Origin of the sequence: Micromonospora sp. NBC_01405 (assembly GCF_045040155.1) — a bacterium.
Taxonomy (GTDB): domain Bacteria; phylum Actinomycetota; class Actinomycetes; order Mycobacteriales; family Micromonosporaceae; genus Micromonospora.
The window spans coordinates 3,291,544-3,347,671 of sequence record NZ_CP109532.1 but is presented as its reverse complement, the minus strand read 5'-3'; the positions used below and the strand labels follow the sequence as shown (position 1 = coordinate 3,347,671).

General features: G+C 73.5%; 54 protein-coding genes, 1 tRNA gene and 1 pseudogene (2 of these 56 running past the window's edge). 22 read left to right on the top strand and 34 right to left on the bottom strand.

Features of this window, described 5'->3' with window-relative positions:
* The 4 genes from OG559_RS14215 to OG559_RS14200 all read left to right on the top strand — a co-directional run.
* A protein-coding gene (locus tag OG559_RS14215; protein ID WP_405115870.1) for an FAD-dependent oxidoreductase crosses the window boundary here: on the top strand, window positions 1-433 show its 3' portion. 1,109 nt of this gene lie to the left of the window's left edge; the window shows 433 of its 1,542 coding nt (coding positions 1,110-1,542); its start codon lies off the left edge, out of view; the stop codon is at window positions 431-433.
* A 77-nt stretch (window positions 434-510) separates the two neighbouring features.
* The gene (locus OG559_RS14210) at window positions 511-1,710 is read left to right on the top strand and encodes a hypothetical protein (protein ID WP_405115868.1); all 1,200 of its coding nucleotides are present in this window, start codon (window positions 511-513) and stop codon (window positions 1,708-1,710) included.
* A 222-nt stretch (window positions 1,711-1,932) separates the two neighbouring features.
* Window positions 1,933-2,376 carry an HNH endonuclease gene (locus OG559_RS14205; RefSeq protein WP_396670534.1) on the top strand — a complete coding sequence of 148 codons (444 nt, stop codon included), beginning with the start codon at window positions 1,933-1,935 and terminating at the stop codon, window positions 2,374-2,376.
* 179 nt (window positions 2,377-2,555) lie between these two features.
* Complete coding sequence (locus tag OG559_RS14200) at window positions 2,556-3,041, top strand: hypothetical protein (RefSeq protein WP_405115866.1); 486 nt, start codon at window positions 2,556-2,558, stop codon at window positions 3,039-3,041.
* A 743-nt stretch (window positions 3,042-3,784) separates the two neighbouring features.
* On the opposite strand, the gene OG559_RS14195 is transcribed toward OG559_RS14200, so the two are convergent.
* Window positions 3,785-4,558 (bottom strand): enoyl-CoA hydratase/isomerase family protein, encoded by a 774-nt coding sequence (locus OG559_RS14195; protein ID WP_405116651.1) that lies wholly within the window; start codon window positions 4,556-4,558, stop codon window positions 3,785-3,787.
* A 128-nt stretch (window positions 4,559-4,686) separates the two neighbouring features.
* Window positions 4,687-7,065, bottom strand: a complete 2,379-nt coding sequence (locus tag OG559_RS14190; RefSeq protein WP_405115864.1) for a M4 family metallopeptidase — start codon at window positions 7,063-7,065, stop codon at window positions 4,687-4,689.
* 167 nt (window positions 7,066-7,232) lie between these two features.
* Here OG559_RS14190 and OG559_RS14185 point away from each other — a divergent pair, with 167 nt between their 5' ends.
* Entirely contained in the window at window positions 7,233-7,784 is a 552-nt protein-coding gene (locus OG559_RS14185; RefSeq protein ID WP_405115862.1) for a hypothetical protein, read from the top strand.
* Between the two features lie 54 nt (window positions 7,785-7,838).
* Here the strand turns inward: OG559_RS14185 and OG559_RS14180 are convergent, their stop codons facing one another.
* From OG559_RS14180 to OG559_RS14165, 4 genes are all read right to left on the bottom strand, one after another.
* Window positions 7,839-8,462: a histidine phosphatase family protein gene (locus OG559_RS14180; protein WP_405115860.1), complete on the bottom strand. Its 624-nt coding sequence runs from the start codon at window positions 8,460-8,462 to the stop codon at window positions 7,839-7,841.
* Between the two features lie 63 nt (window positions 8,463-8,525).
* Complete coding sequence (locus OG559_RS14175; RefSeq protein ID WP_396670538.1) at window positions 8,526-8,945, bottom strand: VOC family protein; 420 nt, start codon at window positions 8,943-8,945, stop codon at window positions 8,526-8,528.
* 35 nt (window positions 8,946-8,980) lie between these two features.
* Window positions 8,981-9,379 (bottom strand): helix-turn-helix domain-containing protein, encoded by a 399-nt coding sequence (locus tag OG559_RS14170; RefSeq protein WP_396670539.1) that lies wholly within the window; start codon window positions 9,377-9,379, stop codon window positions 8,981-8,983.
* Window positions 9,380-9,541: 162 nt separating this feature from the next.
* Window positions 9,542-9,618, bottom strand: a tRNA-Thr gene (locus OG559_RS14165).
* A 364-nt stretch (window positions 9,619-9,982) separates the two neighbouring features.
* On the opposite strand from OG559_RS14165, the gene OG559_RS14160 reads away from it, so the two are divergent.
* The gene (locus OG559_RS14160) at window positions 9,983-11,074 is read left to right on the top strand and encodes an ABC transporter ATP-binding protein (RefSeq protein ID WP_405115858.1); all 1,092 of its coding nucleotides are present in this window, start codon (window positions 9,983-9,985) and stop codon (window positions 11,072-11,074) included.
* A gap of 139 nt (window positions 11,075-11,213) precedes the next feature.
* On the top strand, window positions 11,214-11,810 hold the full coding sequence (locus tag OG559_RS14155; RefSeq protein ID WP_405115856.1) for a hypothetical protein: 597 nt from the start codon (window positions 11,214-11,216) through the stop codon (window positions 11,808-11,810).
* Between the two features lie 64 nt (window positions 11,811-11,874).
* Here the strand turns inward: OG559_RS14155 and rlmB are convergent, their stop codons facing one another.
* Together rlmB and cysS are read right to left on the bottom strand one after the other, a co-directional pair.
* Window positions 11,875-13,008 (bottom strand): 23S rRNA (guanosine(2251)-2'-O)-methyltransferase RlmB, encoded by a 1,134-nt coding sequence (gene rlmB, locus OG559_RS14150; protein ID WP_405115854.1) that lies wholly within the window; start codon window positions 13,006-13,008, stop codon window positions 11,875-11,877.
* Window positions 13,008-14,423: a cysteine--tRNA ligase gene (gene cysS, locus OG559_RS14145; RefSeq protein ID WP_405115852.1), complete on the bottom strand. Its 1,416-nt coding sequence runs from the start codon at window positions 14,421-14,423 to the stop codon at window positions 13,008-13,010. Before cysS ends, rlmB begins: the two co-directional genes overlap by 1 nt.
* A 62-nt stretch (window positions 14,424-14,485) precedes the next feature.
* On the opposite strand from cysS, the gene OG559_RS14140 reads away from it, so the two are divergent.
* Window positions 14,486-15,175 carry an IclR family transcriptional regulator gene (locus OG559_RS14140; RefSeq protein ID WP_405115850.1) on the top strand — a complete coding sequence of 230 codons (690 nt, stop codon included), beginning with the start codon at window positions 14,486-14,488 and terminating at the stop codon, window positions 15,173-15,175.
* A 156-nt stretch (window positions 15,176-15,331) separates the two neighbouring features.
* Entirely contained in the window at window positions 15,332-16,561 is a 1,230-nt protein-coding gene (locus OG559_RS14135; protein WP_405115848.1) for an endonuclease domain-containing protein, read from the top strand.
* Window positions 16,562-16,625: 64 nt separating this feature from the next.
* Here the strand turns inward: OG559_RS14135 and OG559_RS14130 are convergent, their stop codons facing one another.
* From OG559_RS14130 to OG559_RS14120, 3 genes and pseudogenes are all read right to left on the bottom strand, one after another.
* Window positions 16,626-18,308 carry a S8 family serine peptidase gene (locus OG559_RS14130; RefSeq protein ID WP_405115846.1) on the bottom strand — a complete coding sequence of 561 codons (1,683 nt, stop codon included), beginning with the start codon at window positions 18,306-18,308 and terminating at the stop codon, window positions 16,626-16,628.
* Window positions 18,309-18,480: 172 nt separating this feature from the next.
* A pseudogene (locus OG559_RS14125) lies at window positions 18,481-18,579 on the bottom strand (HAD family hydrolase); the annotation flags it as partial.
* Window positions 18,580-18,618: 39 nt separating this feature from the next.
* Window positions 18,619-19,593 (bottom strand): EamA family transporter, encoded by a 975-nt coding sequence (locus tag OG559_RS14120; RefSeq protein ID WP_405115844.1) that lies wholly within the window; start codon window positions 19,591-19,593, stop codon window positions 18,619-18,621.
* A 75-nt stretch (window positions 19,594-19,668) separates the two neighbouring features.
* Here OG559_RS14120 and OG559_RS14115 point away from each other — a divergent pair, with 75 nt between their 5' ends.
* A complete protein-coding gene (locus OG559_RS14115) occupies window positions 19,669-20,214 on the top strand; it encodes a CGNR zinc finger domain-containing protein (protein ID WP_405115842.1) in 546 nt (181 codons plus the stop codon).
* An 89-nt stretch (window positions 20,215-20,303) separates the two neighbouring features.
* Here the strand turns inward: OG559_RS14115 and OG559_RS14110 are convergent, their stop codons facing one another.
* The 7 genes from OG559_RS14110 to OG559_RS14080 form a co-directional block, all read right to left on the bottom strand.
* Window positions 20,304-20,705 carry a pyridoxamine 5'-phosphate oxidase family protein gene (locus OG559_RS14110; RefSeq protein WP_405115840.1) on the bottom strand — a complete coding sequence of 134 codons (402 nt, stop codon included), beginning with the start codon at window positions 20,703-20,705 and terminating at the stop codon, window positions 20,304-20,306.
* Window positions 20,702-20,854: a DUF397 domain-containing protein gene (locus OG559_RS14105; protein ID WP_405115838.1), complete on the bottom strand. Its 153-nt coding sequence runs from the start codon at window positions 20,852-20,854 to the stop codon at window positions 20,702-20,704. The genes OG559_RS14110 and OG559_RS14105 overlap by 4 nt, the downstream gene beginning before the upstream one ends.
* Window positions 20,855-20,980: 126 nt before the next feature.
* Window positions 20,981-22,390, bottom strand: a complete 1,410-nt coding sequence (locus OG559_RS14100) for a class II fumarate hydratase (protein WP_350881497.1) — start codon at window positions 22,388-22,390, stop codon at window positions 20,981-20,983.
* 35 nt (window positions 22,391-22,425) lie between these two features.
* Window positions 22,426-25,407 carry a BTAD domain-containing putative transcriptional regulator gene (locus OG559_RS14095; protein ID WP_405115836.1) on the bottom strand — a complete coding sequence of 994 codons (2,982 nt, stop codon included), beginning with the start codon at window positions 25,405-25,407 and terminating at the stop codon, window positions 22,426-22,428.
* A gap of 409 nt (window positions 25,408-25,816) precedes the next feature.
* Window positions 25,817-27,481, bottom strand: coding sequence for a fumarate hydratase (locus OG559_RS14090; RefSeq protein WP_396670552.1), 1,665 nt, complete (start codon window positions 27,479-27,481; stop codon window positions 25,817-25,819).
* Between the two features lie 80 nt (window positions 27,482-27,561).
* Window positions 27,562-29,022, bottom strand: a complete 1,461-nt coding sequence (locus tag OG559_RS14085; RefSeq protein ID WP_405115834.1) for a PQQ-binding-like beta-propeller repeat protein — start codon at window positions 29,020-29,022, stop codon at window positions 27,562-27,564.
* A gap of 109 nt (window positions 29,023-29,131) precedes the next feature.
* The gene (locus tag OG559_RS14080; protein ID WP_405115832.1) at window positions 29,132-29,635 is read right to left on the bottom strand and encodes an Lrp/AsnC family transcriptional regulator; all 504 of its coding nucleotides are present in this window, start codon (window positions 29,633-29,635) and stop codon (window positions 29,132-29,134) included.
* 139 nt (window positions 29,636-29,774) lie between these two features.
* Between OG559_RS14080 and hppD the strand changes: the two genes are divergently transcribed.
* From hppD to hisC, 4 genes are read left to right on the top strand one after another with little or no spacing between them, the layout of a single operon-like run.
* The gene (gene hppD, locus OG559_RS14075; RefSeq protein ID WP_405115830.1) at window positions 29,775-30,980 is read left to right on the top strand and encodes a 4-hydroxyphenylpyruvate dioxygenase; all 1,206 of its coding nucleotides are present in this window, start codon (window positions 29,775-29,777) and stop codon (window positions 30,978-30,980) included.
* 22 nt (window positions 30,981-31,002) lie between these two features.
* Window positions 31,003-31,797, top strand: coding sequence for an RDD family protein (locus OG559_RS14070; protein ID WP_405115828.1), 795 nt, complete (start codon window positions 31,003-31,005; stop codon window positions 31,795-31,797).
* Window positions 31,794-32,858 carry an RDD family protein gene (locus OG559_RS14065; RefSeq protein WP_405115826.1) on the top strand — a complete coding sequence of 355 codons (1,065 nt, stop codon included), beginning with the start codon at window positions 31,794-31,796 and terminating at the stop codon, window positions 32,856-32,858. The genes OG559_RS14070 and OG559_RS14065 overlap by 4 nt, the downstream gene beginning before the upstream one ends.
* Window positions 32,855-33,958 carry a histidinol-phosphate transaminase gene (gene hisC / locus OG559_RS14060; protein WP_405115824.1) on the top strand — a complete coding sequence of 368 codons (1,104 nt, stop codon included), beginning with the start codon at window positions 32,855-32,857 and terminating at the stop codon, window positions 33,956-33,958. The genes OG559_RS14065 and hisC overlap by 4 nt, the downstream gene beginning before the upstream one ends.
* Before the next feature lie 36 nt (window positions 33,959-33,994).
* On the opposite strand, the gene OG559_RS14055 is transcribed toward hisC, so the two are convergent.
* The 5 genes from OG559_RS14055 to OG559_RS14035 form a co-directional block, all read right to left on the bottom strand.
* Entirely contained in the window at window positions 33,995-35,248 is a 1,254-nt protein-coding gene (locus OG559_RS14055; protein WP_405115822.1) for a PQQ-binding-like beta-propeller repeat protein, read from the bottom strand.
* Window positions 35,249-35,297: 49 nt separating this feature from the next.
* Entirely contained in the window at window positions 35,298-35,780 is a 483-nt protein-coding gene (locus OG559_RS14050; protein ID WP_405115820.1) for an SRPBCC domain-containing protein, read from the bottom strand.
* A gap of 123 nt (window positions 35,781-35,903) precedes the next feature.
* Window positions 35,904-36,113 carry a DUF397 domain-containing protein gene (locus tag OG559_RS14045; protein WP_405115818.1) on the bottom strand — a complete coding sequence of 70 codons (210 nt, stop codon included), beginning with the start codon at window positions 36,111-36,113 and terminating at the stop codon, window positions 35,904-35,906.
* A gap of 199 nt (window positions 36,114-36,312) precedes the next feature.
* Window positions 36,313-37,509, bottom strand: coding sequence for a fumarylacetoacetase (gene fahA, locus OG559_RS14040; protein ID WP_405115816.1), 1,197 nt, complete (start codon window positions 37,507-37,509; stop codon window positions 36,313-36,315).
* Complete coding sequence (locus tag OG559_RS14035; protein ID WP_405115814.1) at window positions 37,506-38,372, bottom strand: hypothetical protein; 867 nt, start codon at window positions 38,370-38,372, stop codon at window positions 37,506-37,508. Before OG559_RS14035 ends, fahA begins: the two co-directional genes overlap by 4 nt.
* Window positions 38,373-38,466: 94 nt before the next feature.
* On the opposite strand from OG559_RS14035, the gene OG559_RS14030 reads away from it, so the two are divergent.
* On the top strand, window positions 38,467-39,633 hold the full coding sequence (locus tag OG559_RS14030; RefSeq protein ID WP_405115813.1) for a homogentisate 1,2-dioxygenase: 1,167 nt from the start codon (window positions 38,467-38,469) through the stop codon (window positions 39,631-39,633).
* 103 nt (window positions 39,634-39,736) lie between these two features.
* Complete coding sequence (locus OG559_RS14025) at window positions 39,737-40,681, top strand: hypothetical protein (protein ID WP_405115811.1); 945 nt, start codon at window positions 39,737-39,739, stop codon at window positions 40,679-40,681.
* Window positions 40,682-40,813: 132 nt separating this feature from the next.
* Here OG559_RS14025 and OG559_RS14020 read toward each other — a convergent pair whose 3' ends face one another.
* From OG559_RS14020 to OG559_RS14000, 5 genes are all read right to left on the bottom strand, one after another.
* Window positions 40,814-42,379, bottom strand: a complete 1,566-nt coding sequence (locus tag OG559_RS14020) for a chitinase (RefSeq protein WP_405115809.1) — start codon at window positions 42,377-42,379, stop codon at window positions 40,814-40,816.
* Window positions 42,380-42,555: 176 nt separating this feature from the next.
* Complete coding sequence (locus OG559_RS14015) at window positions 42,556-43,629, bottom strand: tetratricopeptide repeat protein (RefSeq protein ID WP_405115807.1); 1,074 nt, start codon at window positions 43,627-43,629, stop codon at window positions 42,556-42,558.
* 7 nt (window positions 43,630-43,636) lie between these two features.
* Window positions 43,637-44,119, bottom strand: coding sequence for a 2-C-methyl-D-erythritol 2,4-cyclodiphosphate synthase (gene ispF / locus OG559_RS14010; RefSeq protein WP_405115805.1), 483 nt, complete (start codon window positions 44,117-44,119; stop codon window positions 43,637-43,639).
* 16 nt (window positions 44,120-44,135) lie between these two features.
* Window positions 44,136-44,831: a 2-C-methyl-D-erythritol 4-phosphate cytidylyltransferase gene (gene ispD, locus OG559_RS14005; protein WP_405115803.1), complete on the bottom strand. Its 696-nt coding sequence runs from the start codon at window positions 44,829-44,831 to the stop codon at window positions 44,136-44,138.
* Between the two features lie 54 nt (window positions 44,832-44,885).
* Window positions 44,886-45,371 carry a CarD family transcriptional regulator gene (locus OG559_RS14000; RefSeq protein ID WP_350881453.1) on the bottom strand — a complete coding sequence of 162 codons (486 nt, stop codon included), beginning with the start codon at window positions 45,369-45,371 and terminating at the stop codon, window positions 44,886-44,888.
* Window positions 45,372-45,699: 328 nt separating this feature from the next.
* Between OG559_RS14000 and OG559_RS13995 the strand changes: the two genes are divergently transcribed.
* On the top strand, window positions 45,700-46,431 hold the full coding sequence (locus OG559_RS13995) for a hypothetical protein (protein ID WP_405115801.1): 732 nt from the start codon (window positions 45,700-45,702) through the stop codon (window positions 46,429-46,431).
* An 8-nt stretch (window positions 46,432-46,439) separates the two neighbouring features.
* Here OG559_RS13995 and OG559_RS13990 read toward each other — a convergent pair whose 3' ends face one another.
* The 3 genes from OG559_RS13990 to OG559_RS13980 all read right to left on the bottom strand — a co-directional run bounded on the left by OG559_RS13990 (window position 46,440) and on the right by OG559_RS13980 (window position 49,259).
* The gene (locus OG559_RS13990; protein WP_405115799.1) at window positions 46,440-47,102 is read right to left on the bottom strand and encodes a hypothetical protein; all 663 of its coding nucleotides are present in this window, start codon (window positions 47,100-47,102) and stop codon (window positions 46,440-46,442) included.
* A 133-nt stretch (window positions 47,103-47,235) separates the two neighbouring features.
* Window positions 47,236-48,294, bottom strand: a complete 1,059-nt coding sequence (locus OG559_RS13985) for a type III polyketide synthase (protein ID WP_405115797.1) — start codon at window positions 48,292-48,294, stop codon at window positions 47,236-47,238.
* Between the two features lie 194 nt (window positions 48,295-48,488).
* On the bottom strand, window positions 48,489-49,259 hold the full coding sequence (locus OG559_RS13980) for a methyltransferase domain-containing protein (RefSeq protein ID WP_405115795.1): 771 nt from the start codon (window positions 49,257-49,259) through the stop codon (window positions 48,489-48,491).
* 45 nt (window positions 49,260-49,304) lie between these two features.
* Here OG559_RS13980 and OG559_RS13975 point away from each other — a divergent pair, with 45 nt between their 5' ends.
* The 4 genes from OG559_RS13975 (at window position 49,305) to disA (ending at window position 53,915) form a co-directional block, all read left to right on the top strand.
* Complete coding sequence (locus OG559_RS13975; protein WP_396670576.1) at window positions 49,305-50,135, top strand: UbiA family prenyltransferase; 831 nt, start codon at window positions 49,305-49,307, stop codon at window positions 50,133-50,135.
* A gap of 136 nt (window positions 50,136-50,271) precedes the next feature.
* Entirely contained in the window at window positions 50,272-51,048 is a 777-nt protein-coding gene (locus tag OG559_RS13970; protein WP_405115793.1) for a hypothetical protein, read from the top strand.
* A gap of 91 nt (window positions 51,049-51,139) precedes the next feature.
* Window positions 51,140-52,588: a DNA repair protein RadA gene (gene radA / locus OG559_RS13965; RefSeq protein ID WP_405115791.1), complete on the top strand. Its 1,449-nt coding sequence runs from the start codon at window positions 51,140-51,142 to the stop codon at window positions 52,586-52,588.
* A 142-nt stretch (window positions 52,589-52,730) separates the two neighbouring features.
* A complete protein-coding gene (disA, locus tag OG559_RS13960) occupies window positions 52,731-53,915 on the top strand; it encodes a DNA integrity scanning diadenylate cyclase DisA (RefSeq protein ID WP_405115789.1) in 1,185 nt (394 codons plus the stop codon).
* Between the two features lie 88 nt (window positions 53,916-54,003).
* Here the strand turns inward: disA and OG559_RS13955 are convergent, their stop codons facing one another.
* From OG559_RS13955 to OG559_RS13945, 3 genes are all read right to left on the bottom strand, one after another.
* The gene (locus OG559_RS13955; RefSeq protein WP_405115787.1) at window positions 54,004-54,753 is read right to left on the bottom strand and encodes a hypothetical protein; all 750 of its coding nucleotides are present in this window, start codon (window positions 54,751-54,753) and stop codon (window positions 54,004-54,006) included.
* Window positions 54,754-54,914: 161 nt separating this feature from the next.
* Window positions 54,915-55,475 (bottom strand): peptide deformylase, encoded by a 561-nt coding sequence (locus tag OG559_RS13950; RefSeq protein ID WP_405115785.1) that lies wholly within the window; start codon window positions 55,473-55,475, stop codon window positions 54,915-54,917.
* A complete protein-coding gene (locus OG559_RS13945; protein WP_350881432.1) occupies window positions 55,472-55,984 on the bottom strand; it encodes an ACT domain-containing protein in 513 nt (170 codons plus the stop codon). Before OG559_RS13945 ends, OG559_RS13950 begins: the two co-directional genes overlap by 4 nt.
* A gap of 96 nt (window positions 55,985-56,080) precedes the next feature.
* Here OG559_RS13945 and OG559_RS13940 point away from each other — a divergent pair, with 96 nt between their 5' ends.
* Window positions 56,081-56,128, top strand: the 5' portion of a protein-coding gene (locus tag OG559_RS13940) for an A/G-specific adenine glycosylase (RefSeq protein ID WP_405115783.1). The gene runs 864 nt beyond the window's last position; 48 of the gene's 912 nt are visible here — the first part of the coding sequence; its start codon is at window positions 56,081-56,083; the stop codon falls past the right edge of the window.

Here is a 56,128-nt window from a genome sequence, read left to right as displayed (position 1 = left end):
GCTGGAGGACGAGTCGCGCCGCTGGGCGGAGCGCACCGGCGGCTCGGTGGTGGAGCTGCACGCGTACGCCTGCGACGAGGGGGTGCCGGCCGAGGAGCTGGCCGAGCGGATGCGGGTCGAGCTGGTCGCGCTCTGGCCGGAGGCGGCCCGGCTGCGGGTGCGCGAGCTGCGGGCCCGGGTGGAGGCGCGGGCCCCGGCGTTCGCCCCGGGCGGTCACCCGTGGCGGCCGGGGGTGCACACCGGCGCCGACGGGCTCTACCTGGCCGGCGACGGCGTCCGGACCGACTTCCCGAGCGCGCTGATGGAGCGGTCGGCGGCGACCGGGATCATCGCGGCGAACCACATCCTGCGGGCTGAGGGGGCGGCGGCCGAGCCCGTCCGCTCGGTCCGCCCGCGTGGCCTGCTCGCGCGGCCATGGCCGCAAAAGCCCTGATTCACCACAAACTGCCGCAAATCTGATCTATCCTCGGCTGACATCCACCGGCGTCGCCGGCACGGGAGGTCGAGAGGGTGTCCACGGTGCACCGGCGCGACGCGGCCGGCGGGCCGCCCGGCGACGAGGCGGGCGGCGGCCGGTACGACGACGCGTACGGGCTGCTGCGCGACGAGCGGGCCTGCATCGTGACGGCGCTGCGGCTGGGCTGGTGGTTGGCGGACGCGTACCACCACGCGCGGACGGCCGACCTGTCGACGGACGAGCGGCCGGCGCAGCCGCCGACGAAACTGACCAACTTCACCGAGATGTCCGGCCGGCGGCGGCTGGGGATGTACCTGGACGGGATCGACGTGGCGCTCGCCCAGATCGCCGGGCTGACCCGCGGCGGCACCGCCGCGCCGCCCACGGGCGCCCCGGGCGGCGGTGTCCCGTCCACCGGGGACACCCGGGCCGCCCTGCCGGCCGGGGCCGGGACGCTGCTGCTGGCCCTCGACGACCTCAACGTGGACGTGCTGCGCTGGGCGATGGCGACCAACCACCGGGTCGGGCTTGCCTACCGGCTCGGCAGGTCGCTGGCCGACACCGTCCGGCGCGGCGACGCCGACCAGGTGCCGTGGCGCTTCGCCGGCCGGCAGGTCGAGATCAGCCGCTGGCTCGACGAGCTGGCCAGCGTGCTGCCGCCGTACTCGGCCGCGGTGGTGCGCCGATCGCTGCGGGCATGGGCCGACGCGGTCACCCGGGCCGGGGTCGGCGACCCGGCCGAGGCCGGCCTCGGCGAGCTGGCCCGTGAGCTGCGCAACCAGGGCGACCTGTGGCGCAGCGTGCTGACCGGCGGGCTGCAACCCCGGGACCTGCTCGACGAGGAGGACTACGCGGTCGTCGCGCGAAACGTCATCATCCGGGACCGGAAGCTGGTGGCGCGGGCGGCCCGGGGCATCTTCTGGCCGGTACTGGCCCCGCTGCTGGTGGTGCTCCTCGCCGTGGTCGGGGTGAGCGCCGCCGCCGCGGCCGGCTCCCCCGCCACCCGGGCCGCCGTCGCCCTGGTCGGCCTGGGCGCCGGGCTGACCGCGGTCTGGCGGACGGTGTCCGGGCCGGCCCTCGCGGTGGCCGGGGAGGTGAACCGGCCGCTGCTGGAGGGCGAGCTGACCGTCCGAATGGCCGACCGGGTGACCCGGCCGCTGGCCACCGCCCGGTCCCGCCGCCGGCGCGGGCCCGGCGAGGTCGCGGGCGGATCGAAATACGTTGCCGGCCTCGCCCCCGCCGACCTACCGTGATCGCGCAAGGTCAACCAGCCCGGCGGGAGCAAGTCATGCCGTTGTCGCACTTCAGCACGGTGTCGACAATGCTGCCCGTCGATGGTTGTCGCAGTGAGGCCCCCCGGGACGGGTGGCCCGGCTGACGCGTGCCCGCACGCGTCGAGCCGCCCCGTCCCCCGCTGGACCGGACGGCTCCTCGCCGACCGGCCCACCCACCGTCGATCCTGGAGGGAGTGCCCGGTGGACGCCGTTCTCGTCATCAACGCCGACCTCGGCCCGCTGCACCGGGTCACCGTGCAACACGCGATCCGGATGCTCTGCCGGCGGGTCGCCGAGATCCACGAGGCCGAGCCGGACCGCGTGATCGGGGTCTTCCCGGTCCCCCGGGTGGTCCGCCTCGTCCGGTACGTGGTGACCCGCTGGCGGTTCAGTGCCGGCCCGGCCTGGTCCCGGGCGGGCGTGCTGCGCCGCGACGGCCACTGCTGCGCCTACTGCGGCGGGCCGGCCGGCACCGTCGACCATGTGCTGCCCCGCTCGCGCGGCGGCCGGAACACCTGGCGGAACACCACCGCCGCCTGCTACGGCTGCAACCAGCGCAAGGGCGACCGGACGCCGGCCGAGGCGGGCATGCCGCTGCGGCACGAGCCGGTCGTGCCGAGCTGGGCGGCGCTCGCCGGGCGGTGACGGACCGGCCGGCGGGAACGGGGGGCCGCGTCAGGGGTACGCCCCGGCGCGGCACCCGCCGGCCCAGACAAGCCAAACCGGACGCAACGCCGGTTCGGCGGAAACTATAGGCTCGTTCAGGGGCAGCAGTGTCAGTCCCATATCGCTAAGGTCATGCCTGCCACGCAGGATCGCAGCGAGTGGAGGGCCTTGCGTTGCAGGAGAGCGACGAGATGTACGAAGAACTGATCAGAATGATCGAGCAACGCGCAGCACCCCTAGCTGCTCAGATACGCGAAGAGGTCGCCCGCGGCCGACTCGTACAAGGATCAAAGCTACCCGAAGGCGAACGTCATGTACGGCAGTCCCGCCTCATGGAAGCCAATTTGGGCCGAATCAGCAAAGACGATATGGCCGTACTTCCATACAGCGGCGACGAGAGGCTGGCTCTGCTCTGCCAGACATTGATCACCCTCGCCGAAAGCATGAGGGGAACACGTAGGACCCTACTTGACCTCACCACCAAGCACGGCCTTCCAAACGCCACACTGCAGTTCACTGAACCGGATGAGACAGAAATTCTAGAGTTCGACCTGAATCACGAGGTTGTCGTGGCGAATCAAGCCTGGGAACAGGTGATAGCCGCACTCGCCCCAATCCAGGAGGAGGTTGGGGTATGGCCCTGACAAGGCGGGATTTACTTGGCGCAGTCGAAACGGCCATCGGAGCTCTCGCACCGGCGTACCGGGGCACCGCAGGAGAGTCTGACCTCTACGAGGCCGCTCTCCTTGCTCTTGCAGTACAAGCAGTCAACGCTGCCGACGGTACGTGCACCATCACCAAGGACGGCCGCTCCGACGCAACTCAACTGACATTTCGCCGAGCGCCCGGAAACCTCTGGCTGGGTGAATTCACATACGTTCTGGCCCGCTTCCCTAAAACCTCCCGAATGCTTGAGATCCACCTGGGTGTTTTCGTAGTCGGTTCATCAAAGGTGCCTCACGAGTGCGATGTTGCCATCCTGGATCACGAAGAAGCCGAGCGTAGCCGCCAAGGGTTGGTTCATCCCCGCCGCTCCAAACTGGTGGCTTCCATAGAAGCAAAGAATTATGCCGCTTCTCCGGGGATCGGGATCGGGAGATCATTCATCGGCTTGTCAGCCGAACTGGGTCAGCCGAAGTGCACGCTTGCTTTCCCCGCTCGACGGTCATCCAGCATCGCTGCCCTGCTAGCTGCCCGGCCCAGCGAGTGCTTCGACGAACTCATCCCTGGCGGCCCTGCGGCACGGCGACTCTGCTCACACCTCGACCAGAAGGTCCGGAACTGGATCGCTCGCGGTTGAGGATAACAATCGATGGTCCGTCACGATCCTTGACGCTGCCTGCAAGACCAGCTGATCAGCTTCCCAGTAGGAGGTCACGCTCCCGGGTCAGCCGGCGGAGGGCGGGGCCCAGCCGAACCGGGGCGGCCGGCGCTCGTTGGCCGCAGCCACCCCCTCGCGGGCCTCCCCGCTCGCCCGGACCTGCCCGTGCCACCAGGCGATCCGGTCCTCGTCGGCCCGCTCGTCGACGATCTCCTTGGCGGCGGCGACGGTGAGCCGCGAGCGTTCGGCGATCGCGGCGGTGACCACACCCACCCGGGCGGCGAGCCCGTCGGGCGGCAGCACCTCGTCGACCAGCCCGATCCGCAGGGCCCGCTCGGCGTCGATCAACTCGGCGGTGAAGAGCAGGTGCTTCGCGGCGGACGGGCCGACCAGCCGGACCAGCCGCCGGGTGGTGGGCGCGGGGTAGACCAGGCCCAGCCGGGCCGGCGGCACGCCGAACCGGGCGTCGGCGGCGGCGAGGCGCAGGTCGCAGGCGACCGCGAGCTGGCAGCCGCCCCCGACGCAGGCGCCGGAGATCGCGGCCACGGTCGGCCGGGCGAAGGCGGCGAGCCGTTCCTCGGCGGCCACGGCGATGCTGGCGTCCCCGGCGTCCAGCAGCTCGTCGAGGTCGCCCAGGTCGGCCCCGGCGCAGAAGGTGCCGGCCGCGCCGGTGAGCACCAGCGCGCGGACCCGTTCGTCCGCCTCCAGCCGGTCCAGCAGCACCGGCAGTTGCCGCCACATCGCCGCGGTCATCGCGTTGCGCCGCCCCGGACTGGAGATCACGATCGTGGCCACCGGTCCGGCCGTCCCGACGGTCAGCTCCGCGTCCGACACCCCCACCAACTCCCTCGCCTCGCCGGCCCCGGTCCGCGGCGCGAGCTCACCGGGCCGGTGCGTCGACCATAACGAGGCGGGCCCGACGACCACCCGTGTGGGGTGGCCGCCGGGCCCGCCGGGGTACGGCTACGTCAGGCGACGTTGACCGCGGTGTCGTCGACGACGAAGGAGGTCTGGAGCGAGAAGTCCTCCGTGCCGGTGAACTTCAGGGTGACGGTCTGGCCGGCGTACGAGGCCAGCGAGAACGACTTCTGGCTGTACCCGGTGGCCTTGTTCAGGTTCGAGTAGGTGGCCAGGGTCGCCAGCACCGTCCCGGACGAGTTGAGCACCTGCACCGAGAGCTTGTCGTACTGGGTGCTGGTGGTGGTCTCGGCCGAGTCGATGTGCAGCCAGAAGCTGTAGTTGTACGAGCTGCAACCCGCCGGCAGGCTCACCGACTGGGAGAGCGTCTCGGTGTTGGTGGTGCCGCGCCCGTTCAGCCAGGCGCTGTAGGTGCCGGTGCGAGCCGGCTGGCTGGTGCCGTGCTGGGCGATGACGCCGGAGCTGGCCGTCCACACCGTGTTGCCGGACTCGAAGCCGGGGTTGCCGAGCTTCTGGCCCGCGCCGGTGCAGCCGCCGGTGCCGGTGACGGTCAGCGTGTAGGTGGCGCTGTGGGGCACCGTGCCGGTGCCGGTGACCGTGACGTTGTACGTGCCGGCCGGGGTGCCGGACGTGGTGGCGATGGTGAGGGTCGACGAGGCGCCCGAGGTCACCGAGGCCGGGTTGAACGACGCGGTCGCGCCGCTCGGCAGGCCGGACGCGGAGAACGTCACGGTCTGCGCGGTGCCGCTGGTGGTGGCGGTGGCCACGGTGGTGGCGACGGAGCCGCCCGGGGCGACCGAGCCGGAGGTCGGCGACAGCGTGACGGAGAAGTCGTTACCGGTCGACGAGCAGGGCGCGTCGTTGCCGGCCACGTTCACCGCGGTCCACGACGCCTGGACGGCCTTGTACTCCGTGGAGCAGTTGCCGTACAGGTCGGTCGCCGCCTTGAGGGTGTAAGCGCGGGAGGTGTTCGCCGGGGTGGTGGTGTTGACGTACGACGTGTTGGAGGTGAAGTACACGTCGAGCGCCCGGAACCAGATCTTCTCGGCCTTGGCCCGGCCGATGCCGGTCACCGCCGGGGCGGAGCCGCAGACCGGCGAGGTGCCGTACGCGGTGGCGCCGGTGCCCTCGGCGAGGTTGAAGTAGAAGTGGTTGCCCACGCCGGAGGAGTAGTGCACGTCCTTGTTCTTCGTGCTGGTCGACCAGCACGAGTCGGAGGAGCCGTCCAGCGTCGGGTTGTACATGTACCGCAGCGGGGTGTTGTTCCCGTTGATGTTGATCTTCTCGCCGACCTGGTAGTCACCCGGGTCGCTCGGCGCGTTGGCGTAGAACTCGACCATGTTGCCGAAGATGTCGCTGGTGGACTCGTTGAGGCCACCGGACTCGCCGGAGTACACCAGGCCCGCGACGGCCTCGGTGACGCCGTGGCTCATCTCGTGGCCGGCCACGTCGAGGGAGACCAGCGGGCGGGAGTTGCCGGAGCCGTCGCCGTACGTCATCTGCGCGCCGTCCCAGAACGCGTTGACGTAGGCGTTGCCGTAGTGCACCCGGCTCGGCACGCCGGCGCCGTTGCCGAAGATCCCGTTACGGCCGTGCACGTTCTTGAAGTAGTCGAACGTCATCGCGGCGCCGAAGTGGGCGTCCACGCCGGCGGACTGCCGGTTCGTGTTGGCGCCGGTGCCCCAGACGTTGTCGGCGTCGGTGAACGTGGTGCAGGTCGACGTGCCGTTGTTCATGTCGCAGGTACGGCCGTTGCCGCGCACCGGGTCGATCATCTGGTACGTGCTGCCGGAGAGCGTGGTGTCGACGCTGACCGCGCCGGTGTAGATGCCCGTGCCGGTGCCGGTGACCGTCACGATCTCGTCGTACGAGCCGATCACCTTGCCGGTGACCGCGTCGGTGATGACGTGCAGCTTCGAGGGGGTCTGCTTGTCGGCCTTCCAGCCGGAGGCGACGGTCTCCCAGGCGAGCCGGCCCTTGCCGGAGCTGGCGTCGACGAACAGCTCCGGGGCGCCCACGGCGGTGAGCGAGCCCGAGAACTCCTTGCGCGCGGCCTCCTTGGCCTTGGCCGAGGTGACCTTCGGGCTGGCGGCGAGGGTCAGCGGGGCCGCGAGGCCCACCGAGGCCCCGGCGTACTCGCCGTTCGCCTTGGCGTGGATGACGAAGTCACCACCGTAGACCCGCAGGCCCTGGTAGGTCCGGGAGTAGCGGGTGTGCGAAGCGCCGTCGGCGTCCACCTTGGTCCGAATTGCCTGGTACGCCTCTCCGCTGACACCCTGGACGGCGCCGGGGTTGCTGCGGAGGACCGAGTCGGCACGGGCTGCCGACGAATCCGGGGTGGGGGCTGCCGCTTGCGCCGTGGTGGCGACGCAGGTGAGCAGGCCGCCGGTAAGCAACGCTGCGCTAGCGGCGGCGAGGGTTTTCTTCACGTGCCCTCCTGGCAAGGAATGTGTGACGGGGGTAGTCACGCATGTAGATATAGTGATCTCTCGACGAAAGGGGAAGAGGGCAACCACTTCCGGACTCCAACACTGACCGAACGGATGAGGAGGACAAGGTGACGGAACCGGGCGGAGTCCGGACACGTCCGACGGGCATGAGATCGACCCCCCTCCGCATCGCCATGATCGCCGCGCTGCTGACTGGGGCGAGCGGATGCGCGGCCGGCGATCCCGGCACCCCCGCGCCGCCGCCGTCCGCCACCGTCTCGCCGCCCGCCGCGACCGCCTCCCCCGAGACGACCGCCGCGCCGGGCACCACTGCCGGAACCCCCGGCGCCAGCGTCCCGGCCGAGGCGTCCCCGGCCCCGGCCGCCCGGGTGGTCGTCCGACGATCGGGCGGCTTCGCCGGGGGGAGCGACACGGTCACCGTCGAACCGGACGGCCGATGGACGGCGGTCGACCGCGCCGGCACCCGGCGCACCGGCCGGCTCACGGCCGCGGATCTCGACCGGCTGCGGCGGCTCGCCGCCGAGCCCCGGCTCACCGAGGGTGGCACCGCCGACGCCGCCGGCCGCTGCTCCGACGCCTACGAATACCGGCTCACCGTCGGCACCGCCACGATCGACTGGACCGACTGCCCGGTCGCGGGCACGCCGCCGCAGGCCGCGTCGGCGCTGGCCGCGCTCGTGCTCACCGCCGTCGGCTGAGCCGCCGCCGGGCCGGAGGAGCGCTTCGTCGAGGCGGGCTCCACCCGGCGGGCGTCAGAACCGGTAGTCCGGGGGCAGCCCGGTGCCGCGCAGCTCGGGCGGCAGGTGGGCCACGTCGTTGACGGCGATCAGATTCGGCGGACCGCCGTCGGAGTAGCGGATCACGGTCAGCCCCGCGTTGTGGTGGCTCAGCCCCAGCCAACGCCCGGGTGGGGCGTCCAGCGCGTGCCGGACCAGCCAGGCGATCAGGAACGTGTGGGTGACCACCAGCACCCGGTCGTCTCCGTCGGCCGGCGGGGCGGCGAAGCGCGTGACGGCCGCCGCCGTCAGCCGCGGCCCGTCGACCCGCTCGCTCGCGGAGAACCCCGCCAGGAGCCTCGCGTACGCCGAGGGCAGGCCGGCCGGGTCGGTGTCGTGCGGCAGGTGATCGCCGGCCAGCTCGGTGGCGTACACCGGGACCCCGGGCAGCGACCGGGCGACCAGGCCGGCGGTCTCCGCGGCCCGGGGCAGCGGCCCGTGGTGGACGGCGGCGAAGGGCACCCCGGCCAGCCGCTCGCCGAGCAGGGCCGCCTGCCGCCGGCCCCGGGCGGAGAGCCCCACCTCCGGCGGGTCGTCCGTAGTGCCGGCGGGCCGGTCCTGCTCGCCGTGCCGGGCCAGGAACAGCAGGCGGCTCGCCATCGTCACCTCGTACGGGTCGGGAGGCGCGATGCTAACCCGCGCCTCCCGCCCCACCCGCCCCGCTCAGCCGCGCGGGAACATCTGACCGATACGGATCTTGTTGCCGAACGGGTCCCGGACGCCGAAGTCGATGCCGTACGGGCGCTCGGTCGGCTCGTCGGTGATCTCCACGCCCTTGGCAACCAGGTCTTCGTACGTCTTGTGCGCGTCGTCGGTGGTCATGAAGAGGTAACCGCCCAGCGCCCCCTTGGTGAGCAGCTCGCGGACCTGCTCTGCCGTGGCCGGGTCCAGGGCCGGCGAGCCGGGCGTCTCCAGCAGGATCTCCCGCTCCGGGTCGCCGGGCAGGTTGACCGTCAGCCAGCGCATGAAGCCGAGGTCCTGGTCGGTGTTGACCTCCATGCCGAGCTTGCCGACGTAGAAGTCGAGGGCCTCGTCCTGGTCGAGCACGTAGATCTGGGAGCGGCTGATCGCGTTCATCGTCATGCCGAGAACGCTATTCGACCGCCCCGACCTGCTGCTTATCCAAAACTGCTAGGTCGCATCCAGGCCTTGGCGAAGCACGCGGGCACGTCCGCCGGCACCCTGCGCCGGCGGTAATCCGTCGGCGACTCGCCGACGATCTGGCGAAACGTCCGGCTGAAGGTGCCGAGGCTGTTGAACCCCACCGCGAAGCAGACCTCCGTGACATCCCGGTCGGTCTGGGCGAGCAGGTACATGGCCCGCTCGACCCGACGCCGTTGCAGGTACCGGTGCGGGGTCTCGCCGAAGGTGGCGCGGAAGGTGCGGATGAAGTGCGCCTCGGAGACGTGCGCGATCCGGGCCAGGGCGGGGATGTCGAGCAACTCGGCGTAGGCCCGGTCCATGGCGTCCCGGGCGCGGAGCATGGCCCGGTTGGATTCCTCCACCGCGCGGCTCATCCCACCTCCGCTGAACGTCAACCGGCAGGCGCCGGAGCAGTTCGGCGGCGACCGGACGCTGGTCTTCGGGTCCGCCCGGCCGCCCGCGAGCCCAACTACTGTCAGCGCTGCCGAAACTCCGAGGAGCAATGGCGGCGAGTGCCACCGAACGCCTTGTGAAATTGGAGCCCCCGGCCGGGATCGAACCGGCGACATCTCGCTTACAAGGCGAGTGCTCTGGCCAGCTGAGCTACAGGGGCAGGTCGTGCGTGGTCAGCATAAGCGACAGACCTCGGGACTTGTCCCTCGGCAGGCCCTCCCAGCACGGAAAACGCCGATTTGCCGACCCTGCCGGCTGTCATCCGACGGCGGGCGGGCGGAACCACGCGGAGATTGATGCCTGGCTGTGCCCGACTGCCCGGAATGTGAATGCCGTCCGTCGCATCCGATGGTTCTCGTGTTGGCAGGTTGCGGAAACCCGTTTACGGTGCAGTGACACGGATGACAGTTCCGGCGGCCCCCACCGCCGGAGCGTCGCCCGGATGGCCGGCGCCACAGGGCACCGGTTGCTCCTTCACTCGGATCGTCCGGCACGTTCCTGCCGGTGAGAGGAAGCGCTCCACCATGGCCACGGTCACTTACGCGAAGGCGTCCCGGATCTACGCGGGCACCGAGCGTCCCGCAGTGAATCAGCTCGACCTCGAAATCGGCGACGGCGAGTTCCTCGTCCTCGTCGGCCCCTCCGGTTGTGGCAAGTCCACCAGCCTGCGCATGCTCGCCGGCCTGGAGGATGTCGACGACGGCGCGATCTACATCGACCAGCGCGACGTCACCCACCTCCCGCCGAAGTCCCGCGACATCGCGATGGTCTTCCAGAACTACGCCCTCTACCCGCACATGTCGGTGTACGAGAACATGGCGTTCGCGCTGAAGCTGCGCAAGATCCCCAAGGCCGAGATCGACCGGCGGGTCAAGGAGGCGGCCGGGCTGCTCCAGTTGGAGGAGTTCCTCAGCCGCAAGCCGAAGGCCCTCTCCGGCGGTCAGCGCCAGCGGGTCGCGATGGGCCGGGCGATCGTCCGCGAGCCGCAGGTCTTCCTCATGGACGAGCCGCTGTCGAACCTCGACGCCAAGCTCCGGGTGCAGACCCGTACCCAGATCGCGTCGCTGCAGGCGAAGCTCGGCATCACCATGGTCTACGTCACCCACGACCAGGTCGAGGCCATGACCATGGGCCACCGGGTGGCCGTCATGCTCGACGGCGTCCTTCAGCAGGTGGACACCCCCCGGGCGCTCTACGACACCCCGGCCAACGTGTTCGTCGCCGGCTTCATGGGCTCCCCGGCCATGAACATCAAGACCGTCCCGCTGAACGAGCAGGGCGCAACGTTCGCGGAGCTGGACATTCCGCTGACCCGCGAGCAGGTCGAGGCGGCCCGCGCCGAGGGCGGCGACAGCAAGGTGACCGTGGGCTTCCGCCCGGAGGACTGCGACATGGTGAGCCCGACCGAGGGCGGCATGCCGGTCGTGGTCGAGCTGGTCGAGGACCTCGGCTCGGACGTCAACGTCTATGGCCACGCCGCGATGGAGGGTCACAACGAGCGCTTCGTGGTCCGCACCGACCGACGCACCATGCCGAACATGGGCGACACCGTGTTCGTGAAGCCGCGGACCGGCCGTACCCACGTCTTCAACGCCGCCACCGGCAAGCGGGTCTGACGTACGACGACGATGGGGGTGCCCGCCGATCGGCGGGCACCCCCATCGTCGTCTCCGGGCCGGTATCCGGGTGATCACCGAGGTGCTGGTCCGCCGGCACGGCATAGGTTCGACGCGCCCGCGGAGAATCGAGGACGCCATGCCGACCACGGTCGACCCCCTGTCCCAGGCCCGTCCGTCACGACCTCGCCGGGCGCACCGGGTCATCCGGTCGATGATCCGGAGCCTGCTCTACTGTGCGGCGCTGCTCCCGGTCGCGCTGGTCGCGCTGCCGGCCGGGCTACTCGGTCAGGGGCGGTCGGTGGCGGGGTGGTGGAACGGCCTGCGCACCCGTCTGCTGGGCGCGCCCGGCGCGGAACCGACCCGCCGGCCAGGGCCGGTGGCCGTCGTCAACCACGCCGCGCTGAGCCTGCTGCTGGGTGCCGCCGCGCTGGTGCCGCTCGGGGCCGTCCTGCTCATCGTGGCGCGCGGTGTCCTGTACGGCTTCGTCGAGCCCGGGCCGTTCGACAATGCCTGGGGCGGTCCCACCCTGGCGGGCGCCTGGCTCGCGCACTTTCTGATCGGCATCCCGTTCGCCCTGGCCGGGCTGGCCGCCCTGGCCGGCATCGCCGCCGTTCACCACCGGCTGACGCTGGCCCTGCACGGCGCACGACGGGCCCCCTGGCTCGTTCTGGCCACCGTGGTGGTCGCGCTGTTCGGAACGTTGATCATCTTCGCCTGGAGCCGGCAGCTGTAGGCCCCGGACAGGCGAAAGGGGCGGCCCGCATCTCGGCGGGCCGCCCCTTTCCGTGTCTGCGGGATCAGCCCTCGGCGGCCCGGCGGCGGGACACCTCGGCGAGGGCCACCGCGGCGGCGACGCTGGCGTTGAGCGACTCCACCTCGGAGATCATCGGGATGCTCACGGTCAGGTCGCAGGTCTCGCCGACCAGCCGGGACAGCCCGCGTCCCTCCGAGCCGACCACCACGACCAGCGGCCCGACGGCGGCCTCCAGGTCGTACAGGTCGGTCTCGCCGTCGGCGTCAAGGCCGACGACCATGAAGCCGGCGTCCCGGCAGGCCTTGAGCGACCGGGTCAGGTTGGTGACCTGGGCGACGGGCACCCGCGCCGCCGCGCCGGCGCTGGTCCGCCAGGCGGTCGCGGTGATCCCGGCAGCCCGCCGCTCCGGCACGAAGACACCCTGCGCGCCGAACGCGGCGGCGGACCGGATCACCGCGCCGAGGTTGCGCGGGTCGGTGACGCCGTCCAGCGCCACCAGCAGCGGGGCGGTCTGCTCCAGCGACGCGGCGACCATGTCGTCGAAGGACTCGTACGCGAACGGCGGCACCTGGAGGCCGACGCCCTGGTGCAGCACGCCGCCGGTCATCCGGTCCAGCTCGGCCCGGCTGATCTCAAGGAGTGCGATGCCCCGGTCGGCGGCGGTGCGGATGATCTCGTTGATCCGGTCGTCGCTCTCGATGCCCTGGGCGATGTAGAGCGCGGTGGCCGGCACCTGGGTGCGCAGCGACTCCAGCACCGGGTTCCGCCCGACCAGCAGCTCGGGGCTGTCCTTCGACGGGTTGGACTTGCGGCCCGGCGCGACCCGGGGGCCGGTGCGGCCGGTCGGCTTGCCGCCCCGGCCGGCAGCCCCGGCGCCCCGGCCGACCGGAACGCCCCGACCGCCGCCCCTGCCCCAGGTGGTGTCCTTGGTGCCCGGCTTGCCGATCTTCGGGGCACGCCCCTCCTCGGACGCCGCCCGGAGCTCCTTGTCCTGCTTCCAGGCGGTGCGCTGCGGCAGCTTCTCGGTGCCCGAGTACCCCTTGTGCCAGGGGCGCTCGTCGGCGGGCAGGGTCCTGCCCCGGCCCGCGAGGGAGTCCTTGTTCTTGCCTCCGGAGCCCTTCGGGGCGCCTGCCTTCGACGTCAGTCGCCGGCCACGGCGCTGCGAGTTGCCGGCCATCAGTCCTGCTCTCCAATAGTCCAACGGGGGCCCTGGGGGGTGTCCTCGATCATCACACCGGCCTGCTTGAGCTGGTCGCGGACGGCGTCCGCGGCAGCCCAGTCCTTGCGGCTGCGGGCCTGCGCGCGCTGCTCCAGGGCCAGCGCGACCAGCGAGTCCATCACGTCGCGCAGGTCATCCACGCGACCGCCGCCCGTCCAGGCCTCGTCCAGGGGGTCGATCCCGAGGATATCCAGCATCGCCCGCACGGAGGCGAGCGCCGTGCGGACGGTCACATCGTCGCCGGAGGTCAGCGCGCTGTTGCCGTCCCGGATCATCTCCTGGAGCACCGCGAACGCGGCCGAGGTGTTCAGGTCGTCGTCCATCGCGGCGACGAAGTCCTCCGGCAGTTTCCCGAACTCACCCGGGCCGACCCGCTCGGCGGCCCGCTGGACGAACCCCTCGATCCGCCGGAAGCCGGTCGCCCACTCGCGCAGCGAGTCCTCGGTGTAGTCGATCAACGAACGGTAGTGCGCGACCGCGTAGTAGTAACGCAGCTCGATCGGGCGCACCCCGAGCGACGCGACGTACGCCAGGTCGAGAGCGTTGCCGGTCGACTTGCCCATCTTCGCGCCGCCGATGCTGAGCAGCCCGTGGTGCACCCAGTAACGGGCGAACGGCAGGCCGGCGGCCTGCGACTGGGCGATCTCGTTCTCGTGGTGCGGAAAGGTCAGGTCGAGCCCGCCGCCGTGGATGTCGAACTCGGTGCCCAGGTAGCGCCAGCACATCGCCGAGCACTCGATGTGCCAGCCGGGCCGCCCACGGCCCCACGGCGAGGGCCAGTACGCGTCGGCCGGCTCGTCGGGCTTCACGCCCTTCCACAGCGCGAAGTCGCGCGGGTCACGCTTGCCCCGCTCCTGGGCGTCGCCGGCGGCCTGCATGGCGTCGGGCGACTGGCCCGAGAGCGCGCCGTAGGCCGGCCAGGAGGCCACGTCGAAGTAGACGTCGCCGGAGCCGTCGGTGGCCGGGTAGGCATGCCCGGTGTCGATCAGCTTCGCGATCAGCTCGTGCATCTCCGGGATGTGCCCGGTGGCCCGCGGCTCGTACGTCGGCGGCAGCACGTTCAGCGCCTGGTACGCGCCGGTCAGCGCCCGCTCGTTGGCGTACGCGATCGACCAGAACGGCCGGCCCTGCTCGACGGCCTTGACCAGGATCTTGTCGTCGATGTCGGTCAGGTTGCGGATGAACCGGACCTCGAACCCCTTTGCCAGCAGCCAGCGGCGCAGCACGTCGTAGTTGACGCCGGAGCGAAGGTGACCGATGTGCGGGGGTGCTTGGAGGGTGAGACCACACAGGTAGACCCCCACCTTGCCGGCTTCCTGCGGGACAAAGTCCCGCACCGATCGGGTGGCGGTGTCATACAGGCGTAGCGTCACCTCACAAGGGTAGCCGTCCACGCATTCCAGGGACGCCCGGTGCCGGGTCGTACGCTGCCCTCGTGGATGAGGCGGCACGGCAGTACGGCACGACGGCGCGACCCGGCGACGGGGCGCGCGGGGGCGAAACGGCCCAGACGCTGGACCGCGGGCTGCGGCTGCTGCACCTGGTCGCCGACGCCCCGGGCGGGCTGACAGTCACCGAGGCGGCGAACCTGCTGGGCATCGGCCGGGCGGCCGTCTACCGGCTGGTCGGCGCGCTGAGCGGGCACGGCATGGTACGGCGGGACGGCGACGGCCGGTTGCGCCTCGGCGCGGGGGTGCTGCACCTGGCCCGCCGGGCCCAGCCGCTGCTCGCCGAGGGCGCGCTGCCAGCCCTGCGCCGGCTCGCCGAGCAGGCCGGCGCGACCGCCCACCTCACCGTGGTCGAGGGCGGCGAGGGGGTCGCGCTGGCGGTGGTGGAGCCGAGCTGGACGTCGTTGCACGTGGCGTACCGGACGGGGACGCGGCACCCGTTGGAGCGGGGGGCGGCCGGTCGGGCCATCCTCGGCGGCCGGTCGGGCTCCGCCGACCCGGTGAGCACCAGCGGCGAGTTGCAGCCCGGCGCGTACGGGGTGGCCGCGCCGGTACTCGGCGTGCCGGGCCTGGAGGCGAGCGTCGGGGTGGTCGCGCTGGCCCCGCTGGACCCGGAGGTGGTCGGCGAGCAGGTGCTCGCGGCGGCCAGCGCCGTCGCCACCGCCCTCGCCCCCTGACGCCGGCCGCCGACCGCCGGGCCCCGACGCGTCGGGAGGAGGCCATTAGCACAGCTGGAGGGCATCCGGCTGGTTGTCCACAGGGGGATCGGTCGACCGGGCGGGGCGTTGTCCACAGGGGTATCCAGGCACGGCGGCTGCCGGGAACCTGGGCGCATGCCCCGACACCCTGATCGCCCGTCCGCCCTCGCCTGGCAGGTCTTCCGCGCCTCCGAGGCGATCCGGCTGGGCCTCGTCACCGCGCACAAGCTACGCAGCTCGGCCTGGGTCAACCTGCGCCGCGACATCTACGCCGACTCCCGCCTCGACCTGGACCACACGCTGGCCTGCCGGGCGGCGTCCCTGCAACTGCCCCCGGGCTCGGCGCTCGCCGGCCCGTCGGCGGCGCTGCTGTACGGGGTCGAGCACGCCGCCGAGTTCTCCGACGAGGTGCACGTGGCCAGCCCCCGCACGGCGGGGCTGCGCAGCCAGCGGGGGCTCCGGGTGCACCTGACCGACCTGCGCCCCTCCACCTCGCCACCGGCCCCCGCAGCGCTACTCACTCCCGTCCCGCTCCGCGCCCCTGCCCCGCTCTCGCCGCACGTTCCGCTGTACGCCCACTCCTCGCTGCCGGCCCACGGCCCGGCCACGATCGGGGCCGCATCATCGCCCGCCCCGGGTGCCATCCGCCCGACGCCGCAGCCACGCGACACCACCCGCGCGACGCCACCACCGCGCGACGCCGCTCGCGCCGGGCCGCGTCTCGGCCGGAACGCCGTGGGCACCGTGGGTGTCGCGGGTGTCGCGGGTGTCGCGGGGTGCCCGGAAGACCCGACCGTCGTCGGGGCGGCGCCGATCGCGGTCGCGGCGGCGGCGTGGGCGCTCCCCCGCACCGATCCGGCGACGGCGGCCTGGGAGACCGCCGTCTGGCTGGAGCCCCTCCGGGCCGTCGGGATCGTCGACAGCCTGCTCCGCAAGGGCCTGACCACCCGGGACGCGCTGACCGCGATCGGGGTCCGCAACGCGGACCGGCCCGGGGGCCGGCGGGCGAGGTGGGTCTTCGGCCTGGCCGATCCCGGGGCGCAGTCACCGCCGGAGTCCGAGTTGCGGGTCCGGCTGGTCCTCGCCGGGCTGCCCCGCCCGGTCGCCCGGCACCCGGTCCAGCTGGCCTCGGGGCTCGTCCTGCATCCGGGCCTTGCCTGGCCGGAGTTCCGCGTCGCGGTCGAGTACGACGGCAACTCGCACGTCGACGCCGAGCAGTTGCACCGCGACCGCCGGCGGCTCAACCAGCTCGTCTGCGCGGGATGGATCGTGCTGCACGCGCCGGGCCGCCGCCTCCGGCACGACTTCCCCGCGCTGACGCGGGAGGTCCATGCCGCCCTGGCCGCCCGGGGTTGGCGGCGTTGATCCCCGGGACGACGAAGGGCCCAGGCGACCGTGGTCGCCCGGGCCCTCCCGGTGGCACCGGTGGTCACCTGCGGGTCTTCACCGCCGCGTACGCGTCGATGATCCCGTGGCCGTAGAAGCCGTTGAACTTCGAGTCACCCGCGCAGTAGGCGTTGAACTCGGCGTCCCGGCCCTCGTTGGTGTACGTCTGCAGGCGCGGCTCCGGGCAGGCACGCTCCGTGGCGGTGCGGTAGAGCTGCCGCTCGACCTTGGCCGGGTCCATGCCCAGGCCGTCCCGGGTCTTCTTGCCGAACTTGCTGACGATCAGCGCGGCGACGCCGCTGACGTGCGGCGACGCCATCGAGGTGCCCTGAAGGTAGGTGTAGTACCCACAGTCGCCGTTGGCCTTGCACTGCTTGAACACCGACTCCTCGAAGCCCTCGACGATGTTGCCGTTCTCGTCGACCGATCCCTCCTCCTGGAGCACGTGCTTCGGGTACGTGGAGAGGATCATGTTGGCGTCGAGGCGGTAGGTGTCCGTGCCGAAGCCGTCGCGGAACCAGCCACCCGGCGCGGCGACCGAGATCTGCTCGGTGCCGTAGTTCGAGTAGTCGGCCTTCTTGCCGGAGGGGCCGACCGCCGACACGCCGATCACGTGCGGGCCCTCCACCGGGAGGTCCCAGCAGGTGGCGTTGTCGATCGGACGGTCGTACGGGTCGGCGCCGTAGTCCGGGCTGGAGGTATCGGTGCGCGGCGCGCCCAGGTCCTCGTGGTTGTTGCCCAGCGAGCCGACCAGGGTGACGCCCTTGCGGTGGGCGAAGTCGAGCGCCCGCTTCATGGCCTCGATGGTCGCCCGCTGCTCGGTCTGCGCCTGCGGCGAGTCGGCCGGGTTCGCGGTGCAGTTGTAGAGCCACGGGTCGACGTAGAAGGACATGTTCACCACGTCGAGGCCGACCTTGCCCGCGTGCACCAGGGCGTTCACGACCGGGTCGAGGAAGAAGAAGCCGGAGTCCTGGCCACCCTTCAGCTCGACCAGGGTGACGTTCGGGGCGACGCCGGAGAGACCGAACCCGTTCGCGGCGGCGCCGACGGTGCCGGCCACGTGGGTGCCGTGGCCACCGTCGTCGGTGCCGACCGGGTCGAGGCAGCTCGCCACCTCGCACTCCCCGTCGATCTCGGGGATGTCCGGGGCGAAGTTGCGCGACAGGGACCAGCTGAAGTTCGGCGCGAGGTCGGGGTTGCTGGCGTCGACACCGGTGTCCAGGATGCCGACGGTGACCCGGCGGTCGCCCGGCTCCACCTTGCGGGCCTCGTCGGCCCGGATCATCTCCAGCCCCCAGAGCTTCTCGTCCAGCGGGTCCATCTTCTTGCCCCGCTTGGCGACCGTGCCCTTGGCCTTGGCCTTGGCCTTCGCCTCGGCCTTGGCGAGGAGGTGCTCCTGCTCGACCCGGTCGAGCTTGGGCCTGCGGCCGATCGCCTTGCGCTCGGCCGCGCCGAGCAGGGCCGCGTTCGCGGTCGCCCGGCTGGCGAAGTCGGTACGGTCGCTGGTGACCTGGAACAGACCGACCTCGTCGGTACGGGAAACCACGGTACCGCCCGCGGCGGTGATGGCGGCGATCGCCGCGTCGGCGGAGACGCCGGCCTCCGCGACGACGGTGAACTCCCGGGTTGCGGTCGGCTCGGCGTTCGCCGTGCCCACCACGCCGGTCACCGTGAGTGCCAACGCCGTTGCGGTTGCGACGGCACCGGCGGTGAAGCGCTTGCTCACCACATCAGATCCTCTCGTTGAGGGACGTGGCAGTCATCCCATAGCACCGATGGGCGTTCCGCCAGCTGGGAGTCCGTATTGCACGGCATTCAGGCTTTCGCCGGCTCGCTGTCATCGCGGCGTCGGCGGGCGCCCCGGCGGGCAAGGAGCTACGCCTCGCTCATCTCGCGGCCCGACGCAGAGCCGGTCGACCGGCCACCAGCCCGCCGTTGACCGCCGGGCGCAGGTCGATCAGCGTCTCGTCGGCGTCGAACACGACATGGGTCAGCATCCGGCCAGCCTCCCACCCACCGGCGCGACCGTGGGGGCGTCAGCCCTCGGTGGCGAGCGCGGGCTCGACGGGACGGCCGCCCGGCCGGTCGTCGACGGGCGACCCGCGCAGCTCGTCGAGGCGGACCAGGGCGACCCCGGCGACGATCAGGGCGCCGCCGAACAGCTGCACGACGGTCGGCAGCTCGCCCAGCACCAGCCAGGCGATGAGCACCGCGAACATCACCTCGGTCAGCCCGACGAACGAGGAGAGCCGGGCCCCGAGGATCCGGGTTCCGGCGATCCCGGCCAGGTACGCGACCACCGCGGCGACCAGCGACAGGCCGGCGATGGGGACCAGCCAGCTGGTGTGTTGCCCCGCGAAGGTCACCTCGCCGAAGGTGGCCCGCAGCGGCAGCACCCCGGCCAGGCCCAGCAGGAGCAGGACCGCCGCGCCGACGGCCATGCCGGCGCTGGCCATCGTCACGGACGGCAGGCCGTCGTCGAGGCGGCCGGCGACCACGAAGTACCCGGCGAGCCCGACCGCCGCGCCCAGCCCCCACAACACGCCGACCGGGTCGAGGCGGCCGGCGCCGGTCAGGTCGAGGACGCCGACGAGGCCGGCCAGCGCGGCGCCCGCCCCGGCCACGGTCAGCCGGCGCGGGCGCTGCCCGTGGACCAGCCACATCCAGCCGACCACGAGGATGATGCCCAGGTACTCCAGCAGCAGCGCCACGCCGACCGGGAGGTAGCGGACGGCGTTGAAGAAGCACGCCTGGGCGAGCGCGACGCCGAGCAGCCCGAAGACGCCCACCGGGGCGAGGTTGCGCCGCAGCACGCCCCACCGGCCGCGCACGGCCAGCACCCCGGGCACCGCGAGGACGGCGGCGGCGATGCCGACCCGGGCGACCACCGCGGCCTCCGCGGACCACCCGGCCTCGATCAGCGACCGGGCGAAGGTGCCCGAGGTGGCGAACGTGACGGCCGACAGCAGCACCAGGCCGAGACCGGTGCCGGCGGCGGGTCGTGGACGCATCGAATTCCCCAGTACGTCATGAGTGAAGTAGCCTTACACTCATGACGCTAGGCGGGTCGCGCGACAGGAGTCAAGTTGCTTTTCGCCCATGACACCGAATACGGGCTGATCGCCACCGCCGCCCTGGTCAACACCACCGGCGACCACGGCGAGGCACTACCCGACGTGGCCGCCCTGGACGCGTTCTTCGCCGCGCACGGCTGGACCGGCCGGCACGAGCACACCGACGCGGAGCTGCGGTCCGTACGGGACCTGCGCCCCCGGCTGCGCCGGATCTGGCACGCCGACACCGGCGGGATCGTCGCCATCGTCAACGGGCTGCTGCGCGAGGCCGGGGCGCTGCCGCAGCTCGTCCGGCACGACGACGAGCCGTACCACCTGCACGCCGTGCCCAGGGACGCACCGCTGGCCACCCGGATGGCGGTCGAGGCCGCGATGGCCCTGGCCGACCTGGTACGCAGCGGCGAGCTGAGCCGACTGCGCGTGTGCGACCACCCGGACTGCGACAACGTGCTGGTCGACCTGTCGAAGAACCGTTCCCGGCGGTACTGCGACGCGAGCTGCGGAAACCGCGCCGCGGTCACCGCCTACCGGGCCCGCAGGGCCGCCACCCGCCCCTGACCCACGTCGCGCCGCTACCTGCCCTCGACGACCGGGGCGTCCCCGTCCACGCCGACCGGCGCAGCCGGCGGGCGACTGGGAAAGCGCGATCAGGAGGAAGTGTCCGTCATCAGCCAACGGGAGACGGCGACGCGAAGCAGGATGTTGTCCCCGGCAGGCCCGGCCGTGGCTGTGACGTCCCAGTCGTACTTGCGGCGAAAACCGTCGACGGCCCACTCCGGGAAGGACGAACGCACGATGGTGACCGCGCCCTCCGCCACCACCGGGTACACGCCGTCCGGCAGCGCCAGCGACACCCGGGGATCAGCAACAATGTTACGGGTCTTCCGGTTCCGCTCCTGCGTGCAGATCCACCACTCGCCGTCCCGGTACAGGAACCAGACCGGCGTGACGTGCGGCGACCCGTCCGGTCGCACCGTGCACAGCCAGACGATCCGTTCCCGCTCGAGCCGCTCCAGGATCTCCGGATCGAGCACTATCTCTCCGATCACTGCGGCATCGCCGCGACAAAGGCCAGCCACGAGGCCGAGCCGACGGTCAACACCGGCCCCGTCGGGTCCTTACTCCGGCCTTGACGCATCCGCGCCCGGCCCAGTTCCGCGACCAGGAAGGCCGCTGCCGTCATCTTTCCATCGGTCATCGACAACCGCCCTCCACGCCGATGGTGGTCCGCTCCGACGCTCCGCAGCCTACGGAAGCTGTGCCGGGCCTGCGCCACGCCCTGACCCGCGCACGCCCCGGCCTGCGCCACCGCACGGCTCACCGGTCAGGGATGGGTCATCCGGAGCAGGTCGAGGGCCTCGTCGAGCTGGTCCGCGGTGAGCCTGCCGTCGGCCACGTGACCCCGGGCGATCACCACGTCCCGGATGGACATCTCCTTGGCCAGCGCTTCCTTGGCGATCGAGGCGGCCTCGTCGTACCCGAGGTGACGGTTCAGGGGGGTGACGATCGACGGCGAGCCCTCGGCGTACGCCAGGCAGACGTCGGCGTTCGCGACCAGGCCGGCCACGCAGCGGTCGGCGAGCAGGCGGCTCGACGCGGCGATCAGCCGGATCGACTCAAGCAGGTTGCGGGCCATCACCGGCAGCATGACGTTCAGCTCGAAGTCGCCCTGCGAGCCGGCGAAGCCGACCGTGGCGTCGTTGCCGACCACCTGGGCGCAGACCTGCCGGACGGCCTCGGCGACGACCGGGTTCACCTTCCCCGGCATGATCGACGAGCCGGGTTGGAGGTCCGGAATGCGCAGCTCGCGCAGGCCGGCCCGGGGGCCCGAGCCCATCCACCGGATGTCGTTGGCGATCTTGTAGAGGCCGACCGCGATGGTCCGGAGCTGCCCGGACGTCTCCACCAGCGCGTCCCGGGCGCCCTGCGCCTCGAAGTGGTTGCGCGCCTCGGTCAGCGGCAGGCCGGTGGACTCGCGCAGCTTGGCGATCACCGCCGCGGCGAAGCCGAACGGGGTGTTGATCCCGGTGCCCACGGCGGTGCCGCCGAGCGGCAGCTCGGCCAGCCGGGGCAGCGCCCCCTCCAGCCGTTCGACGCCATAGCGGACCTGGGCGGCGTACCCACCGAACTCCTGGCCCAGGGTGACCGGCGTGGCGTCCATCAGGTGGGTGCGGCCGGCCTTGACCACGGTCTCGAACTCGGCCGACTTGGCCTCCAGCGCCTCGGCGAGGTGGGTCAGCGCCGGCACCAGGTCCTCCACGACGAACTGGGTGGCGGCCAGGTGGATCGAGGACGGGAAGACGTCGTTGCTGGACTGGGACGCGTTCACGTCGTCGTTCGGGTGCACGTCCCGGCCCAGCTCCCGGCCGGCCAGGGTGGCGATCACCTCGTTGGTGTTCATGTTGGACGAGGTGCCCGAGCCGGTCTGGAACACGTCGATCGGGAACTGGTCGTCGTACCCGCCGTCGGCCACGTGCGCGGCGGCGGCGGCGATCGCGGCGGCTACGTCCGCGTCGATCACGCCCAGCTCGCCGTTCACCTGGGCAGCCGCGCCCTTGATCTGGGCCAGGGCCTTGATCTGGGCCGGCTCGATCCCCCGCCCGGAGATCGGGAAGTTCTGTACCGCGCGCTGGGTCTGCGCCCGCCACAGCGCCTCGGCGGGCACCTCCACCTCGCCCATCGAGTCGCGTTCGATCCGGTAGCCCGCTGCCTCTGGAGTCGTCACGCCCACCATCCTGCCCCGACCGCCGCCGGGCCGCAGATGATCGCTCAGTCCAACCCGGCGAGCAGCCGCTCGACCTCGTGCCGGTCCGGCGAGCCGACCTGCCGGAACAGCCCCAGGGCCCGGAGCCAGTGGGACCGGGCGGCTGCCGGGTCGACGGGCCGCAGGCAGCGGGCGATGCCGTCCAGCGCCCGGCCCTGCTCGTAGCGGACGTCGAGCCGCAGCGCGTCGCCGAGCACCCGGCGGTACAGGTCCAGCGCGCTGGCCCGGTCCCCCTGGTCGAGCAGCGCCCGGGCCAGCAGGTTGCGGGACGAGCACTGCCCGGCCCGGTCGCCCACCTCGGTCATGGCGACCAGCGCCTCCCGGTGCCGGGCCGCCGCGCCCTCGGGACGACCCGCCGCGCGCTCGATGACGCCCATCTCGTTGAGCAGCTCGCCGACGCCGTACCGGTTGCCGAGCCGGTGCTTGAGTCGCAGCGCGACGTGCAGGCGACGCACGGCCACCTCGCCGTGCCCCAGACGGGCCCGGGCCATGCCGACGTGTCCCACCGCGTTCGCCACGTCGTAGAGGGTGCCGCCGGACCGGGCCAGGGCGAGCTGCCGGCGGGAGACCGCCAGGGACTCGTCCGGCCGGCCGGCCATCAGCAGGATCGACGCCTGGTTCGTGAAGGTGGCGACGATCCCGCCGTCGTGCCTCTCGGCCCGCAGCAGCGCCAGCGCCATGTCCAGATGCGCCAGTGCCGTGGTGAGGTCGCCGGTGACCGAGAGGACCGCGGCCACGTTCTTGTGGGTGCCCGCCTGACCGATCCGGTCGCCCAGGCGTTCCCGCAACCGCAGGGCGACCTTCATCGACGCCAGCGCCTCCCGGTAGCGGCCAAGGCGGTGGTGGCCGGAGGCGAGGTAGTTGTGCATGGTGGCGATCGCGACGTCGTCGCCCAGCCGCTCGGCGGCGCGCAGCCCGGCCTCGTGCGCCTCGATCAGCTCGTCGAGGTGCCCCTCGGAGAACCAGTAGCTCCAGCAGGCCCGTGCCAACTGCCAGCAGTACCGGTCGCGGCCCTCCTGCTCGGCCAGCCGCACCAGCGCCACCAGCGTCGCCCGGTTCTCGTCCAGCCAGTCCTGGCCATCGGTCAGGCAGCAGCGGACCAAATCGGGACGCCCCACCGGCGGCAGCGCGAAGGGGGCGTTGCTGGCCGACCGGTTGACCAGGCGGGCGAGCTCCGCGCCGGTGTGCAGGTGGAAGTTGAGCAGCCGCTCCAACGCCGCCCCCCGCGCCTCGACCGCCCCCGGCTCGACCAGCCGGTGCCGGGCGTAGTCGCGGACCAGGTCGTGGAAGCGGAACCGGCCCCGCTCCGGCTCCTCGACGAGGTGCGCGTCGACCAGGTCGTCGAGCAGGTCCTGCACGTCGGACACGGGCAGGTCCGCTACCGCCGCCGCCACCCGGTTGTCGAAGAACGCCCCCGGGTGCAGCCCGAGCAGCCGGAACATCCGCTGCGCCGCCGGGCTCACCTGCGCGTACGACAGGGCGAAGGCCTGACCGACGGAGCGTTCGCCCGCGACCAGCTCGGTGAGGGCGTCGCGCCCGGCGGCCAGCCGGGCGGCGAGGTCGGCGACCCGCCAGCTCGGCCGGTGGGCGAGCCGGGCGCCCGCGAGCCGGATCGCCAGCGGGAGGTGGCCGCAACGCCGGACCACCTCGGCGGCGGCGACCGGCTCGGCGGCCACCCGGTCGACGCCCGCCACCCGGGCGAGCAGCTCAACCGCCTCGTCCGACTCCAGGACGGTCAGCGAGGAGGGCCTCCCGCCGTCCAGACCGGTCAGCCGCCGCCGGCTGGTGATCAGGGTGAGGCAGCCCCGGCCGCTGGGCAGCAGCGGCGCCACCTGCGCGGCGCTGGCCGCGTTGTCGAGCACCACCACGGCCCGCCGGCCGGCGAGTTCGCTGCGCCAGAGCGCGGCCCGCTCGTCGGCGTCGCTGGGGACACGCTCGCCGGGCACGCCGAGCTGGCGCAGCAGCCCGGCCAGCACGGTGGCCGGCGACAGCGGCTCCCGCTCGCTGTGCCCGTGCAGGTCGACGAAGAGGTGCGCGTCCGGGTAGCGGTCGCCGAGGGCGGTGGCCAGATGCACCGCGAGGGTCGTCTTGCCGCTGCCGGCCATCCCGTCGATGAGCTGGACCCGGGCGTCGTCCTCCTCGATCTCCTTGACCAGCCGGGCGATTGTCTGCTGCCGCCCGGTGAAGTCGCTGATCGCCCGGGGCAGGCCCCGCACCGGGGCGGCCGGCCCTCGACCGGAACCGGCCAACGCCAGGTCGCCGGCGAGAACCCGCTGGTGCAGCTCCTGCAACGCCGCGCCGGGCTCGATGCCCAGCTCCTCGGCGTAGAGCCGTCGGCCCTCGCGGTAGACGGCCAGGGCGTCGGCCTGCCGACCGACCGCGGAGAGGACGAGCATCGCCTGGCCGCGCAGCCGCTCCCGCAGCGGGTTGCGGTCCACCGCCTCGGTCAGCTCGTCGACGAGGTCGGCGGCGTGGCCGAGCCGCAGCTCGACGTCGACACACTCCTCCAGCGCGGCGGTCCGCTGCTCGTCGAGGACCTGGGCACGGCGTCGGACCGTGCGGCTGGTGACACCGCTCAGGGCGGCCCCGCGCCACAGCCCGAGCGCGGCCCGGAACTGGCGCTGCGCCTCCGGCAGTCGGCCGGCCGCCACAGCGGACCGGGCGGCGTCGACCCGCTCGGCGAAGAGTTCCGCGTCGAGCTCGACCGCGGCGACCCTGATGCCGTAGCCGGCCGGGTCGGTGAGGATCAGGTCGGCGGGCATTCCCAACTCGGTGAGGCGCCGGCGAAGCCGGGACACGCAGGTCTGGAGCTGCGCCCGGGCGGTGGCCGGGGGCCGGTCCTCCCACACCGCGTCGATCAGCTCCTCGGCCGGCACCACCCGGCCGGAACGCAGCAGGAGCAGGGCGAGCACGGTGCGGTCCCGGGCCGCGGTGACGGTGGCCTCGCCGCCGCCCACCCGCAGTGGTCCCAGGATCCCGAACCGCATGACCGGATGCCCCCCGCTGGCCTCGTGGAACTTCCAGCAGCGTAACCCGGCGATAACGGGCCGCCACCTGCAGGCCGATAGCGAGATGAGAGCGGATCGGCAGCGCCGGACCGCACAATCGGTCGTGGTTGTCGGCCACGGCATCCGACGGGGGCGGTGCGCCCGTCCACTCTGGTGAGCGGGCGCACCGATGTCACCGCCTGGCTTTTCCCTCTCTCGCCGACCCCACCGCAGCTCCTTCCCGGATGGCCGGAGCATCGACGCAAGTCGAAATATCTGCACGTGTCGGAGACCTTCAGCGGCACGTTCCTCGTCGGCCGGGCGACCTGACGCAGGTTGACGACGAAAGGGGCGTCGGGCTTCCGCCCGGCGCCCCTTTCGCGTGCGACGACTTCGGTGGCCCGACCGGTCAGCGGCGGCCGACGGTGAGCACGGGCTTGGTGACCTCGGCGAAGAAGTCGTTGCCCTTGTCGTCGACGACGACGAAGGCCGGGAAGTCCTCCACCTCGATCTTCCAGACCGCCTCCATGCCCAGCTCGGCGTATTCGAGCACCTCGACGTGGCGGATGCAGTCCTGGGCGAGCCGGGCGGCCGGGCCGCCGATCGAGCCGAGGTAGAAGCCCCCGTGCTGCTGGCAGGAGCGGGTCACCTGGGCGGACCGGTTGCCCTTGGCCAGCATCACCATCGAGCCCCCGGCGGCCTGGAACTTCTCGACGTACGCGTCCATCCGGCCGGCCGTGGTCGGGCCGAACGAGCCGGAGGCGTACCCCTCGGGGGTCTTGGCCGGGCCGGCGTAGTAGACCGCGTGGTCGCGCAGGTACTGCGGCATCGCCTCGCCCGCGTCCAGCCGTTCGGCGATCTTCGCGTGTGCGATGTCCCGGGCGACGACCAGCGGGCCGGTCAGCGACAGTCGGGTCTTCACCGGGTACTTGGACAGCTCGGCGCGGATGTCGTCCATCGGCCGGTTGAGGTCGACCCGGACCACCTCGGACGCGTCGAGCGTCTCGTCGGTGACGTCGGGCAGGTACCGCGCCGGGTCGGTCTCCAGGCGCTCCAGCCACACGCCGGACGGGGTGATCTTGGCAACGGCCTGCCGGTCCGCCGAGCAGGACACGGCGATCGCCACCGGGCAGGACGCGCCGTGTCGGGGCAACCGGACCACCCGCACGTCGTGGCAGAAGTACCGGCCGCCGAACTGCGCGCCGATGCCGAAGTTGCGGGTCAGCTCCAGCACCTCGGCCTCCAGCTCCAGGTCCCGAAAGCCGTGCGCGGTCATCGAGCCGGAGGTGGGCAGCGCGTCGAGGTACTTCGCCGAGGCGTACTTGGCGGTCTTGAGGGCGTACTCGCCGCTGGTGCCGCCGATGACGACGGCCAGGTGGTACGGCGGGCAGGCCGAGGTGCCGATCAGCCGCAGCTTCTCCTCCAGGAACTGCATCATCCGCGTCGGATTCAACAGCGCCTTGGTCTCCTGGTAGAGGTACGACTTGTTGGCCGAGCCGCCGCCCTTGGCCATGAACAGGAACTTGTACGCGTCCGGGTGGCCGTCCGGGTCCTCGGCGTAGATCTCCACCTGCGCCGGCAGGTTGCTGCCGGTGTTCCGCTCGTCCCACATGGTCAGCGGGGCGAGTTGGGAGTAGCGCAGGTTCAGCTTCGTGTACGCCTGGTACACGCCCCGGGAGATCGCCTCGGCGTCGCCGCCGTCGGTCAGCACGTGCCGGCCGCGTTTGCCCATCACGATGGCCGTGCCGGTGTCCTGGCACATCGGCAGCACCCCGCCGGCGGCGATGTTCGCGTTGCGCAGCAGGTCCAGCGCGACGAACCGGTCGTTCGGTGAGGCCGCCGGATCGTCGATGATCGACCGGAGCTGGGCCAGGTGCGCGGGGCGGAGGTAGTGGGCGATGTCGTGCATCGCCTCGGCGGTCAGCGCGGTCAGCGCGGCCGGCTCCACGGTCAGGAAACGGCGCCCGCCCGGCCCGTGGACGACGTCGACGCCCTCGTCGGTGACCAGGCGGTACTCGGTCTGATCGGGCCCGGTCGGCAGCAAGGGAGCGTAGGAGAACGCGGCACTGCTCATGAGCGGAAAGCCTAGGGCAGGCCGGTCGATCGGGGACACCCGACGGGTCGGTCCTGGGACGCCGCTCTCACCCGTCGCGCTCAGCCGTCCTTGTCGTCCCGTTCGGGGCAGAGTTCCCGCTTCGGCCCGCAATCGCCGGGCCCCCCGTCGGTGCCCCCGCCCGGGTCACCCGGGCCGGAGCCACCCGGGCCGGGGACGCCACCGTCGCCGGACGGCCGCGCGGGGGCCGTCCCGCCCGCGCCGAAGCGGACGTACCCGATCTCCCGGCCCTCGCCGATGACCATGCCGGCCGGGCCGATGGCCAGGGCGTTCGCCGAGGTCCGCAGCACCAACAGCTCCTTACCGGTACGCGGGTCCAGCGCGATCAGCCGGTTCGGCTTCTCCTCAGCGAGCACCGCCGCGTACGGGGTGAGCGTCCCACCGCTCCTGCCGCCGGCCGCCCGGGTCCACCGGGTCCGGTTCCCGCCCAACTCCCGGGCGACGATCGACCGCTTGTCGGCGGTACGGACCAGCGCGTACCGGTCGTCGACCGCGATCAGCTTCTCCCCCTCGCCGTTGACCTGGAGCAGCCGGCCGTCGTACCCGTCGATGACGGCCTCCCGGCCGTTCGGGGCGACGCCGATCAGCACGTTCCGCGCGCCCTGCGGGTCCTCCCGCTGGGCGCAGCCGGCGCTGTCGGCGGTGCGCAGGTTGACCCCGGTGCGCCGCCACACCTCCCGGCCGGTGGTCGGGTCGTGGGCGGTGAGGGTGAACGCGCACGCCCCGTCCTGCGAGACCGCCCGGATCCGCAGCATCCGGCCGCCGACCACCGCGAGCCGCTCGTCCCGGCCGGGCTCGACGTCCTGGAGCACCCGCCCGGTGGCGGTGTCCACGACGTGCACCCGGCCGTCGACCGGGAAGCCGAGCAGCGGGGGCACCGCCTCCGGGCCGGCCACCCCGTCGTCGACCCGGGTGGTGCTCAGCCGGCGGGTGCCGAGCAGGTCCGGGTTGTCGGCGAACAGGCCGGTGCTGACGCCGGGCAGGAACGCCGTCCACAGGGGCGCGGTGCCGCGCGGGTCCCAGGCGCTCAGCGTGCAGTCGGTCGCCTCGGTGCACCGGGCGTCGAGCAGCAGGTTCCGGTACGTCCACACGGCCACCGCGTCGTCGTCGCGGCGGCGGGTCACCCCGGTTGTCGGGTCGAGCAGCTCGTACCCCTTGACCAGGAGCTTGCCCACGGCGACGACCGGGTCGCGGTCGCCGCCGGCCACGGCGGACCAGTCGGCCTTGCGCTCCCAGAGCTGGACGCCGGTGGCGAGGCTGCGCGCCTCGACCCGGGTACGCTGCTCGACGACGACGGCGCCACCGGCGATCGTGACGCTCTTCGGGGTCCCGCCGATCCGCTGCTGCCAGACCACGTCGGGCTCGGAGATCGGCTCACTGCGGTCGACCCAGTCCCACACCCCGGGCCACGGGTTCCACACCCCGGCGGTGGCGAGGACGACCACCGTGACGAGGGCGAGCAGCAGCCAACCACGCAACCTGAGGCCGCCCACCTTCGCCACACCGGACACGGTAACGACGATCACCGCCGGGTCGAGTGCCCGCGCGCCCGTGTCGCGGTGCTTTCTGCGCGGCGGACGTGTTAAGAGGGCCCCTGCTCCACCGGGGGCGTCAAGCGGGTGCCCTTGCCTCCCGGGCCGCGGAGCGGACGAGGGGGAGCACCCGGTACGGGATCTGCTGGGCGAGCGCGATGATCGTCGACGCCCGGCGGATGCCCTCGTACGAGACGATCTGGTCGATCACCCGCTGGAGGTCGGCGTTGGACCGGGCGACGATCCGGCAGAGCAGGTCGCTGGAGCCGGTGATGGTGTGCGCCTCCAGCACCTCGGGGATCGCCGCGAGGTGCGCGGTGACCGCGTCGTGCCCGAGCCGCTGGCTGATCTCCAGGGTGACGAAGCTGGTCACCCCGAAGCCGATCGCGGCCGGGGAGACGTCCGGCCCGAAGCCGCCGATCACACCCCGGTCGACGAGCTTGTCGAGCCGGGCCTGGGCGGTGCCCCGGGCCACCCCGAGCCGCCTGGAGCACTCCAGCACCCCGATCCGGGGCTCCTCGGCGAGCAGCCCGATGAGTCGCGCGTCGAGTTCGTCGAGCTGGACATCCTGCACAGCGGTCACGGGTACAGACCATACCGAATGCGCAACCTGACCAGGGATTCGGCCAACTGTTGCCCAACCACCCGCAATCCGGCGATCCTCGCCAGACAACCCACCGACGGCGGCCCGCGAGGCCGGCCGGTACGCAAGGGAGGTCACCATGACCCAGGCGATCGACCGACCCCAGTCGACCGAGGACATCGACGTCGACGTGCTGGTCGGCGCAGTCGACCACGACATCAGCCACGACCCGTTCCCGGTCCGGGGGCTCGACCACCTGCACTTCCTGGTCGGCAACGCCAAGCAGGCCGCGCACTACTACTCGACCGCGTTCGGCATGACCTGCGTGGCGTACCGGGGGCCGGAGCAGGGCTACCGGGACCACGCCGAGTACGTGCTGACCAGCGGCTCGGCCCGGTTCGTGCTGACCGGCGCGGTGCGCCCGGACGCGACCGGCGCGGACCACGTGACGAAGCACAGCGACGGTGTCAGCGACATCGCACTTGAGGTGCCGGACGTCGACGCCGCGTACGCGCACGCCACCGCGCAGGGCGCGACCGGCCTGATCGAGCCGCACGACGTCTCCGACGAGCACGGCACCGTGCGGATGGCGGCCATCGCCGCGTACGGCGACACCCGGCATACCCTGGTCGACCGGTCCCGGTACACCGGCCCGTTCCTGCCCGGCTTCGTGGCCCGGGGCCCGATCGTGGACCGGCAGCCGATGATCGACGCCGGTCTCCAGCCGAAGCGCTTCTTCCAGGCCGTCGACCACGTGGTCGGCAACGTGGAGCTGGGCCGGATGGACGAGTGGGTGGAGTTCTACAAGCGGGTGATGGGCTTCTCCAACATGGCGGAGTTCATCGGCGACGATATCGCCACCGACTACTCGGCCCTGATGAGCAAGGTCGTCGCGAACGGCACCCGGAAGGTGAAGTTCCCGCTCAACGAGCCGGCCGTGGCCCGCAAGAAGTCGCAGATCGACGAGTACCTGGAGTTCTACCAGGGGCCCGGCGCCCAGCACATCGCCGTGGCCACCAACGACATCCTGGGCAGCGTCGACGCGATGCGCGCGGCCGGCGTCGAGTTCCTGGACACCCCGGACTCGTACTACGAGGACCCGGAGCTGCGCGCCCGGATCGGCAACGTGCGGGTGCCGATCGAGGAGCTGAAGGCCCGCAAGATCCTGGTCGACCGGGACGAGGACGGCTACCTGCTCCAGATCTTCACCAAGCCGGTGCAGGACCGCCCGACGGTCTTCTTCGAGCTGATCGAGCGGCACGGCTCGCTGGGCTTCGGCAAGGGCAACTTCAAGGCCCTGTTCGAGGCCATCGAGCGGGAGCAGGAGAAGCGGGGCAACCTGTAGCCCACCTGCGACACTGTCCAGCGTGACCCAGCCTCCGACGTACCCGACGCCACCGGCCGGTGGGCAGCCGCCCGCCGCCGGTGGCGTCGCGCCGCCCCCCGCCCCGGCCCCGCAGGGGTACGCCGTCCCGGCGCAGCTCCGCCCCGCCGGCTACGCCCCGCCGGGCGCCTCCGCCGGCCCGCCGCCGTCGCCCGGCTGGACCGGCCCGCCCGGGTACGCCCCACCGCCTGGGTACGGCCCACCGCCCGGCTGGGCCCCGCCGCCGCGTCCCGGGTTCGCGCCGGTGCCGGTCAGCCCTGGCGGGCAGCCGCTGGCCAGCTTCGGCGACCGCCTGCTGGCCTTCCTGATCGACAGCGCCGTGGCCAGCCTGGTCGCCATGGTGCTGTTCCTGCCGGTCTTTCTGTTCGTCTGGTTCAGGATGTTCAACGATCTCACCCGGACCGCCCCGGACGGCACGCTCATCGAGCCCGACCCGAGCGCCGTCATCACCGACTTCATGCTGCCGCTGCTCCTGGCCGAGCTGGGGCTCTTCGTCCTGATGCTCGGGCTCTACTGGCTCTACCACGTCGAGTACCTGCGCCGGACCGGCCAGACGCTGGGCAAGAAGGTGATGAAGATCCGGGTCGTCCCGCTCGACCCGAACCAGACGCTGGACCGTGGTACGGCCGGCCGGCGGTACCTGGTGCAGTTCGTCGGGGCCATGTTCGTGCCCGGGCTCAGCTACGTCGACGGGCTCTGGCAGCTGTGGGACAAGCCCTGGCAGCAGTGCCTCCACGACAAGTTCGCCCGGACGGTCGTCGTTAAGGTTGCTCCGTGAGCGTGCAACCAGGCTGGTACGTCGACCCCGCCGACCGCGAGACCAGGCGGTACTGGGACGGTGGGGGCTGGATCGGTGCGCCGATCCCGGTCGACGCCACCCCGCCGGAGGGCCCACCCCCGGTCGAGCCCCCGCCCCCGGCCAGCCCCGCCACGCCGCCCGGCCAGCAGCCCGCGCCGCACGGCCAGCAGCCCACCCCGCCGGGCCAGCAGGCCACACCGCCCGGGCAGCAGGCCACGCCCCCGGTGCAGCAGCCCGGGTCACCCGGCGCCCCGGGGCCGTCCGGGCCCGGCCCGTTCCCCGGCTGGCCGGGACCCGGCCCGCAGCAGGGACCGGTCGGCGGCCCGCAGCAGGGCCCGGGACACGGGCACGGCCCGCCACCCGGGTACGGGCACCCGCAGGGGCCGCCGCCCGGCTGGCCGTACCCGAACTGGCCCGGGCGCCCGCCCGTGCCCCGCCCGCACGGGCTGCCGCTGGCCTCCTTCGGCGCCCGGCTGATCGCCCGGCTGATCGACTTCGGCGTCGTGTTCCTGCTCAACGCGGTCGTCAACGGCTGGTTCGTCTACCGGTACGTCGAGGAGATCACCCCGTACTTCCGGGAGGTGCTGCGCCGGGCCATGGCCGGCGACTCGTCCACCGAGGGGCTGCCCCAGCCGGGCGAGCAGGCCGGCGGGCTCCAGGTCGCCATCCTGCTGATCGCCACCGCGCTCTGGTTCGCCTACGAGGTGCCGACGATGGCCGGCAACGGGCAGACCCTCGGCAAGCGGATGATGGGCGTGCGGGCCGTGCCGGTCGAGGCCGACCAGCCGCTCGGCTTCGGCCGGGCGCTGCGCCGGTGGAGCACGCTGGGCCTGCCCACCCTGCTCTGGTACTGCTGCGGCTTCGGCCTGCTGCTCCAGCTCGTCGACGCGCTGTCGCCGCTGTTCGACCATCCGCTGCGCCAGGCTCTGCACGACAAGCGCGCGCAGACCGTGGTGGTCCAACTCCCCCGCGTCCCCGGTGCCGGCAGTGGCCCCGCCGCCCCGAAAGACCCCGCCAACCCTCCGGGAGACACCCCATGACCGACACCGGACGCCACCAGCCGCCGCTGCGACTGACCCGCGCCGACCTCGACGCGCTGCCGAACTACGTGCCCGGCCGCAGCCCCGCCGACCTGGCCCGCGAGCTGGGCCTGGCCGAGGCGATCAAGCTGGCCAGCAACGAGGTGCCGTACGGGCCGCTGCCCGGCGTGGTGGAGGCGGTCGCCGAGGCGGTCGCCGGCTCGCACCGGTACCCGGACATGGGCGTGGTGGCGCTCCGCGCGGCGCTCGCCGAGCGGTACGGGGTGGACGCCGATCGGATCGCCACCGGCTGCGGATCGGTGGCGCTGGCCGAGCACCTGGTCCGGGCCACCTGCCTGCCCGGCGACGAGCTGCTGTACTCGTGGCGCTCGTTCGAGGCGTACCCGATCATCGCGGCGACCAGCGGCGCGACCAGCGTGCGGGTGCCCAACGACGCCGGGCACAGGCACGACCTGACGGCGATGGCCGCGGCGGTGACCGACCGGACCCGGATGGTGCTGGTCTGCAACCCGAACAACCCGACCGGCACGGCGGCGCGCGGGCCGGAGCTGGACCGGTTCCTCGACTCGGTCGGCGACGACGTGCTGGTCGTCATCGACGAGGCGTACCGGGAGTTCGTCACCGACCCCGAGGTGCCGGACGGCCTGACCTACCTGGACCGGCCGAACGTGGTGGTGCTGCGCACCCTGTCGAAGGCGTGGGGGCTGGCGGGCCTGCGGATCGGCTTCCTCGTCGCCGCCCCCGAGGTGGCCGCCGCCGTGCGAAAGGTGGTCACCCCGTTCTCCACGAGCATGGCCGCCCAGGCCGGTGCGCTCGCCGCGCTGGCCCAGGCCGAAGAGGTCCAGCGACGATGCGCGCTGGTCGTAGCCGAGCGCGACCGGGTCACCGAGGCGCTGCGCACGTTCGTCCCGGACGTGCCGTCGAGCCAGGCGAACTTCGTCTGGCTGCCGTTGGGCGACCGGGCGGTGGAGTTCGGCCGGGCCTGCGAGGTGCGCGGGGTGATCGTCCGGCCGTTCCCGGGCGACGGCGTCCGGGTCACCATCGGCACCCCGGCGGAGAACGACGCCTTCCTCGCGGCGGCCGAGTCCGCCCTGTCGTGACGGCAGGGGCCGGGCGGTGTCCGTTGTGTGGCTCGCTCAGGTGGCGGCGAGCACCACCGGCTCGGAGTTGAGGAAGTAGCGCTGGTCGTCGGCGTCCGGGTCGGCCGGCTCGCGGAGCCGCTCCATCGCGACGTAGCCGCTTCCCGCGTACGCCAGACCCGGCACCCAGCCGATGCCGTCCCGGCCCACGTCCAGCGGGAAGCGGGAGCGCTCCGCGCCCGAGCTCGGGTCCAGGGTGACCAGGTCGTTCGCCTCGGTGAGCAGGTGCACCCGGCCGGGCTGGGCGGCGATGATCCGGGCCGGCCCCAGGTCGGCCCGACGCCACAGTTCCTCGCCGGTCCGGGCGGCCCGCCCGCTCACCGCCCCGTCGGCCGCCGCGACGACCCGCTCGCCGTCCAGCTCGGACCCCGCCAGGTCCAGGGCCGGGGCGGCCACCGGCGGACCCGAGCCGACCAGCCAGCCGCGTCCCGCCCCGTCGGCCGGGCCGGTGGTCCGCAGGCCCCGGCACCGGGAGCGGTGGCTCACGCACCCGACCGGGGTGACGGCCAGCTCGGCGGTCGCTCCCGGGGGCGCCCAGCGGGTGGTCTGCGCCCCGGTGACCACGTCGCGGAACTCCACGGTTGCCGGCCCGGCGCAGCGGTCCACGGCGACGAACTGCCCAGCCGCCGTGGTGGCCACGTCGGCACGGCACCCGCCGTCCACGTCCGCCGACCAGAGCTGCCGGCCGTCGGCGAGCGCGATGCCGCGCACCCCGTCCGCCCCGGAGACCACCAGCACCGGCCGGCCGTCTGCGGCCCGGGCGAGGAAGAGCCCCGGCGGGTCCCAGACCGCCCCGGCCCCGGTGCGGCGGGCGGTCCAGCCCTCGGCGGGCGCGGGGCCGTCGGCCTCCCAGGCCACCCGGCCGGTACGCGCGTCCAGCGCCACCAGCTTTCCGTCCGACCACCGGCTGACCACGGTGGTCCCCTCCGCCACCACCCCGCTGACCTCGGCCGGCCAGCGCCGGTACGACCAGTACGGGGTGACCCGGTACCGGCTGTCGGCCGGCTGGTCGGCGTACACCTGACGGGTGGCGGCGTAGACGCGGAGCCGGCCGTCCACGATCAGCGGGGCCACCGGCAACCGGCCCACCACCCCGACCGCGGGGGTGACCGCCGCCGGGTAGTCGGCCCGGGCGGGCGTGTCGACCTCGGCGGGAGCGAGCACCCGGTGCACGACCACCGCGACCGCCCCGGCACCGACCAGCGCCGCGACTGCCATCGCGACCCGCCGCCGCCCCCTCGCGAACACCATGCCGCACCTCCGCCCGGCACCCTACCCAGGAGGGCCGCCGTCGCCCCGGTCAGGCCGCCTCCGCGGCAGCCGCCGGGTCGACAGCGCGGGCGAGGTCGGCGAGGTCCCGGCGGAAGGCGCCCTCGACCGCGCGGGCGGCCAGGCCGCCGAAGAGCAGGGCCAGGACGCGACCGTACGGGGCGGTGGACACCGCCTCCTGGCGCACGGTGACGGCGGTGCAGGACCGGCGGCGGCGCCGCACGGTATGCAGCGTCCAGGTGGTCCGGTAACTCACGCCGATGCCGAGCGAGGTGAGCACCAGCCGGCGGGGCGGCACGGCCTCCAGCACCACGAACTCCTCGGCCTGTCCGCCGCCGTCCGGCCGGGTGCGGGTCTCCCGCCAGGCCGTGCCCGGGGCGAGCTGGCCCGGGGTGAGCAGCTCGACCTGGCCGACCGTGCAGAGCCAGTCCGCGCGGGCCGGCAGGTCGACCAGGAGCCGCCACAGGTCGACGGCGGGTGCCTGGATGAACTGGGTGACCGTGACCGTCGACATGACACCTCCCGTGTCCTCCACGGTACGGTGCGTGAGCGCGCGGCGGGGCCCCAGCGGCGGGAATTCCGCCGCTGGGGGCCGTCCCGGGGCGAGGCGGGACCGGGCCTCCTCCCGGGGTGTTGATCAGGCCCGGAACCGCCCGACCCGGATGGCGTCGACGAAGGCGGTCCAGCCCGGCGGGCTCACTGCCAGCGCCGGCCCGGCCGGGTTCTTCGAGTCGCGTATCGCGACCACGCCGGCGGTGTCGACCAGGTTGTCCGCCACCTCCACACACAGTCCCTGGTCGTTGGAACGGCTGCTGGTGCGCCAGACGGCGCCCGCGAGATCGGTCATGCTCTTTACCTTCTGTCCGCTGAGACGTCCACGACAGCCGGCGCCGCTGCGCTGCGCCGCCGGCCGGGGCCGCCGCGACGGACGGTCCCGACGCTAAACGCGGCTACGCCGAACCCCGATCGCACAGCGGGTGCGATCGGGGTTCGGTGGTGCGTCGAAGCCGCGTTCCGGTGGCGCGGCGGGCCGGCTCGGCCCCCGGTCAGCGGGCCGGGTGGACGGTCCCGGTGACCTCGCCGAGGGCGACGGTGGTGCCGTCCGGGCCGGGCGCGGTGGCGGTGAGGGTGACGGTGTCGCCGTCCTCCAGGAAGGTCCGGGTCTCGCCACCGACCTTGACCGGCTCGGCACCGCCCCAGGTCAGCTCCAGGAACGAGCCGACCTGCCCCCGCTCGGGACCGGACACGGTGCCGGAGGCGTACAGGTCGCCGGTGCGCAGGGACGCGCCGTTGACGGTGAGGTGGGCCAACTGCTGGGCGGGGGTCCAGTACATGGTGGCGAACGGCGGCTCGCTGACCCGCTCGCCGTTCCACTCCACCGCCAGCCGCAGGTCCAGCCCGACGTGCGGCACGTCGCACAGGTATTCCGCCACCGGCGGGTCCTGGTCCGGCGCGGGCACGAACGCGTCGGCCAGCGCGTCCAGCGGGGTCACCCAGGCCGACACGGAGGTGGCGAAGGACTTGCCGAGGAACGGGCCGAGCGGCTGGTACTCCCATGCCTGGATGTCCCGGGCGGACCAGTCGTTGACCAGCACCACCCCGAAGACGTGGTCGGCGAAGTCGGCCACCGCGACCCGGTCACCGAGCACGCTCGGCACGCCGACGACGAAGCCGACCTCGGCCTCGATGTCGAGGCGTACGGACGGGCCGCAGACCGGGCCCTGCGGGGTGGCCCGCTGCCCGGTGGGGCGGACGATCGGCGTGCCGGAGACCACCACGGTGCCGGCCCGACCGTGGTATCCGATCGGCAGGTGCTTCCAGTTCGGCAGCAGGGGCGGCTGGCCGGGGCGGAAGATCTGCCCGACGTTCCCGGCGTGATGCTCGGAGGAGTAGAAGTCGACGTAGTCGGCCACCTCGAACGGCAGCAGCAGCTCGACCTCGGCGAGCGGGACGAGCAGCGGTTCCACCGCCGCCCGGTGGGCCTCGTCGGTGAGCAGCTCGGTGACCCGCTGCCGCACGGCCGTCCACTGCGGACGGCCCAGCGCCAGGAACGCGTTGAGGGAGGGCCGGCCCAACGCGCCGGCGGCCAGCACCAGCCCGGCCGCCTCGGCGCCGGCCAGGTCGAGCACGAAGTTCCCGATGCGTACGCCGATCCGCGGATCGTCCCCGCCCCACCGGAACACCCCGTACGGCAGGTTGCGCACCCCGTACGCCGAGCCTTCGGCCTCCGTCACCCAGGTCATCCGTCGTACCCCCCGTTCACCAGCCCCAGCCGGATCAGATCGGTCAGTGGTTCCTCGATGCTGCACGAGCCGAAGCCCACCCACAGCGGCCGATCGCCGTCCCGCCCGGTGCGGGCCCGCTCGACCAGCGGCACCGGGTCGGTCGCGGCGAGCAGGACGGCCACCTCGGCCACCTCGGCCCCGTCGGCGGCGGCGAGGGTCGCGGCGAGCACGTTGCCGAAGCCGTGGTGGGTGAAGCCGGTCTCCTGGTCACGGTTGCGGACGGCGTGGTGCAGCCCGGCGGTCAGCTTGAACGGCAGCTCCCGGTCCCGGCAGGCGCAGATGACGGCGGCCAGCTCGACCGGGGTCGGGAACAGCTCGGCGGCCAGCCCGCCGGTGCGGAACTTGGCCGCGACCGGCACCCCGTCGGCGCGGGCGGCGGCGACCGTGTCCAGCGCCCCCATCAGCCCGAAGGTCAGCGGGATCTCGGCGTAGACGTCGATGCCGTCCCACCGCCCGGTCAGCTTCAGCAGCTCGGTCAGGCCGGGCTGCGGGTCCTCGCCGCGCCGGGCGACCGCCACCTCGATCTGGCGGGCGGTGACGCCGGCCGGGGCCAGGAACGACAGCGCGGCGGGCAGCCCTTCGACGCCGGTGTCGCCGATCAGCCCGACGACGAGGCCCTCGGCGGGGTCGACCAGCGGGGTCAGCTCGCCGGCGACGACGGCCGAGGCGGGGACTAGCAGCGGGCCGACCAGGCCGGCGTACCAGGAGTCGCGGTGGCGGCGGTGGGCGGCGACCGCGTCGGGCAGCGTCGCACTGCCGGGCGGGAAGACGGCGGCGTCGTCGACGAGTCCGGCGAAGAGGCGGGGCACCTGCGTTGACACGACACAAGAACTTACGGGACGCTACAAGGAACGGACAACAGCGTCCGATTATCGGACGCCAACGGCCGGTGAACGGGACGAATCGGGAGGCGACATGCCGTACTACCGCAGCGTCGGCGAGGTGCCCCGGAAGCGGCACACCCAGTTCCGGCAGCCCGACGGCACCCTCTACGCGGAGGAACTGGTGGGCCAGGAGGGCTTCTCCTCCGACTCGTCCCTGCTCTACCACCGGTACGCCCCGACCGCGATCGTCGCCGCCGAGGAGTACACCCCGCAGGCCGTCACCCGCGCGCCGAACCTGCCGCTCAAGCCCCGCCACCTGCGCACCCACAAGCTCGATGGGACCGGGGCCGACCCGGTGCTCGGCCGGCGGTACCTGCTCGCCAACGACGACGTCCGGATCGCGTACGTGCTCGCCGACCGGCCCTCCCCGCTGTTCCGCGACGCCACCGGCGACCACTGCCTGTACGTCGAGTCCGGCGCACTGCGGGTGGAATCGCCGTTCGGCGTACTGGACGCGGTCGCCGGTGACTACGTCGTCATCCCCACCTCGACCATCCACCGCCTCGTGCCGGCCGGCGACCAACCCGTCCGGCTGCTGGCCGTCGAGGCCACCGGGCACATCGGCCCGCCCAAGCGCTACCTGTCGGTGCGGGGCCAGTTCCTGGAGCACTCGCCGTACTGCGAGCGGGACGTCCGGGGGCCGGACGCCCCGCTGCAGGTGGACGGCGAGGACGTGGAGGTGCTGGTCCGGCACCGGCGCGGGTGGACCCGGTACGTCTACGCCAACCACCCGTTCGACGTGGTCGGCTGGGACGGGCACCTCTACCCGTGGGCGTTCTCCATCCACGACTTCGAGCCGATCACCGGCCGGATCCACCAGCCGCCGCCCGTGCACCAGACGTTCCAGGGCCCGAACTTCGTGATCTGCTCCTTCGTGCCGCGCAAGGTCGACTACCACCCCGACGCCATCCCGGTCCCGTACAACCACCACAACGTCGACTCCGACGAGATGCTCTTCTACACCGGCGGCAACTACGAGGCCCGGCGCGGCTCCGGCATCGAACAGGGCTCGATCTCGCTGCACCCGTCCGGCTTCACCCACGGCCCCCAGCCGGGGGCCGCCGAGCGGTCGATCGGCGCCGACTTCTTCGACGAGTTGGCCGTCATGGTCGACACGTTCCGCCCCCTCGACATGTGCGACGCCGCGACCGAGTGCGAGGACCCGGGCTACGCCTGGACCTGGGCGCGCCGCGGCTAGGGCCTGACGACCGCGGTCCCGTCCACCCGGCGGGGCGGCCCACCGAGGCGCGGTCGGCGTAAGTCGGTGGACCGGCCCGGCCGGCGTCGGCCATCCTGGCCGGATGAGCGATGACGGCATGTCGGACGCCGAGCGGAGGGTGTGGGCGGCGCTGCCCGCCGGCGTACGCGAAGGGCTGGACGCCCTGCCGGCCCCGGACCTGACCACGCTCCTGCTCTCCCTGGCCCGGACGCGCGCCGCGCGGGTGCGGCCGGCTGAGGTGCTGCGCCGCTGGCGGGAGGACCGTTTCGTACGCCCGGCCGACTGCGACCCGCGCGCGACGGCCGCCGTGCAGACGTTGCTGTGGGACCTGCTGCCCACGGAGGTGGCGGGCGTCGAGCTGTCCCCCGTCGTGCCGCTGGGCACCTGCGCGGCGGTCACGCCGGGCAGCCAGAACCGGATCGTCACGGCGACCCGCCCGGTCGAGGTCGTCAGCGACCCCACCAACGCGCTGGCGGTCGAGGCCGCCGACCGGCGGCTTCGCGGAAGCGGGCCGGGCGAGGTGCACCTCGCCGCCGGCCACCGGGTGCTGCGGGCGCAGCGGTCCGGCGCGGGGATGCAGGCGCACTTCCGCCTCTTCGCCCTGGTGTCCAGCGCCCGCGACACCGGCTCGGGCCACACCGAGGCCCGGCTGCTGACGCTGCATCTCGGCTACTGGCAGCGGGTCCTCGCGCGCCTGGTCCCGTCCGCCGCGCCGCGGCTGCGGTTCACCGTCCTCGACTCCCCCGTGGTGCGGGAGCGCGTCGCCGACACGGTCCGGCCCACCCTCGCGGCCGGCGGAGTGCCGCTCGTGGAGGAGCCCGACCGCACCCGCGGACGGGGCTACTACGTCGACGCCGCCCTGCGGATCACCGCGCGGCAGGGCGGCGAGACCGTCGAGCTCGGTGACGGCGGGTTCACCACCTGGACGGCCCAGCTCACCAGCGACGCCAAGGAGCGCTGCCTGACCTCCTGCGTGTCGGTCGACGGCCTCGCCGCCCTCGCCGCCAAGAGCCGCCCTGCGGCCTGACGGCCCGAGCCGAGGCGGCCGGCACGCCCGGCTCGCGCTCACCGGTCGCGAGGGGCCGGCTGTCGCCTCCGCCGGCCGCCACCTGGGGGCGGCGGCCGGCGACGGGTCAGGACATCCTCTTCGGGCTCCGGGTCAGGGCAGCGCCTTGAGGAACGGGCCGTGGCTGAGCCGGAACTCCCAGGAGTAGTACCGGTCCCAGTTGATCGACCAGGTCATCAGGCCCCGGAAGGCGGGGTTGGTCCCGCTGCGCGGGGCGTAGGCGCCGCAGTTCTGGCCCTTGACCAGGCAGGTCACCGCCTGTTGCACGCCTGCGGGGGCGAGGTACCCGTTGCCCGCGCTGGTCGAGGAGGGTGCGCCGAAGGCCACCTGGTCCTCGCGCAGGGCGGGGAAGACGGCGTTGGCGTTCCCGGCCACCGGGAACCCGGTGAGCAGCATGTCGGTCATCGCGATGTGAAAGTCGGCGCTGCCCATGGTGTGGTACTGGTTGTCCAGCCCGACGATGGGGCCGGAGTTGTAGTCCTGCACGTGCAGGACGGTGAGGTCGTCGCGCAGCGCGTGGATCACCGGCAGGTACGACCCGGCCCGGGGGTCCTGTCCGCCCCACGGGCCCGACCCGTAGAACTGGTAGCCGAGCTGCACGAAGAACGTCTCCGGGGCCATGGTGAGCACGAAGCCCGCCCCGTAGCGCTGCTTGAGGGTGCGGATCGCCGAGATCAGGTTGACCACGACCGGCGTGGTGGGGTTACGGAAGTCGGTGTCCCCGGTGTTGAGGTAGAGGGAGTGGCCCTCGAAGTCGACGTCCAGGCCGTTGAGGCCGTACCGGTCGATGATCGCGGAGACCGACCGGACGAAGGTGTCGCGGGCGGCGGTGGTGGTGAGCTGCACCTGCCCGTTCTGGCCGCCGATCGAGAGCAGCACCTTCTTGCCCTGCTGCTGCTTGGCCCGGATCGCCGCGGTGAACTCCGCCTCGGTCTCCACGCCGGGGCACTCGGTGACGGGGCAGAGCTGGAAGCGGATGTCGCCGGAGGTGACCGAGGTGGGTTCGCCGAAGGCGAGGTTGATGACGTCCCAGTCGGCGGGCACGTCGGCCATTCGCAGATAGCCCGCGCCGTTGCCGAAGCTGGCGTGCAGGTAGCCGATCAGCGCGTGCTTGGGCAGCCCACCGACCGGCGGTGGGGTGGTCGGCGGTGGGGTGGTCGGGGGCGGAGTGGTCGGGGGTGGGGTGGTCGGGGGTGGGGTGGTCGGGGGTGGGGTGGTCGGGGGTGGGGTCGTGGTGGGCGGGGAGGTGGGTATGCCGCCGCCGCACGGTGCCCCGTTGAGGGTGCAGTCGGTGGGGGAGCCCGCGCCGGTGGCCAGGAAGCCGAACGACACCGAGGCACCGGGGGCGACGGTGCCGTTCCAGGACCGGTTCGTGAAGGTGTGTCGCTGGCCGGCGCTGCTCACCGTGGCGTCCCAGTACGAGCCGAGCGTCGTGCCGGTCGGCAGCGTGAAGGCGACCTGCCATCCGGTGACGGTGCCCGGGCCGCCGTTGGTGATGGTGAAGCGGCCCTCCCAGCCGGTACCCCAGTCGGAGGTCTTGGTGAAGGCGGCCGTGGGGCCGGCGGCCTGGGCCGGGGTGGCGAGGGTCAGGGTCGCTGCGGCGGCGGTGGCGAGGGCCGCCAGGACGGCCAGGAGCGGTGTTCGGGGACTGCGCTGCATCCGGTCCTCCCGGTAGGGATCGCCCCGCCGGAGGCGTATCGACGGGTGGCTAATTATTAGGTTTGTTAACTGTAAATGTCCAGAGCTGGTCCGCAACAAAGGCCCGATCGTCGGCCCTGCGCCGGATCCGCGCGGACGGGCGTCGAAGAGGCCGGCCCCGGCCGCCGGCCACGACCTCAGCGCACGGTACGGGAGAACACGGCCAACTCGGCCACGGCGGTGACGGCGATCGTCAGCACCAGCGGCCAGGGCGTGCCGACCACCGCGTAGAGCACGAGCAGCACCGGCGCGGCGGCCACCCCGTACACGGCCAGGGCCAGCGACCGATCCGAGCGCAGCAGGCCCGGCAGCACGGTACGGGTCAGCCCCGGCACCCGCGCCGCGAGCAGCCAGCCCACCAACGCCCCGCTCAGCGCCACCAGCACCGCGAGGAAGCGGGACGGGCCGGCCGCGCCGGCCGCCGCGATCGCCACCAGGACGGTGCCCACGAGCGACCAGCCCGCCCCGTACAGCACCAGGCGGCGCAGCTCATCGGTGGCGCCCCGACGCGGGTCGACTCCGTCCTGATGCGGGTCGGCCTCGCCCCGACGCGGGTCGGCTCCGCTCCGGGTCGGGTCGGACGGCGCTGGGATGAACGGGACGGTCTCGGCCAGCTCCGCCAGCGCCTCGGCGTACCGGCGCCGTTCCAGCCGGACGATGCCCGGCTCGTCGCCGGCCCCGGCCAGCTCCGGGTCGAGCCGCAGCGCCTCCCGGTACGCCCGCTCGGCCAGGTCGTAGAGCCGCAGGCGGCCGGCGACCAGGGCAAGGACGAGGTGCCCCTGTGGCTCCTCCGGGGCCAACTCCACGCCCCGCCAGGCCGCGTTGAGGGCCGCCTGCCCGCCGCGCGAGCCGGACAGGATCGCGGCGGCGCTGCGCTGGGCGTACGCGTCGGCGGGGCCGACGGTGAGGAGCCGGTCGGCAATGCTCGCCGACTCGGCGTACTCGTCCAGGTCGGCCAGCGCCAGCCCACGCACCACCAGCGGGCCGACCGCGTCCGGGGCGACGGCCAGGGCGGCGTCGGCGGCGGCGCGCGCCTCGGCGGGCCGCCCGGCGGCGAGGTGCACGCGCCCGAGGGTGGTCAGCGCGCCGGCGTTCGCCGGCTCCAGGGCCAACGCGAAGCCGACCTCGCCGGCCGCCTCGTCGTAGCGCCCGAGGTCCGCCAGAAGCTGGGCGCGCTGGAGATACCCCTCGGCGGTGGCGTCGCTGGACATCGCGGGCCTAGGCGGCAGGGGCCTGGTGGACCAGGGCGACCGCGATCCCGGTCAAACCCTCGCCGCGCCCGGTGAAGCCCAGCCCGTCGGTGGTGGCGGCGGAGACGGTGACGGGGGCGCCGACCGCCTCGGACAGCACCGCCTCGGCCTCGGCCCGGCGCGGCCCGATCTTCGGGCGGTTGCCGATCACCTGCACCGACACGTTGCCGATCTGGAAGCCGGCCGCCCGGACCCGGCGGGCGCTCTCGGTCAGCAGCGCCACCCCCGACGCGCCCGCCCACTCCGGCTCGGCCACCCCGAAGTTCGACCCGAGGTCGCCCAGCCCGGCGGCGGACAGCAGCGCGTTGCAGGCCGCGTGCGCGGCCACGTCGGCGTCGGAGTGACCGGCCAGGCCGTCCTGGTCGGGCCAGTGCAGGCCGGCCACCCAGCAGGGTCGGCCGGCCGCGAAGGCGTGCACGTCGGTGCCGATGGCCACCCGAGGAACGATCATGCACCGAGGGTACGCGTCACGCGCCCACGGCCAGTAGGTGCTCGGCGAGCGCCAGGTCGAACGGGCGGGTGACCTTGAACGCGTACTCGGAGCCGGGGACGCACACCACCGGGATGCCCTGCTTCTCCACGAGGCCGGCGTCGTCGGTGAGCGGGTCGCCGGCCGCCGCGTGGGCGGCGGCCAGCACCGACCGGCGGAACCCCTGTGGCGTCTGCACGGCCCGCAGGGCGGACCGGTCCACGGTGCCGAGGACCACCTCGCCGGCACCGACCTCCTTGATCGTGTCGACCACGGGGAGGACGGGGATCACCGCGTCGTGCCCGGAGCGGACCGCCCCGGCCACCGACTCGACCAGATCGGGCGGGGTCAGGGCACGGGCCGCGTCGTGCACCAGCACGATCCCCGGGCCGGCGGGGACGGCCGCGAGCGCGGCGGCCACCGACGCCTGCCGTTCCGCCCCGCCGGGGACGACCAGCACCGGGGCGACCGGGGCGAGGAGCCGCCGGACCGCCCCGACCTCCCCGGCCGGTGCGGCCACCACGATGGTGTGCACGGAGCCGGCGGCGGCGATCCGGCGGACCGCGTGCACGAGCAGCGGCTCCCCGGCGAGCAGTCGCAGGGCCTTGGGGACGCCCGGGCCGAGCCGTACGCCGGCACCGGCCGCAGGCACGAGGACCGCGACGTCACCGCGCGGATTGAGCTGCGCGGTCACGTCGCGGTCCTCGGGTTTCTCTGCTGCGGGGTGGGTACGACGATGCTGTGCGGACTAGCCCTCGGTCAGCACCTTGTCGAGCAACGTCTCCGCCCCGTCCTTGGTGCTCTTCTCGGCCAGCGCGACCTCGCCGACGAGAATGTCGCGGGCCTTGGCGAGCATGCGCTTCTCGCCCGCGGACAGGCCCCGCTCCCGCTCCCGACGCCACAGGTCGCGGACGACCTCGGCCACCTTCAGCGGGTTGCCGGAGGCCAGCTTCTCCAGATTCGCCTTGTAACGCCGCGACCAGTTGGTCGGCTCCTCGGTGTGCGGAGCCCGGAGAACGTCGAAGACCTTGCCGAGGCCCTCTTCGCCGACCACCTCACGCACGCCCACGATCTCGGCGTTCTCAGCGGGCACCCGGACCGTCAGGTCACCCTGCGCGACCCGCAGGACGAGGTACTCCCTGGGCTCGCCCTTGATGACCCGAGTCTCGATTGCCTCGATGAGTGCGGCCCCGTGGTGGGGGTAAACAACGGTCTCGCCGACACTGAAAACCATAGGTTCGAAACCCCTTTCGCTGTGTCTAGGGTAACACGCTCAGGCACCGATGTCCCACCGCTGTCCTGACCGTTGGCGCAGCTCAGGGGCCCTGTGAGAGGTCTTTCTTCAGCTTGACAGGCGGCCAAACCGATGGTCTGAACACGCTCCGTAACCGATAGGTGACCCCCCGGTGGAGGGTTGGCGGAGCGTGGATTTGTGGGCGATGCGCTCTTTCCATGGTAGCCCGGCCGCACCAGCCCCGCTCAGATGTAGCGGGAGGAGGGGCCGGTGCGGGACCCTTGAGGCGAACCGCTGTCCGCACACCGAGCCGGTTCGAGGGGGTCCGATGGGCATGCCCGACGCAGATGGTCACGGCCCCTCCGACGGGCTCCCCGGCCTGCCCCCGGAGTGGGGCCGGGTGGTGGTGCCGGACGACGCGTCCGCGCTGGCCGAGGAGGCTGCGCAGGTCCGGCTCGAGCTACGCCCGCAGGCCGGCCTGAGCCGGTGGCGGCGGCTGCTCGGCCTGGCCTCCCGGCCGGACGGCCGGATGTCGCTCGGGCTGCCGCTGCTGGTGCTGCTGGTGGCGTTGCTCACCACCACCGCCGGGCTGTTCGCCGTCACCTGGCCCCGCGCCCCCCGCTCAGGCGACCGCCCCACCGTCGTGCCGTACCCGACGGCGACCGACCTGACCGGTCGCGCGCTGCCGGCCCTGGAACTGGTCGACGCCGACGACTCGATCGTGTCGTTGCGCGCGCTGCTCCCCGCGGTGATCGTCCTGGTGGATGCCTGCCCCTGCCCCGACCGGGTGGCCGAGGCCGCCGCGCTCGCGCCGTCGGGGGTCACCGTGGTCACCGTCCACGGCGCCCGCGCGCTGCGTCCCACTCCGGTGCCGGCCGGCGCGACCGTGCGCGCCCTCGCCGATCCGGGCGGCGGGCTGCGCGCGTTCCTGGGCGTGCCACCCCGCCCCGGCACCGCCACCGCGCTGCTGGTCGGCCGCACCGGCAACCCGGTCCGGGTGGTGCCGGACCTGCGCTCCGCCGACGACTACCGCGCCGACCTGGCCCGCCTCGGTTCCTGACCGTTGGCTCACCAGGACGCCAGGGCCACCACCCGGGCGTCGACCACGATCGGGACGATCCCCGGGGCGGCGGCGGCCAGCTCGATCCGGACCGGGCCGCTCCCGCGGCTCAGCCACGTCGTGGCCGAACCGTCGCAGTTCGCCCGACGACTGTCCCGGTGCCCGGAGCGGACGGTCACCAGCAGGAGCTGCCCCGGACCGACGCACCGGTACTGGACCAGGTGCACTCGCGTGGTGGCCTCGACGACCCGTCGCTGCGAGGGCTGGCCGGGACGCAGCGTCAGCCGGGCCTGCCAGACGCTCCCGGTCACCCCACCGAGCCCGCCGTCGGGGACCTCGCCGTAGCCGGTGCCCGCGTCGTACCGCCCGGTCGCCGGATCGATGACGGCGCCGGACGTCACGCGGCCGGCCCGGTCGACGGTGACGACCAGCCGCTCGTCGCCCCGGGGCACCCGGCCCGGGTCGCCGGAGGTCGCCCCGGACCCGGTGCGCCGGGTCCCGTCACCGGGGCCGCGCCGCTCGTCGTCCCCGGCCGCCGTGGCGGGGCCGCCGGTCGGATCGACCGCAGGGGCCACGGCCCGCCACCATCCGGTGCCGGCGGCCACGACGAGGACGGCCAGCGCGGCGAGCCCTCCGCCCCGGAGCCGGTCAACCACGTCGCTGCCCACCACGCGGTCGAGCCTAGCCAGTCCCCGCCGACCACGAGACCCGGCAAGAGCCCCGCCGGACGGCGGCGCGGTCAGGCAACGCGGCCCGGGCCGGTCAGGCAACGCGGCCCGGGCCTCAAGCGGGGCGGCGACCCGGTCAGGCGGAGCGGTCGAGGAGGGCCGCGTAGAGGGTCAGGCCCGGTCCGAAGGCGAGCATCAGCACCCGGTCGGGCGGCTGTGCCGCCCGCAACAGCCGGTCGAGGATCAGCAGCACCGTCGGCGAGGAGCAGTTGCCGTGCTCCTGCAACGTCGCCCGGGATGCTTCCAGTGCCCGCGACGGCAGCGCCAACTCGCGTTCCACCACGTCGAGGATCCGCGGGCCACCCGGGTGCACCGCCCAGCCGTCCACCTCGGTGAGCCGGGTGCCGTGCCGGGCCAACAGGCCGTCGACCAGACCCCGGACATGGGTCGAGAGCACCTGCGGCACCTTCGGCGACAGTCCCATTCGGAAGCCGGTGTCGGTGACCTCCCAGGTCATGTGGTCGGCCGTGGAGGTGTCGGTGACCGAGGTGACCTCACGCAGCGCGTACCCCCGGCCACCGGGGAGGACCACGGCGGCGACGGCGGCGTCCGAGAAGAGCGCGTGGGAGACGATCTGCTGGGTGTCCAGCCGAGCCGTGGCGGGCTGGATGTGCAGGCTGGTCAGCTCGGCGCAGAGCAGCAGCGCGGGGCGCTGCCGTGCCGTGACGAAGTCGCCGGCTGCGCCGAGCCCCGGCAGGGCTGCATAGCAGCCCATGTGCCCGACGAACATGCGCTGGGTGTCCGGGGCCATGCCCAGGTCCCGGGCGAGCAGGATGTCCAGCCCAGGGGTGGCGTACCCGGTGCACGAGCAGACGACGAACAGGCCGATGTCGCGGGCGTCCAGACCGGCGGCGGTGAGCGCCCGGCCGACCGCCTCCTTGCCCAGCGGCAGCGCCTCGACCTGGTAGCGGCGCAGCCGGCGCTCGGTCGACCAGTCCGAGACGTCCTCCAGCAACGGGTTGACCGCCGCCTGCCGCCGGTCCACCCCGGAGTTGGCGAAGATCCGCTCCGCCAGCGCCCGGGTCCGGCCGGAGAATTGCTTCGAGAAAAAGCCCTGCCAGAGCTCGTCCTGCGCGGCACCTGGCGGCTGCGCCGTCCCCATGCCCGCGATCACCGGTACGGCCACGTTCCCCACCTCTCGTCCGCGAACCCCCATGTCGTCCCCGTGTCGCCTTCGTCCGACGACCACGGGACCGCCTTCCTCACGTTCACCAACGAGGGGCCGGCCGCCGCGGTCCGGGACGCCGCCCGGGTCGCGGGCGGGACACCCACGACGCGCACCCTCGGGTGGCCCCTTCCCGGCGCCCCAGTACCCCGACACCGACCCGGCTACCCGCGCCGGACCCCCCGCCCCTGGTACAGCACCGAAGTCGACCAGGTCGGCCTGATCCGTGGCGCCCGCCCGACCGTCGTCGGCCGTGGACGACCACCGGAGCGGATCCGGCGCAGCAGCCAGGCCAGTGTCCCGACCAGCCCCGGGCGGACGCCCCGGACCCGCAGGTCGATGCCATGCCGGGCGCACTCGGCGACCAACTCCCGGTGGTCCACGAACAACCGTGGATCGTGGATGCCCCGGGGCACCGTCGGCAGCCGCTCGCCGATCTCGACCGCGATCAGCCGGCTCAGCGCGGTGTCGTTGAGGGTGTCCAGGACCAGCAGCCCGCCCGGACGGAGCAGCCGGCACGCCTCGGCCACCGCCCGCCGCCAGTCGGGCACGTGCTCCAGCAGCTCACCGGCGGCCACCACGTCGGCGCAGCCGTCGGCCAGCGGCACGGCGGTGGCGTCGCCGTTGACGGGGGTCACCCCGTGCCGCGCGGCCTGGGCCAGGGCCGAGCGGGTGAGGTCGACCCCGACGTGTCGGTAGCCCCTGCCGGCCAGGTGCGGGGCGAGCAGCCCGGCGCCGCAGCCCAGGTCGACCAGGAGTGCGTCGGGCCGGGCGGCCGGCGGCACGAGGGCCGCCCGGGCCCGGGCCAGCCAGTGCAGCATGGCGAACGCCCCGTCGGGACGCCACCACTCGTCGGCCAGGTCGTCGTACTGCCGTGGATCGTTCGGGGGTAACAGGCGGGGGCGGTCGGACACCCGGGACGAACCGTCGCGCATGGCACGAGCGTGGCACGACTGGACGGTAACGACCAGACTTCCCTTATGTCGACGACGGTGTTAGGGCTGGTCAGGGCAAGTCATCCCGAGCCCGCCGTGGCGGTGACCGTGGTCGCCGGGCTGCTCGCCCAGGGAGTGGGGCACCGCCCGTCCGGGGTGGCCGTGGTGGCGCTGACGGTGCTCGCCAGCCAGCTCGCGGTCGGCTGGTCCAACGATCACCTGGACGCCGACCGGGACGCCGCGGTGGGGCGTACCGACAAGCCGGTCGCGAGCGGCGCGGTCAGCACACGGGCGGTCGGCCTGGCCGCAGGGGCGGCAGCCCTGGCCACGTTCGGACTGGCGGCGGCGACGACCAACCGGACGGCGGCGGTCTGGGCGGCCGTGGCCCTGGTCTCCGCGCTGTCCTACAACTGGCCGCTGAAGTCGACCCGGGTCTCGGTGCTGCCCTATGCGGTCTCCTTCGGGGCGCTGCCCGCCTTCGTGGTGCTGGCCCTGCCCGGCACGCCCGCCCCGCCGGCCTGGCTGGTCGCCGCCGCCGCCCTGCTCGGGGCCGGGGCGCACTTCGCCAACGTGCTGCCGGACCTGGCCGATGACGCCCGGACCGGGGTGCGCGGGCTGCCGCACCGGCTCGGCGCGGCGGGCAGCCGGGTGGCCGCCGCCGGGCTACTGCTCGCGGCGACCGTCACCCTGGTCGTCGGGCCGCCCGGGCCGCCGTCGTGGGCCGGGCTGTCGGCCGTCGCGACCGCCGCACTGGTGCCACCCCTGACCTGGTACGCCGGCCGCGGCGCCCGCCGGGGGGTGGCCGCCTTCCGGGCGGTGATGCTGGTGGCGCTGATCGACGTGGTGCTGCTGGTGGCGAACGGCCGGGTGGTCTGAGCGCCCCCGGGAAGGTGGTGGTACCGGGTCGGCGTGCGGCTCCCGATCAACCCCAACTACCCTGAAGCCGGGCTGCGCGGGTATGGCCACCGTGCCCGGTGACGGCCGGGTGGGGATCGTGACGAGGAGGACCGACGTGACGCGCTCGATCAGGGGTTCCCGGCGGGCGGCCCTGCTGCTGTCCGGCGTGGCGGCGGCGACCGGCCTGCTGGCGACCGGTTGCGGCGCCGGCCAGGTGGCCGAGACCGCCAACAAGACCCCGTCGGTCCAGGGCGTCAACGTCCAGACTTCGGAAAACGGCTACAAGGTCCGCGGCCTGTACGTCGAGTACCCGGGCGGCGGCGACTACCAGTCCGGCGGGAACGCCGCCGTCAACGCGGTGCTCTACAACGACACGCAAAGCCCGGTGACGGTGACCGTCACCACGGACAGCGCGCGGGAGATCGTGCTCACCGGCAGCGCGTCCGGGTCCGCCAGCCCGTCCGCGTCGGCCAGCGCGTCGCCGTCGGCCAGCGCGTCGCCGTCGGGCAGCGCCAGCCCGTCCGGGTCGGCCAGCCCGTCGGAGGGCGGCTCGCCGTCCCCGTCCGAGGGCGCGTCGGAGAGCCCGTCCCCGTCGGCCAGCCCGTCCGCCCCCGCCGGCGAGCCGGCCCGGATCGAGATCCCGGCCCTCAGCTACGTCCAGCTCAACGTGCAGGGCGGCCGGTCCCTTCAGCTCGTCGGCCTGAACGAGGACCTGCTCGTCGGCCAGCAGGTCAACCTGACCTTCGACTTCGGCAACGGCACGACCCTCAGCACCCCGGCCCCGATCGGCGTCCCGCTGACCCCGCTCCCGCAGCCCTCCCAGATCGTCGAGCGCGAAGGCTCGCACGGCCAGGAGGGTGGCACCGAGGCCGGCGCGGGCCACGGCGGCTGACGCCCCGCACCACCGACCGTCGACGGCACCGTCGGCGTGGCACCCGCCACGCCGGCGGTGTTTCGTCGTACGGGGGGACTAGCGTTCCGGTGTGACGACGCCCCGAGCGACACCCTCCTCCCGAGCGACCCCGCGCGTGGGCCGGGCCGCCCGCGAGCCCCGTCCGGCCTACGAGTGCGACGCCTGCGGGCACCAGCCCCCGAAGTGGGTGGGGCGCTGCCCGGAGTGCGGCGAGTGGGGCTCGGTGGTCGAGTCCACCGTGACCGGTCCGACCGTCGCCGGCCGGGTGGTCAGCTCCCGGATGCCGGCCGAGCCGGCCCGTCCCATCGCCACCATCAGCGCCGCCCCCGCCAGGGCCCGGCCGACCGGGGTCAGCGAGCTGGACCGGGTGCTCGGCGGCGGCCTGGTGCCCGGCGCCGTGGTGCTGCTCGCCGGCGAGCCGGGCGTGGGCAAGTCCACGCTGCTGCTCGACGTGGCCCAGCAGTGGGCGGCCACCGCCGGCAGCCCGTCGCTCGTGGTCAGCGGCGAGGAGTCGGTCAGCCAGGTGCGGCTGCGCGCCGAGCGGATGGGCGCCCTGCACGACCAGCTCTGGCTGGCCGCCGAGAGCGACCTGGGCGCGGTCCTCGGCCACCTGGACGCGGTGAAGCCGGGGCTGCTGGTGCTCGACTCGGTGCAGACCATCTCCACCCCCGGCACCGAGGGCGTGCCCGGCGGGGTGACCCAGGTGCGGGCCGTCACCGCCGCCCTGGTCGCGGTGGCCAAGGAGCGCGGCCTCGCCACCGTGCTGGTCGGTCACGTCACGAAGGACGGCCAGGTGGCCGGCCCCCGGGTGCTGGAGCACCTGGTCGACGTGGTGCTGCACTTCGAGGGCGACAAGCACTCCTCGCTACGGATGGTGCGCGGCGTGAAGAACCGGTACGGCGCCGCCGACGAGGTCGGCTGCTTCGAGATGCACGAGGGCGGGATCAGCAGCCTCGCCGACCCGTCCGGGCTGTTCCTGACCCGCTACTCGGAGCCGACGCCGGGCACCTGCGTCACGGTGGCGATGGAGGGTCGGCGGGCGCTGGTCACCGAGGTCCAGGCGCTGATCGGCGCGACGGTCGCGGGCTCGCCCCGGCGCACGGTGTCCGGGCTGGACGGGGCCCGGCTGGCGATGGTGCTGGCGGTGCTCCAGCGTCGCGCCGAACGGCTGACCCTGCACGACCGGGAGGTCTTCGCGGCCACCGTCGGGGGCATCCGGGTGGTGGAGCCGGCGGCCGACCTCGCGGTCGCCCTGGCGGTCGCCTCCGGCGGGCTCAACCTGGCCATCAATCCGCACCTGGTGGCGATCGGCGAGGTCGGGCTGACCGGAGAGGTGCGCCGGGTCGGCGCGGTGCCACGCCGGCTGGCCGAGGCGGCCCGGCTCGGGTTCCGGGTGGCGCTCGTCCCGACCGGATGCGGCCCGGAGAGCGTCGGGGCGGGCCCGGAGAACATGCGGGTGATGGAGGTCACCGACGTGCGCTCGGCGCTCCAGTGTGCCGCCCGCGCATCCGCGGAGTGACCGACGGTGGCGGCCGGGCAGGACCGCCCGTGCGATACCGGACAAGCGCGGCAGAGCGCCCGGCGGGTCCATCGGGTGCCGTCGTGACACATCACAGTAACCACGACAGCACCCACCGCACGCCAGTCCGTAGACTGTGCGGGTGCCGATCGACCGCGATGCCAGCAAAACCGCCGGCGCGACACCCCACGCCCGCACCGGCGCCGTGGGCTCGCCCGGCCGTCCGATCAGCGTCAGCGTGACCGGGAGCGCCAGCGGCGCGAGTGGGGACCCGCTACGGGCCAACCTGGCGCTCATGGCGCCCGGCACCGCGCTGCGTGACGGCCTGGAACGGATCCTGCGCGGCCGGACGGGCGCGTTGATCGTCCTCGGCTACGACAAGGTGGTCGAAGGGCTGTGCACCGGCGGCTTCCCGCTGGACGTGGAGTTCTCGGCGACCCGGGTCCGCGAGCTGTGCAAGATGGACGGCGCGGTGGTGCTGTCCAGCGACGGCACCCGGATCGTCCGGGCCGCCGTGCACCTGATGCCGGACCCGTCGATCCCCACCGAGGAGTCCGGCACCCGGCACCGCACCGCCGAGCGGGTGGCCCGACAGACCGGCTACCCGGTCATCTCGGTCAGCCAGTCGATGCGGATCATCAGCCTCTACGTCAACGGCCAGCGGCACGTGCTGGACGACTCGGCGGCCATCCTGTCCCGGGCCAACCAGGCCCTGGCCACGCTTGAGCGCTACAAGCTGCGCCTCGACGAGGTCTCCGGCACCCTGTCCGCCCTGGAGATCGAGGACCTGGTCACCGTCCGGGACGCGGTGGCGGTGGTGCAGCGGCTGGAGATGGTCCGCCGGATCGCCGACGAGATCGCCGGGTACGTGGTGGAACTGGGCACCGACGGCCGGTTGCTCGCCCTCCAGCTCGACGAGCTGATGGCCGGCGTGGACGCCGACCGCACCCTGGTCATCCGGGACTACCTGCCCACCGGCCGCAAGCCCCGCACATTGGACGAGGCGCTGGTCGAGCTGGACCTGCTGGGTTCCACCGAGCTGATCGACCTGGTCACGGTGGCCAAGGCGATCGGCTACCCGGCGGCCTCCGACGCGCTGGACGCGGCGGTCAGCCCGCGCGGGTTCCGGCTGCTGGCGAAGGTCCCCCGCCTGCCGGTGGCGATCGTCGACCGGCTGGTGCTGCACTTCGGCAGCCTCCAGCGGCTGCTCGGGGCCACCGTGGAGGACCTACAGGCCGTCGAGGGCGTCGGTGACGCCCGGGCCCGGGGCGTCCGGGAGGGGCTGTCCCGGCTCGCCGAGGCGTCCATCCTGGAGCGCTACGTCTGACCCGCCCTGACCCGCCCCGCCTGACCCGCCTGACCCGCCCCGCCTGGCCCGACCCGCCTGGCCCGACCCGCACGGCGGGCCGTTCGGCTCAGCCCGTGACGGTGAACTTCACCGGCTCGCTCAGCTTGGTGTCCAGCCGCCCGAAGACCTGGTAGCTCCCGGCCGGCGGGAACGGGCCGTTCGCCAGCCCGTCCTTGCAGCGGCTGGTGTCCTTGCCGTTCCAGTCCACCTGGTACGACCGCTCGAAGCCCGGGGTGAACGACTGCACGTCCGAGCCCTTCACGTTGCCGCAGGTGTCGGAGGACCAGACCTTCTCCGCGCCGGACTTCACGTACAGCTCCTGGAAGTCCGCGCCGACGTCCCGGCTACAGGTGCGGTTCGACCTGTTCTTGATCTTGAGATGGAGGCTGACCACGGCGCCCCGCTGCGCCGACGACGGCGCCGCCACCGGCGTCACCGAGATCTCTGCGTCGGTGCATGCCCCGACGTCGGTGCCCGGGGCTGCCGGAGCGTCGTTCCCGCCCGGACCGGCCGGGGATCCCGGGTCGCGCGGAGCGCCGGACGAGCCGGCGTTGCTGCCGGAGTCATCCGGGCCGCCAGGGGTGCCGGTCTGCGAGGGCAGCACCGAGCCGCTCGGGTCCGGGGCTGCGGACGGGTCGCCGGCAGCCGGGGCCGCAGTCGGCGTCGGTGTCGCCTTCGACTGCGGGGTGGTGCCGGTGTTACCCGCATTGTTGCAGGAATAGAGCAGGACAATCAGGAAGAGAAGCCCCGCTCCGACCACGACGGCACGACGCCGCCAGTACACAGCGGATGGCAGGGGGCCGACCGTCAGACGCATGATGCCTCCACCGTAACGGCGTGCCCCACCCTCGTCCGGCGCGACGCGCCGGACCACCCTCCGGTCACCGGTACGACTCTCCACTCACGACGGCCGCCCGCCCCGGTCCGCCGGCGACGCCGGGCGGGCCGCCTCCCGGCCCAGGCCCCGCCCGGCCAGGCTCACAGGTACACCTTGCGCTGGTAGATCGCGTGCGCACCGGCCACCCGGTCGAGGAAGAGCAGGCCGGCGCAGTGGTCGATCTCGTGCTGCAACGCCCGCGCCTCGAACCCGTCGGTGACCAGCCGCACCGGCGCGCCGGTGCCCGGGAGCACCCCCTCGACGACCAGCCGGCTGGCCCGCTTGACGTCGCCCGTCAGATCGGGCACCGACATGCAGCCCTCCCGGCCCGCCTTCCACCGGCTCGCCTCGACCACCCGGGCGTTGCACAGCACGAAGGTTCCGTGCACGGTCACCGCCTTCGGGTGCCCGGTGATGTCGACCGCGAACATCTGGGCGCTCACGCCGACCTGGGGCGCGGCGAGGCCCACGCAGCCCGGCGAGACGCGCATCGTGGCGACCAGGTCAGCGGCGAGGCGGACCACCTCGTCGGAAATCGGGTCCACCTCCGACCCGGGCCTGCCGAGCACCGGGTCCGGGGCGGAGACCACCGGACGTACCTCGCCGGGCACCGCCAGCGCCTCGGCTGTCCAGTCGCCGAGGCCGACGTACTCCGCGGTCACAGCAGGTCCGAGTCCGCCGGGCGGAGGCTGACCCCGACGCCGAGTTCCGCGGCTTTACGGGCCAGCCGGCCGGCCACCTCGTCGGAGGAACCCGGCGGCAGCTCGACCTCGGCCACCACCACGTAGAGCGAGCCGGTCAGCCGGGTGCTCAGGTCGGTGACGTTGCCGCCCACGTCGGTCAGCACCCGGGTCATCGCCGCGACGATGCCCATCCGGTCCGCACCGTGCACCGAGAGCACGTACGGCTCACCGGTCGGCGGCGTCGCGCCGTCGGGGGTGACCGCCCGCACGGTGGCCAGGAGCTGACCGTCGGCGGCGAGCGGGGCCAGCCCGGCCTCGACGTCGGCAGCGGCCGGACCGACGCAGATCAGGGTCATCGCGAAGTGACCCCGCAGCCGGGTCATCGTGGAGTCCGTGAGGTTCGCGCCGAGCCGGGCGAGCACCTCGGCGACGTCGGCCACGATGCCGGGCCGGTCCCGGCCGATGACGGTGATCGCGAGCTCGTTCATCCGGGCATTCTGCCCGATCCGGTCCCGTCCCCCGCACCGCCCCGCCCGGCCCGCCCAACCTGCGGGAAGATCGCCCGTGACATGATCGGCGACGCGATGTCCGAACCCACTTTCGCCACCCTGGTCAGCCGGTGGTACGAGCAG

What these genes read in the sequence shown, in the direction of transcription:
- fahA (WP_405115816.1), bottom strand. Translation starts at nt 37,509, where the DNA reads ATGACCTGGGTGACGGAGGCCGAAGGCTCGGCGTACGGGGTGCGCAAC.
- OG559_RS14185 (WP_405115862.1), top strand. Translation starts at nt 7,233, where the DNA reads ATGAGATCGACCCCCCTCCGCATCGCCATGATCGCCGCGCTGCTGACT.
- OG559_RS14025 (WP_405115811.1), top strand. Translation starts at nt 39,737, where the DNA reads ATGAGCGATGACGGCATGTCGGACGCCGAGCGGAGGGTGTGGGCGGCG.
- OG559_RS14120 (WP_405115844.1), bottom strand. Translation starts at nt 19,593, where the DNA reads ATGCGTCCACGACCCGCCGCCGGCACCGGTCTCGGCCTGGTGCTGCTG.
- hppD (WP_405115830.1), top strand. Translation starts at nt 29,775, where the DNA reads ATGACCCAGGCGATCGACCGACCCCAGTCGACCGAGGACATCGACGTC.
- OG559_RS14170 (WP_396670539.1), bottom strand. Translation starts at nt 9,379, where the DNA reads ATGAGCCGCGCGGTGGAGGAATCCAACCGGGCCATGCTCCGCGCCCGG.
- OG559_RS13980 (WP_405115795.1), bottom strand. Translation starts at nt 49,259, where the DNA reads ATGCGCGACGGTTCGTCCCGGGTGTCCGACCGCCCCCGCCTGTTACCC.
- OG559_RS14095 (WP_405115836.1), bottom strand. Translation starts at nt 25,407, where the DNA reads ATGCGGTTCGGGATCCTGGGACCACTGCGGGTGGGCGGCGGCGAGGCC.
- OG559_RS14050 (WP_405115820.1), bottom strand. Translation starts at nt 35,780, where the DNA reads ATGTCGACGGTCACGGTCACCCAGTTCATCCAGGCACCCGCCGTCGAC.
- OG559_RS14100 (WP_350881497.1), bottom strand. Translation starts at nt 22,390, where the DNA reads ATGGTGGGCGTGACGACTCCAGAGGCAGCGGGCTACCGGATCGAACGC.
- OG559_RS13975 (WP_396670576.1), top strand. Translation starts at nt 49,305, where the DNA reads ATGTCGACGACGGTGTTAGGGCTGGTCAGGGCAAGTCATCCCGAGCCC.
- OG559_RS14055 (WP_405115822.1), bottom strand. Translation starts at nt 35,248, where the DNA reads ATGGTGTTCGCGAGGGGGCGGCGGCGGGTCGCGATGGCAGTCGCGGCG.
- OG559_RS13995 (WP_405115801.1), top strand. Translation starts at nt 45,700, where the DNA reads ATGGGCATGCCCGACGCAGATGGTCACGGCCCCTCCGACGGGCTCCCC.
- OG559_RS14015 (WP_405115807.1), bottom strand. Translation starts at nt 43,629, where the DNA reads ATGTCCAGCGACGCCACCGCCGAGGGGTATCTCCAGCGCGCCCAGCTT.
- hisC (WP_405115824.1), top strand. Translation starts at nt 32,855, where the DNA reads ATGACCGACACCGGACGCCACCAGCCGCCGCTGCGACTGACCCGCGCC.
- ispF (WP_405115805.1), bottom strand. Translation starts at nt 44,119, where the DNA reads ATGATCGTTCCTCGGGTGGCCATCGGCACCGACGTGCACGCCTTCGCG.
- OG559_RS14135 (WP_405115848.1), top strand. Translation starts at nt 15,332, where the DNA reads ATGCCCCGACACCCTGATCGCCCGTCCGCCCTCGCCTGGCAGGTCTTC.
- OG559_RS14090 (WP_396670552.1), bottom strand. Translation starts at nt 27,481, where the DNA reads ATGAGCAGTGCCGCGTTCTCCTACGCTCCCTTGCTGCCGACCGGGCCC.
- OG559_RS14155 (WP_405115856.1), top strand. Translation starts at nt 11,214, where the DNA reads ATGCCGACCACGGTCGACCCCCTGTCCCAGGCCCGTCCGTCACGACCT.
- rlmB (WP_405115854.1), bottom strand. Translation starts at nt 13,008, where the DNA reads ATGGCCGGCAACTCGCAGCGCCGTGGCCGGCGACTGACGTCGAAGGCA.
- OG559_RS14105 (WP_405115838.1), bottom strand. Translation starts at nt 20,854, where the DNA reads ATGACCGATGGAAAGATGACGGCAGCGGCCTTCCTGGTCGCGGAACTG.
- OG559_RS14000 (WP_350881453.1), bottom strand. Translation starts at nt 45,371, where the DNA reads ATGGTTTTCAGTGTCGGCGAGACCGTTGTTTACCCCCACCACGGGGCC.
- OG559_RS14045 (WP_405115818.1), bottom strand. Translation starts at nt 36,113, where the DNA reads ATGACCGATCTCGCGGGCGCCGTCTGGCGCACCAGCAGCCGTTCCAAC.
- OG559_RS13945 (WP_350881432.1), bottom strand. Translation starts at nt 55,984, where the DNA reads ATGAACGAGCTCGCGATCACCGTCATCGGCCGGGACCGGCCCGGCATC.
- OG559_RS14180 (WP_405115860.1), bottom strand. Translation starts at nt 8,462, where the DNA reads ATGGCGAGCCGCCTGCTGTTCCTGGCCCGGCACGGCGAGCAGGACCGG.
- OG559_RS13955 (WP_405115787.1), bottom strand. Translation starts at nt 54,753, where the DNA reads ATGCGTCTGACGGTCGGCCCCCTGCCATCCGCTGTGTACTGGCGGCGT.
- OG559_RS14175 (WP_396670538.1), bottom strand. Translation starts at nt 8,945, where the DNA reads ATGACGATGAACGCGATCAGCCGCTCCCAGATCTACGTGCTCGACCAG.
- OG559_RS14020 (WP_405115809.1), bottom strand. Translation starts at nt 42,379, where the DNA reads ATGCAGCGCAGTCCCCGAACACCGCTCCTGGCCGTCCTGGCGGCCCTC.
- OG559_RS14160 (WP_405115858.1), top strand. Translation starts at nt 9,983, where the DNA reads ATGGCCACGGTCACTTACGCGAAGGCGTCCCGGATCTACGCGGGCACC.
- OG559_RS14030 (WP_405115813.1), top strand. Translation starts at nt 38,467, where the DNA reads ATGCCGTACTACCGCAGCGTCGGCGAGGTGCCCCGGAAGCGGCACACC.